Below are 57671 nucleotides of genomic sequence, written 5' to 3' on the forward strand. Positions count from 1 at the left end.
ACTTGCTTAAATGCCTTGCTTAACGTGTATGAATTCATGCCAAGCGCATCGGCACAGCTTTCCAGCGAAAGATCCGCCATATACTGTTCATGAATCATGGCCATCACACGTTCCGCCAGCTGCTTTTCCTGTCTGTTTTTTCTGCCCTCAAGCTTGGAAAGATATGGTGTAACGACAGCATCCATCAGCCAGGCCGCCGCTTCACCGGATTCGCGCAATTCTGAAATCTCCAGAAGCAGATCCCGATGCTGAAACAGTTCGCTCGGATTGAGCCCGGAATGCAGAATATCCTCCTGAATGCGGGAAAACACTTGAATCAGGGCGGAGTGCACATGTCTGTCTATGCCCGCCTTTTCCGCCAGTTCCTCCATGCAGACACGTATCAGGTCCTCGGCTTCCTGTTTTCTTTCCAGACGGATGGCCCGAACAATTTGTTTTTCCAGCTCAAAAGGGTAATAAGGGGCGGACTGCTCATCCTGAGGGAAGCCGGCCTGTAAATCAATCACCTGATGCCGGTTGGCAAACCGCCTGTGGGATTTGCCGCTTTTCACATCCTGATATAAAGAACGGATTTCCGCGACGAGCTCCGTCTTCCTGCTCATCGTCCCGGTCAGGTGTAATCCGGTGAGATCGTCAAATTGGTGTGCAAGCTCCGTTACGTACGCCCTCAGATCAGCTCTGTTTGTTTTCATCACAAGCACGGTGACGGAAAGCCGGCCGACATCAAGAATGGAGGGCTGAAAACAGCGTTTTGCCGCAAGCTCCTCGGCCAGATTGGTCAGGGTAAATACAGCGAGCTGTTCATCACCGGCGCGGAAGATGCTTGTTTCGCAGCGGAGCCCTGTCACCTGAAGATCAAGCACCTGAAACACGTTTTCTCCGATGTTCCATCCAGCCTCCTCCATCCGTGATCTGAGACTTGCCTCGTTGTCATAGTAAAAATCGCCCTGCAAGAGGTGCTGCAAAAAACTCTTTTTCATATGGGGCGTCTGCCGCAGGAGCTGCTCCTGAAGCTTCCGGCTTTCAAGGGATAGGTCATACCATCGCTTTTCAATCCACTTGAATTCATCCTGCCCGGACACCTGCCATGTTTTCTTCTCTCCCCCGGTGAACAAGCCAAGCAAATGCTGAATGGGGCGATAGATTTTTTTTGATGCATACCACGTCATGCACACCGCTAAGCCGATGCAAATGCCAAGCATGACGATGATCACTTTTGATAAAAACACCATCGGCGCTGTAATGGCTGAAAGAGGCGCCGCTGACACAAAGGTCCACTGCTCATGCATGCGGTTCATTTCTCCAAAGGAGACGGAATACAACGTGCCGCCCCATTCCATCTGAAAATGCCCTTTCTCGTCCGGCTGTTTTTTTATCTCTTCAATTAAAGTCTTTTCTAAATCCTTTTTTCCTTCCTGAAAAAGCACTTCCCGATTTTGGTCCAGAAGCAGCGCACTGCCCTCAGGATAAGGGGACAAGCTTTGCAGGATCGACTCCATTTCTAACGGATCAACCGCCAGCATGATCGCACCGAACGGTTTCTCCGCCGAACCCGGAATGAGCTGGATCAGCATCGCTTGATTTCCGGATCGGTTCCAATAAATACTGTTGCCCGAGGCAAGCAGCGAGCGATACTTGCGAAGCGTCTCCTGTTCTGTCAAAGCGCTGTATTCAGGGCTCAGCACCAGAGGCCGGGGGCTGTTCAGAAAGATGGAAGCCTGCTCGATCAGCGGCTGCTGGTCCCGTAAAAGAAACAGCTTTTTCGTTAATTGATAGGAGAACGTATAATCTTTCTCCAAATCCTTCTCTTCCAATCCATTCATCAGCGAAGAATCGTACGCCATCTGGGTGAGAGTCAGCTCCAGCACTCCCAGCTTTTCATCCATCCGGCTGACTTCACGCGCCACCTGTGTTTCATGCGACCTCTGCAGTTCCTTCTCCACCTTGTCGATCGAAAGAAAATAGATAGCGCCGCCAGTCAGCAATCCGGGAATACAGGCAATCAGCAAAATGAAGACAAAGTTTCTTTTGAAATACGTTCCCTTCCAGCGTGAAACCCGTTCCTTCTGTTGAGGCTGTTTTTTCATCCCTTTCCCCCCGCCGCCGCTTTACTGATACACGCGTTTTTTCGTTCTTAGCACATCAGCAAGAAAAGTCAGCGCAAGTCCCTGTCCCCATCCTTGTATTCGTTTGTAAGGCACCTGTTTGTATCCTTCGGCATTTTTCATGACGGCTGTTCCGGCCGATACCTTGCTGACCCGTCCGTCCTCTTCCACCGCATCCAAAATGGCGGCAAGCGATTTCTGCGCGTATTTTGTATACAGCTTTCCGTTCGGCAAAAGAGCAGATGCAATACCCGCCGAAGCCGAAACCTCGAGATACGAATCCGGATCATCCAAAATGGTGTGCCAGAGCCCTGATTCATCCTGCAGCCGGACGAGCGCGCTCAGCTGGTCTCTGAGCGAGCCGTCAATGATCATAAAAGAAGGGTGCGTCACCTCAATGAGCGGAAGCGCCTTCGCCATCGTGAGTGCCGCCCAGCCGTTCGCCCTGCCCCAATAAATCCCCGACAGATGATTTTGCGCTTTGTTGTCCCAGGCGTGATAGTACAAATTTGTGACAGGATCTTGAAGCACATCTTCATGTCCGTGGAACTGGCGCAGACCGTCTTCAAAATAATCCTCACGCTCCATCACCCGCCCGATTCTCAGCATAAACAGCCCTGCCATCATCAGCGTGTCCGCCCATGCCTGCTCAGGAAACACGTATTCCGTCGAATTAACCGTATGCTGAAGGATCCCCTCGCCAAAGCGCGGCGCCTTATGCTGCACATATTCCGCCATCTCACCCGCCGTTTCCAGATACACGTGATCACCCGTCACCTTGTGGAGAAACAAAAGCGTATGGCCGATGGAAACTCCGTTGATCGAAAGCGGCGGCAGCCCATCCTCAAGCTGTTCATCAACCCACGTTTTTAACAGATTGATATACTCCTCGTTTTCCGTCGCTTCATATGCCTCCGCCACGCCGTAAAACGCCACGCCGCCCGGCCAATCCCATGCAAAATCCATTTGGAATGTCCTTTTTACAATCCGGTCAATGACGGATGTGACCTTTTCTTCATCAAAGATAAGCTGTGCCATCTGCAACACTCCTTTTTATTTTAATCCGGTCGTACTAATGCCCTGAACGATATACTTCTGAAACAAAAAGAATACAAGAATCACAGGCAATAACGAGACAGCCGACATGGCAAACATCGCACCCCAGTTCGAAGCTGATTCCGTATCGAGGAAAAGCTTCAACGCAAGTGAAACAGGGTAAAGCTCAGGTTTATTCAAGTACAAAAGCGGCTGAATCAGCTCCTCCCACTTCCAATAGAAGGAGAAAATCGCAGACGTCGCAAGCGCTGGGGCAATCAGCGGCAGAATAATCCGCCAAAAGCAGGCAAAGCGCCCGCATCCGTCGATTCTCGCCGCTTCATCCAACTCCTCGGGAATCGTCCGGATAAACTGGATCATCAGAAAAATAAAAAACGCATGCCCGAAAAATGGCGGAACGACAATCGGTTTAAAAGAATTCAGCCAGCCTAATTTCGCAAACAAAATATACTGCGGAATCATCAGCACTTCATGCGGCAGCATTAACGTCCCCATCATGCAGACGAACCAAAACGCTTTTCCCTTAAACGGGATGCGCGCAAATCCGTATGCAATGACAGCCGATGACAGGACGGCGCCGATTGTGGACAGCCCGACAATGATCGCCGAGTTTTTAATAAAGGTCAGAAACGGCTGCCCCGCAATGCCCTTCCATCCTTCCGCATAGTTGCTGAGAATAAAAGGGTCGGGAATGAGAGAATGAGAGGTTGTAAAAATACTGGAGCTTTCCTTAAACGAGCTGACAAACAGCCAAATGACCGGGTACAGCAATAACACCGCCAGCGATGCCGTAAAAACATGGAACATTATGCGCTTGAGCCTGACGCGTCCGGCTTTTTTTCTCTCAAAAACCGGGGCTTCTCTGACAGGCTCGTTGACCGGCTCCATCCGTCATTCCTCCTTTGACTCGTAATGAACCCAATAGGCCGATGTCTTAAACAAAATCAGCGTAATCAGCCCGACAATGATCAGCATGACCCACGCCATCGCCGATGCGTAGCCCATTTGAAAATAGTTAAACGCCCGCTGGAACAAATAAAGCGAATATAAAAGCGTCCCGTCAAGCGGCCCGCCCTCTCCCTTTGAAATGATATAGGCAGGTGTAAACGTCATAAAAGCAGAAATCGTCTGCATCACTAGATTAAAGAAGATAATCGGCGTGAGAATCGGAAGCGTAATTTGAAAGAAACGCTGCACCCGATTTGCCCCGTCCACACTGGCCGCTTCCAAATACGAAGACGGAATGTTTTTCAGGCCGGCCAGAAAAATCAGCATCGATGACCCGAACTGCCAGATGGACAGCAAAATCAATGTCCACAGCGCACTTGTCGGGTCCTGATACCAAAGAATTTTTTGATCAATCCCCACAAAAAACAGCAGCGCATTGATGACCCCGTCATTGCCAAAAATATTGCGCCACATAATCGCCACGGCCACGCTCCCGCCGATGATCGAAGGCAGATAAAAGAGCGTTCTGTAAATGGCCGTTCCTTTTGATGCATTGTTTAAAATGACAGCGATAAAAAGCGCGAAGCCGAGGCGGAGCGGAACCCCGGCAAGCACATACGTAAACGTCACCTTCAGCGACTGCCAATACTTTTCGTCACCCGTAAACATTTCCTTGTAGTTATCGAGCCCGATCCATTTCGGCGCCGTAAACAAGTCATAGCTTGTGAAGGACAGAAACAGGGACGCTCCCATCGGAATCACCGTAAAACAAAGGAACCCGATAATAAACGGAGAAATAAAAGCGTATCCCGCCAGATTGTCTTTTCTCATACTCCGGCTTTTTTTCATTGCGTCAGCCCCATTTCCCGTCAATTATTCCTCTCTAAAATGTCATTGGCCTGCTTCCGGAACGTTTTGGCGGCTTTTTCCGGCGATACCTTCTGAAACAGAATTTGATCAGACGTATCCTTCAGCAGCTTGATGACCTCCGCGCTTCCCACGGGCTCCGGCGGATCGGCTTTGCTGATGTGTTTTGAAGCGGTTTCTACATATTCAACGATATTGGCTTCTTCCTCATTCAGCTTTGGTTTAATCGCATCCGCCACTTTGTCGGATACCGGCACACCCCGCTCGCCTTTAATCAGCTGATTCGCTTCATCATTATTCACGAAGAAATCAATAAACTTCGCGGCCTCTTTTTTATGCTCAGAGCTTTTCGGAATCGAAAACAGCATACTCGGCTTCAGCGTCAGCGCCTTTTCCTTCATTTGCTCCGGCGGCAAATAAAGAGACAGCGGCGAGTCTGTCAGCTGGGCAAAACCCAAATATTGATTGGAGTAGTTCCACGTAATCGCCGACTTGCCTTTGACGATAAAGTCGTCCTCCATCCCTTTAATCTGTGCGCTTTCATCGGGCGTTGGAGATGTTTTCGCTTTCACCAGCCTCAGCTGCCGTTCAAAATAATCGACAAACAGCTGATCATCCTGATACGCGAGGCCTGTGCCGTCTTCTTTATAAAAACGCTCACCCTTCGTGCGCAAATAATAAGGGAAGAAAATATCAGGCGGATGCATGCCGTTGGAGCCGTAGACGCCGGCTTGTTCTTGAAGATCATACGCCAGCTTCTCGTAATCCTCCCACGTCCAGTTTTCCTGATTGACGGACGCACCGGCTTTCTTCAGCAAATCATCATTGGCAATCACAGACAGCACGTTGACGCCCAGCGTAAACCCATAGAGCTTATTGTCAATTTTTCCGCCCGACAGCATATTCTCGTCGATTGAACTGACATCAATCGTTCCATCCTTTGTATACGGCGTTAAATCTTCCAGCTGGTTCTTCTTGCCGTATTGTGCCAAATAAGCGGTATCCATTTGAATGACATCGGGAAGCTGGCCGGCGGCAGACATCGGCGCAAGCTTTTTCCAGTAGTCATCCCAGTTCGCAAATTCTGCGTCAATATGGACGTGCGGATTCTTTTTTTCGTAAAGTTCAATTACCTTCGTTGTATAATCATGCCTTGGCTGCCCGCCCCACCATGCGATTCTGAGCGTAATGTCTTCTTTTTTCCCCGATGCCTCTTCACCCGCGGAACATCCGCTGAAAAAAAAGACGCAGACAAGCGACAGCAGCACGTAGCAAATCTTCTTCAAACCAATCCCCCCTTTAATGTAAGTGCTTACATTTTATTTTAAAGCGTTCAGATAGGGCGAAACACTCAAAAAACAGTGGGGAAAGTAAAAAAAACAGAGATGGCTATCCTGCGGAAGCGCCTCCCTGTTTTTTTCTGAATTCTGACGGTGTCAGACCGGTATATTTTTTAAAGACGAGACTGAAATACTTCGGATTATCGCCAAACCCGATTTCTTCCGCGATTTCTGAGACACTCGCGTCCCGCCTGATTTTCATCTGCTTCATCGCATGTTCAAGACGCACTCGCGTCACGTATTGGGAAAATTTCTCGCCTGTTTCCTGTTTAAATAATTTTCCCAGATAATCAGGATTCATAAACAGCATATCCTTCGCCGCCCATTTTAAGGACAGATTCGGATTTCCGAGCTCATCGGCAACAAGCCTGATCATTTTTGAAATCACTGCGCTCCCGTGCAGGTCACCAGACGTTTCGATGGTGTCCCGAAACAGCTGCCCCGCGTGCCGGAGTTCTCCCGCCTGGCTGATTGCCATCCGATCGTCCCCGAAAACGTCCGCCGCCTTTTCAGCGGCGTTTTCCTCCACGGCGAGCACCGTCCATTCTCCGCTGCTGCAAACCGCTGTCAGCGCCGAACCGAATGTCTCTCTGGCCCCGACATCAACAGGTTGTTCCCCTTTTAAAATCAGGAGGCGGACCTTTTTTCCGGCAAGTGAAGGCAGCGGTGACAGCTGGGCTACACCGGCGATCAAGCCCTCCAAGTATTGATCGGCGGCAAAGGAACGGATATGATCGAGCTCATGCTTCAGATGAGCGGTTCTCTTTTTCCGCACATCGAACTGCTTCAGCTCGGCCATGATCTCCTCCAGCGAGCTGATAATCTGCTGTTCATTGCAGGGCTTCAGCAAATAATGCTTTACCCCGTATTTCATGGCTTCCTTCGCGTACTCAAACTCTCCAAACCCGGATAAGACGATAAATTGAACCGACGGACTGGCGGCTGACACCTTCTTAATCAGCTCAAGCCCGTCCATACCGGGCATTTTCACGTCTGTAATGACAATATCCGGCTGCTTGCTTAAGATCTTGTCATACGCTTCATTCCCGTTCTGCGCTTTGCCGATCAATGAAGCGCCAAGCGCCTCCCACTCAATGATTCCCGCCATTCCGTCAAGAATAATCCTCTCATCATCAGCCAGCAGTATCTTATACATCACGCCACCTCATTTCGGCACGGTATTGTGATCACAATCCTCGTTCCCTTGTCTTGCTCACTATGAATGCGCAAGCCGTACGGCTCTCCGAATGTCAGCTTGATGCGTTCACGAATATTCCAAAGCCCGATTCCTCTTCCGCCCGATGTTTCGAGCATCTGTTCATCCATGCCGGGACCGTTATCTTCGACCGTAATACAGGCACAGTTCTTCATTTTTTTCGCCTGAAGGCGGATGGCGCACGGCCTGGTGAAGGGCTCAAGCGCGTATTGAATCGCATTTTCGACCAACGGCTGAAGCGTCAGTTTCGGAATAAGGCAATGCTTTACTTCTTCGTCGATATCCAAAGTAAAATTCAGGCGCTCTTCAAATCGAAACCGCTGAATGGTCATATAGTGAAGAACGATGTCCGCCTCCTCCTGAATGGTCACTGTATCTTTTTTCATATGAATGCTGTTTCGCAGCAGAAAGCCGAGCGATTCCACCATTTTTGAAATTTGCTTTTGCTGATTCGCCTTTGCCAGCCAATTGATGGACTCGAGCGTATTATATAAAAAGTGCGGGTTGATCTGGGCTTGCAGTGCCTTCAATTCGGTTTCTTTAATGATGAGCTGCTTTTCCACATTTTCTTCCATAAGCTCGTTAATCCGTTTCATCATGACAGTAAAATGGCGGTTCAGCATGCCGGCCTCATCCTGTGTATGTTCCGGCAGAGAAAGCGATACCCCAGCCTCAATGCCGCCGTCCTGCACCGATTTCATCGCGGACACAAGCTGCTCAATCGGCTCCGTGATGCTGTTGGCGATTTTTCTTCCGAAAAGCAAAACCGCACAGAAAAACAGGAGAAAACACGTGCCGATCACCGTTTTCATAAAGGAAATTTTTTCGAACATCTGATCAAAGGGGATGACGTTATAGTAGCTCCAATTTTGATAGGATGATTGAAGGAAAGAAATAAAGTAACGTTTGCCATTCTTTTTTATCAGGTCATAACCAGGGTGCTTCAGCGTCTCCTTTGCCGCCTCGGACGCCAACACCGAAGCATGTGCCGAGTACACCAAATTCCCGCCTTGGTCGGCGATCATGATGTCTCCGACCGCATCGCCCCAATCCTTTGGCAAATCACGAATCATCTGTTTCACCTTGACTTGAATCAGCACCATGCCCAAACCGTTCAAACTCAGCTGATGATAGGATCTGATCTGCCGCGCTGAAATGAGGACAGGATCTGAACCGCCGAGCGTCATCCAAAGATTTCTTCCATTTTTCGCTTTGGCTCGTGTAAACACCTCTTTCTGCTGCTGCTTCAAAAGATCTGAGGAACTGCTTCCGGCTGAATACTCTGAGCCGCGGGCGTCAATCAAATGAATGGAATCGATGTACTTTTCATCGCCGGCATATTCCGCCAGCTGATCCCACAGCTCCTGCTTCATTTGATACTGATCGTACGTATCATCACGATTTTGCATGCTCAGGATGCGCTGAATCTGTTCGTTCGTAATGATTTCATATGACACATCCTCTATCTTTTTCAGCTCGTCTTCGATCCTTTCAGAAGACATCCGCAGCACCTCCGACGACTTGCGGTAAATCTGCTCATCATACACATGAAAGGCGTACTGCACCCCGCTGTATACAAACAGAAAGGACACGGCCATAATCAAAGATAGAAACACAAACAGCTTATCCTTAATCTTCATCCGTCTGTACCAGCCCGCGACTCTTTTTTTCATGCCGCCTTTTCTTTTTCCTGACGCTGATCCATTGACCGAAACGCTTTAAAGGATAGCTTCGTTAAGATCAGGCTAAGTAAACTCCCGCTGAAAAACAGCAGAAACACAACATGAAAAAGCACGAGAAACAACACACCGACAGCGCCCGCCGCCATCATGAGCGTCACCGCCGGACGGCTGAAGGCAATCAAAAAACTGATGCTCAGCACTTCCCTGATTTTCACATCAAAATGAGAAAACACCGGAAACACGTACAGCACAACAAACGCGAAAATCAAGCTGATGCTCAGGAACACATTGACGAGCACAGGCTGATTCATCTGAGCCGCAATCCGCATATCCGCAAACAGAAACAGGCCGGCCGTCACAAGCATGAGCCCGAGAAGCTGCGATGCCCTCCACTCCTTTTGAAACGCCCGAAAAAAGACAGAAAACACCGGTGCATCCGTGTTCCCCTTCGCCCATTCTCTCGCCACTGAAAACATCGCGGCGGTAGCGGGCAACAGCCCAAACACAACCAGACCCGCAAGAGAAAACAAGAGCCAAAGCACATTCAAATAAGCTAGTCTCATCACCCACGTACAAAAACGATTCAGCCCATTCGTCACACTGTGTATCATTAACATCACCTTCCCGATTCAGAAAACGCTTTCATTTTAAAGTAATATGTATTTCTCTTTTCGAAAGAAAATTCCTGCCGCCCCGTGAAAAATTCGACATCTTTTGAGACAGCAGACGCCCTTATCTTTTCCTGTATCGCTGAATGGCCTTTTCGATCAAATATCCAGCAATAGCTCCGCAAATGACCTGAAATCCAAGCATGCCGAGCGCAGCCCCCTCCCAGCCGCGTACATACACGAGGCTGTACCAGATGGCAAGCACACCAAGGACAATCAGCCCGGCCAATATCCATTCCGGCCACCTTTTGTCAGGAAGCTTCCCCCGTACAAAAACGGATACGCTAGCGAACAGACAAGCCGTTACGATCCCTATCACAAAAACAAGTGACCCCATCCCATGTCCCCCCTTTTTAGAAAAAGACAAAAAAGCCTCCTATAAAGGACGCTTATTCTGCCGCAAGCTCTTTCTCAAATAAATGATAACCGGATGCATCAGCACCCATGAACTCATATCCCATACGCCGATAAAACGAGTGTAAGGCGTCATTATCAGCGACACAGTCAAGCCGAATCCGTGTTTTCCCCGGATAGTCAATAGCCGTCTCCGCCCAATGAAGAACGCGCGCCCCAAGTCCTTGTCCCGCAAACCGGCGGCTGACCGCCAGACGATGCAAATAAATGGACGCCCCATGCCCATCGTCTCCCCAAAGCGTCTGATCCCACTCGCTCGGTTCCGGCAGCAGCATCACGACAGCCGCAAGCTCTTCACCTTTTTTAAACACAAACACATGTCCATTTTCAATTGAACCCATGATATCGTGTGTATCTTGCCCTTCCAGCAGTCCGCTCCATTGGTTAGAGCCCCGATCCCGGAGCCATTCAGCTGTTCGGACGAGCAGCCCGGTAATCGATTCTGCATCCTCATACACGGCCGGACACGCGCAAATTCCATCAGCTAGTGTTTCATTCGTAATCTTAAAAGATGACATAAAGGCCTCCCAATCCAAAAGTAAGCTTGCACACACCTTGATTATAATGCAGACCTTCCAGCAAAAACAGACATTTTCTCTGTATGTAAAAGGGGTGCATGAAAGAGAGGCCCGGCTGCCCGTTAGAAAAACTTCTTTTTATCCCGCTCTTCTTTTAAAATTTCAACCGCTTCTCTGAAGCGCATGGAATGCACAATTTCACGCTCACGCAAAAAACGCAGGGAATCATTCAAATCAGGATCATCGGAGATATCTATCAGCCATTGATACGTCGCCCGCGCTTTTTCTTCTGCCGCAATGTCTTCATATAAATCGGCAATCGGATCGCCCTTCGCCTGAATATAAGTCGCTGTAAACGGCACACCCGCCGCATTATGATAAAACAGCGCGCTGTCATGATTCACGTAATGTTCGCCAAGCCCCGCTTCACGCAGCTGCTCCGGCGTGGCGTCTTTAGTTAACTTATACACCATGGTCGCGATCATTTCCAAATGGGCAAACTCCTCCGTGCCGATATCCGTTAAAAGGCCGATGACTTTATCAGGAATCGTATACCGCTGGTTCAAATAACGGAGAGCCGCGGCCAGCTCGCCGTCCGCTCCGCCATACTGTTCAATCAAATATTTCGCCAGCGTCGGATTGCACGTACTGACCTTAACAGGGTATTGCAGCTTCTTTTCATACACCCACATTCAGGCATTCCTCCTTATACTTGCCACGGCCAAGGCCCTTGATTCCAATCCCAATCCTCGCCCGCGGGGCTGTTGCCGTACTGCAAAAGCGGTCCGTAAGAGGATTCGAACTTTCTTTTTAAGTGCCTTGAATAGCCGGAATATTGATTGAATTGCTTCAGCGCGTCTTCATCGTGAGGATGTGTATCTAAATAAAGGCTCAGCTCAACAAGCACAAAATCCGCGGCTTGAATTTGCTCAAGCTGACGGTAATACTCGGCATCAACCTTTTTTGCCATGTGCGTCTCCCCCTCGATAAGGGTTTTCATAAAAATCATAGAGATCCTTCCAAAGGGTGCCTTTCCTTAAAGCCTCCATCGGCGAAAACTGCTCCATATGCTCAGGCTGAAAGGTCATATAGAGATTAGGCGGCGTTCTGTAATATTTCTTCCCTATGGGCGGACAGGGATCAAAACGGCTGTGAAAGGGCGTGTATGATTTAACAGGCGTAAACGGCTGCATATCCTTCATTCCCGCTCCTCCTTTCTTAAATACAATGACCTTAATAGGTATGAGGCAGGAGGTATGATTATGACCGAAAACGCAACTGAGCTTTTTCATTTCAATTAAAAGATAAAAAACACCCTTGGTCTGCAAGAGTGTCCCTTTTTACATCATCTTTATTTATAGCAGTCTTTTCCCCAGTGGCCCATATGGTGGTGATTATCTTTTCCTTCATGATGATGGGGATTATCCTCTTGATGATGTGGATTCCCATCATTCTCATGGTACATGCCGTAGCTCGGAGAACTTACAGATCCCGGATAGCCTCCGTCTTGCATGCCGTAGCCCGGGTAGCCTCCGCTTTGCATGCCGTAGCCCGGGTAGCCTCCACTTTGCATGCCGTAGCCCGGGTAGCCTCCACTTTGCATACCGTAGCCCGGGTAGCCTCCACTTTGCATGCCGTAGCCGGGGTAGCCTCCGCTTTGCATGCCGTAGCCCGGGTAGCCTCCGTCTTGCATGCCGTAGCCCGGGTAGCCTCCACTTTGCATGCCGTAGCCCGGGTAGCCTCCGTCTTGCATGCCGTAGCCGGGGTAGCCTCCGTCTTGCATGCCGTAGCCGGGGTAGCCTCCGTCTTGCATGCCGTAGCCGGGGTAGCCTCCGTCTTGCATGCCGTAGCCGGGGTAGCCTCCGTCTTGCATGCCGTAGCCTGGAGAAACGCCAAAACCAGGTCCGCCATAGATATGTCTTGTATCCATATCAGTCATATTCACTCTCTCCTTCACATAGGTTACAGTCCAGAGTATGAGAATATCTTACAGATCGTATAGGCGGCCGCCCATTACAGCTCATACAAATTCAGGGGACAAGAAAAAAGCAGGCCACCACAGCCTGCTCATTTCTCATTCACCTAAATCAACGTTGTGGTACACCTGCTGAACATCTTCCAAATCCTCTAATACATCAATCAATTTTTCAAATTGTTCCTTCGCATCATCCGGAAGCGTCACTTCACTTTGCGCAAGCATCGTCAGCTCGGCAACAGTAAATTCCTCAACGCCCGCGTTTTTAAACGCCTCCTGCACCGCATGGAATTGATCCGGCTCTGCATATACGATGACGCTCTCATCTTCTTCTAAAATGTCACGGACATCGACATCGGCTTCCATCAGAATTTCAAGCGCTTCGTCAGCTGTTTTGCCATCCACACCGATAACTGCTGTCGCGTCAAACATGTAAGCGACAGATCCGCTTACACCCATATTTCCGCCGTTTTTCCCGAACGCCGCACGCACTTCCGGCGCCGTACGGTTTACATTATTCGTCAGTGCATCAACGATGATCATTGATCCGTTCGGTCCGAAGCCCTCATAACGAAGCTCATCGAAATTCTCTTCCGCTCCGCCCTTCGCTTTCTCAATCGCACGCTCAATGATATTTTTCGGCACGCTGTACGTCTTCGCGCGCTCAAGCACAACCTTCAGCGCCTGATTGGATTCCGGATCAGGCTCGCCCTGCTTGGCCGCCACATAAATCTCACGGCCAAACTTGGCATAAATCCGGCTCGTATTCGCGTCTTTAGACGCCTTCTTCTCTTTAATATTGTTCCACTTACGGCCCATGATGCTCCACTCTCTTTCATATATATCTATCTACATATTGTTATTCACTTTATCCATTATACCTCAAATGGTTTGTTTGTTTCGAGTGTCTTGCGTTAGAAATAGAAGGAATGCAGCGGTGTAAAAGGATGAACTTCTTCCGTAAAGCAAGAAAAAAGCCCTAGCTAAGGGCTTTCTTCTCCTGATCAGCAATACTATTGTGAGGGGAATGATCGATATACGTCGTGTTTCGATCCGTTGATTCCTTAAAATCGCCGGACTTTGTCAGGAAAGGAACCGAAATGCTTCCGCAAATCAGGGTAACAGCAAGGCACATCATCACTTTTTTCTTAATAAGCATATAAACACTCTCCTTTTTGAATATCTTCTTGGGCTTTCAGCACTTTTCGATAAAACGCGGCAGCGTGTTCAAAATGACAGCGGCTCTCAAAAACAGCGGCAGCACTTCGGGCACATGCTTCAATGTAAGCGTGCAGGTTCTTTTTTTCAAAAAAGTTTAAAAGATCATAAATTTTGCTTTCGTCAACAGCCTCTTTGTACACGGCCTGCAAGAACGTATATAATTCTTTATAGAATTTATAAGACGTCCGTTGCGGATATGTTGTAATATGTGCTAATCCTTCTTCTATTGACTGAAACGCCTCTTGTTTCCGGCCAGCTTTACATCGTGTCCAGCTTAAACCTAACAAGACTTTCGGAAGCAGATCAGGTACCGTTTTCCTGCTTACTTTCGCCGCTTTTTGATAGTGTTCTACCGCCATATGATAGTCTCCTGATCTGTCATAGCTGTTCGCGATGTTCAACAAAGAAATGGCGATAAACCGGTCGTTTTGGATGTCCATTGCTAATCCCAACGCCGCTTCTAAATGCGGGAGCGCTCTGTCATAATGCTTGAAGTCATCATAGTTTCCGGCGATCACAAACAAGCTTTGTATGGTTCTAACACTGTATAGAGGATGTTTTTGATAAATGTCTAAAGCTTGAAGGATATGATGCATCGACACATGCGTTTGCTTCATATGGTAATACGCTTCCGCCACTTTAAAATGGAATTCCGCTTTCTCGATTTCATCTGACACAAACGGCAGCTCGTTCTCCGCCTCGCGATAAAACCCGATCGCTTCCACATATTCTTTCTGATCAAATTCATACATGCCGCGGAAAAACAAAGAGTAGTATTTCAAAAGGCCTGTGAGTTTTTTCTGAGGAGTTTCAATCGTTTTCCGAAGCTCTGTCACTGTAGGGCGATTCCCGTATGTTTGTCCCGGCTCTAAATAATCCAGCATCAGCTGGTGCCGAAAACACATGAGAGAATAATAGATCAGCAAATCCTGATCCTCTTCCATCTGCTGAATGTCCTGCTCCACCTCCGCTTTGAGAATCTCAGCATCCGGAACACTAAATTGACGAATCATCTTGTACCATTCATTAATCTTAACACCAACACGCGAAGACGGTATGGCTTGACTCAACGGCTTCCCTCCCTCTATGTAAGATATGTCATATTTTATCAACCCAAAAATTTGAAAACAAGATAAAAGGAAGAAATTGTTTTTTCATCCTGTCAATTCGTTTTTCCGTAAACAACAAATGCCTGACAGAGAAATCATATCGGAAACTGTCAGGCATTACGTGTTATCCATTCATTTGATTCATATGGGCCGCAATCTCTTGAGACACCAATAAAGGATTGTCCAGCATGGAATAATGGCTGCATTCCGGAAGCACTTTAAACGTGGAATTCAGGACCGTTTCCTGCAGCTTGAATCCCCAGTATGGAGGAAGGTACCGATCATATTGTCCATATAAAAACGTGGCCGGTACGCGCACTCCCTGAAGCCCGGGAACCACATCTTCTGTTTGATGATGTTCAAGCGCGAGGGAAGCTTCCTGTAACTCCCTTGGTCCGTTTTCATGGTCAAACGGCGCGATAAATGCTTGAAGAATCTCAGGGGTAACCATCTGCTGATGAAAGACCCCTTCCCTGATCATCCGCTCAATGAAATATGGAGACGGCTCAAACTCAGGCGCTGTCGGATACCGCAGCGATACAACTTTAGGCAGCGGCCAGTTGCTGAAGGTCACGTCATCAATGACAACAAAACTCTCTACCCGATCCGGATACTGGACAGCTAATATTTGAGCGACTCCTCCGCCCAGATCATGCCCGACAACGTTTACTTTCTGAATGCCAAGCATATCAGGAGCAATAACAATGTACTCCTTTGCCAGCTGCGGAATCACATTCATCCACAAAAAAGAGTTTGTCGGAATTCCATGTAACAGAAAATCGTTTTGCTGCCGACACCTGCAGTCCGGTAAAATAATCTGTGCTCCCCAACCTGAATTTCTTTCTGAAGCATGTCCAAGCAAAAGCACCTCCTCAAATAAAATTCATTATTTGGGGTTCCCTTTTTATGTATCTTTCACTCAAAAAAGCCTTTCCATTTGATCATTGGAAAAGCTTTCACCTATGGTTCACTCATTCCCGACATGCTGATAGTGCTGCAGCGTCAGCCGCTGCATTTGTTCACTGGCCATCGGAACAAATTCACCATTTCCTCTTCTGATCAGACGGGTATACAGCATTTGCAGCGCGGCATTTTGGAAAGACATTTGAAGATGAATATTCCTCACGTTAGGATGTTTCATCATTAATGCCGAATTAAAATTATCGCTTCCCATGAGTTTTGCGGTCGACCTAGCCTCCAGAGCGATATCTTTTTCAGCAGCCGAAAGAGCTCCTGAATGCTGGTGAAAATGAACGTGCGGCATTTCAGGCAAATACACCTCACTCGTTTGATCCGGATTGATCAGTGCCAGCATCGCCGTGACATGAGTTCTTAAAAGATTCGCATGCAGGTGGAGCAAATCCCTCAAATCGCGATGCCGAACAGTAGATCCGTATGCTTTCAGCTTAGAAATCACACCTTCATGGGTGCTCAAATGCTCTGCCATTATCCCCAGATCCGCGGCAGGAAGTTTCATATGAACATCCCTCCTTTATTGTCTATATAGGCTATGAACGATTGAAAAAATGGTGCATTGTTTTCCCAAAGAATGATGAAAATAAAAAACATATGAATCGAATCTATATAGAAGGAGCTTTCGCCAATGCCTATTCCTCAACTGATCATTAGACTGATCATCGCCTTTATCACCTTGTTGGTGTTAACGAGACTGATGGGCAGAAAAGAAATCGCCCAGCTGACCTTTTTTAACTTTGTTTCAGCCATTTCCATTGGAACCATCGGAGCCTCGCTTGCCATTGACTCCACCCTCAACATCAGAAATGGATTCATCGCCCTGTTTGTCTGGAGTGCTTTTACAATCATCGTCGGATTTCTGGATATTAAGTTCCCCGCTTTTCGGTTTGCTGTTGAAGGGCAGCCGGTCATCTTAATAAGAAAAGGTAAAATAATGGATAAGCAGTTAAGAAGCGTCCGTCTTGATCTCGATGCTTTACAAACCTTACTGCGCAAAAAAAATATATTTTCCTTAGCCGATGTCGATTATGCCATTTTTGAAACGGACGGCAGTTTATCCGTCCTGAAAAAGCAAGCAAAACAAAACGTGACGAAAAAGGATATGAACGTTCAAGGAGAAAATGCGAAGGTTTCCCATCCCGCTTCAGTCATAGCCGATGGGAAAGTGAGAGAAGACAACTTGAAAAAATTGAATCTGAACAAACAATGGCTGATGGACCAGCTAAAAGAATCTGGCATCCAACATCCTAAAGAAGTATTTTACGCAGAAGTTCAAACAGACGGCACTCTGTATATTGATAAAAAAGAAAATTCTCCATCTGAATAAAAAAGGGCTTGAAACAGTCTCATCTCCACTATTTCAAGCCCTTGTTTGTCTCAATGTTTAAACCGCCTGTTTACAAGCCTCGGCACAGGAAAAACAAGCCTCGGCGCAATCCTGGCAATGCTCTTTGTCATGCTTTTTGCATTCATTTCCGCAAGCCTCACAAATCGCCGCACAAGCCTGTGTCAGCTCAGAAACAAACGGCGTGCCTCTTACAATCGCTTGCGCAACATACGCACAAATATCAGCACATTCCCGGTCCAGCCGAATGCAATCCGCCATCATATTTTCATTTTCTTCTTTTAAACAGGCATCATAGCAATGGTTGCATGCCACCATGCAGTCGTGCAGCGTCTCAACTAATGATTGATATTGTTCATATGCCATTCGTAAACCTCCTCAAGAATGATTTCATTTATACCATATCCACTTCCCCCGTTTGTAAAACATGACTCCCTTATCAACAAAAAAGGCCTATAGATACGTTGCGGCATAGGCCCCCTTGTTGATCCGTTCTCAAACTGGAAGGCGTGTTTTTATTTGTCTTATTCTAAGGAGTCAGACCTGTTTTAACAACAGGGGTACTGGGTATCGTCGGAATATACATCAAAACGGAGGTTGGTTATGAGTACACTCGATGTGATAGCTTATACCGCGATACTTTTAGGAGTTTTATCTTTTTTCACTATACTCGCAGATGTGGTTAGATACCCGCAAAAGATGAAAATTATGAGTGTGGTTTGGCCAATACAAGGACTCTATTTAGGGCCATTTGCGATTTGGTTTTATTGGACGATGGGACGTCAAACGAAAAACCAAAAACATTCACAAATGAATACGAATCACGGGGAACATTTTCATCATAGCACTCATAAGGAAATGAATCATCAAAGTCACGGGCACGGTAATAAGCCCTTCTATCAAAGCGTTTTTGTTTCTACAAGCCATTGTTCCAGCGGATGTGCTATCGGGGATCTTATTGGCGCACCTTTGGTTTTTCTAACAGGTCTTGCGATTGCGGGATCAACTTTATTTGCGGATTATGTCGTTGAATTCATTCTCGCATACCTATTCGGGATATTTTTCCAAGTCTTTTCTATTGTTCCAATGAATAAAGGAATGGGCTGGGGAAAAGGTTTTGTGGCTGCCATTAAAGCAGACACGTTATCCTTAATAGCCTTTGAAATCGGCATGTTCGGTTGGATGGCAATTGTTCATTACGGAATTTTTGCCTCTAATGCGCCTGAACCTAACGATCCCGTATTTTGGTTCATGATGCAAATCGCCATGATCTTAGGAACAGCAACAAGCTATCCCGCAAACTGGTTCCTTGTTAAAAAAGGCGTTAAACATGCAATGTAGCACTTAATATATGAATCATAAAACTAAATTTATAGATCAAAAAAAGAGTAATCAACGATTGTTGTGAAAACCATGCTTTTCTGGGATAAAAGAGAAGTCTATGTATTGATACATGTTGTCGGAACAAGGATTTTCTTCGTACCTCATTCGCCCGCTTTTTGAGAAGATTTCTTGTGCGGAACATCGACGATATGTTAAGAAAAAAATTACGGCTGTCGACATTTTCTCGGCAGCCGTTACTTTCAGAAAAGGAGAGATTGGAATATACTGTTTGCCATATAGTCTGAATGATCCCAGTTATTAATTTTTTGCCTTAGCTGATGGACCTGCCCCTGAAATGTCATTACATCCGCAGAAACTAGTGTCATCAAATGTTACTCTTTTCATTATCAATAACCGCTATCAAGCTGAAGTTAACAAATTCTATTATTCAGCCGAAGGAGATTTTCAAGACTATAGCTTTGGACTCTAATCAACCACAACAAAATCCTGAACCTTCACCTGTTCCTCAGGCAAATCAAACTGATAAAGCTTCTTCTTAGATTTAATATCAAACACACCCACGTACCCGCCAATGCCCTTCTTATGCTCTTCCTGAGCAACAATATACAGTTGATTCCCCTTAAACTTCGCCTCCATATAAGGGAATTTCAAATCGTATGCGTGAAAAGAAAAATCCTTCCCATATTCCAGCAAGTTAGCCTCACCCTCTTTGTCTTCATACGTCACGTGAAAATGGCCGCTTTCTTTGTCATAGTACACGATATCAGCGTATTCAAGATCTTCGGGATATGGAATATATGTCGTCTTCCATGTCCCTTTTTCAATAACACTCAGTTTGTGCTCCGAGCTCGCGACAATAAAATTCTCGGAGTCTGCGAATGTATCTGCGTATGAGGCTAAACCCAGAGTCTTAACAATTTCCTCTGTTTTTCTATCGATCACATAAAGAGACATGCTTTGGATGATATAAATATAGTTCTCATCATTAGACCCCATCGTGACAAGCGAAGGAAAAGTAAGACTATATTCCTTTTCCGTTTTTCTATCGTTTATATGGATCTCATTCCCCGTCGTATCAACGTTATAAGCCTTTACAGAAACATCCTTCCCCTCATACCAAAACGCAAATGGATCTGATAACGGATGCTCTTTGATCACATCCTTCTCCAGCGTGTAATAAAAAGACTCGTGCTCCGCTAATAACACAAGGTCTGTTGATGCGTCAGATTTCGTTTGAATATAAGGCACATCCGCCACCTTGAACGTGCGCCTATTAAACCTGTCGCCTGTTGAAGTCGAAAGCAGCGTGCTTTCTTTGATGAAAGGATTGGAGTAAATAAAAAAGATGCGGTCTTCTTCGGGGTGTATGGCGGAAGACTGGACAGGATGCGTATTCTTATTTTGAAAATAAATATATACAGCCAATATAAAAACACTTGCGCACAAGCCCAATAGTATAAAACGCTTTTTCATATAAACAACTCCCAGTATATGGTTCAAAACTCTATATCGTTTTCAACATACTCTGTACATTTCCCTTGTAACCCCATAAAAAAAGAACTCCTCAATGGAAGCCCTCACTTATTTTTCTCATAGGATTGCTTGATCAATCCCATGATATATTCAATGTTTTCGTCGTCTTTTATAAAAATTTCATAGTCGCCATTTCCCCAGTGGCCGGTCTCAGAAACATCGCGCATTCTCTTTTCCGGATCGTGCAATTCTCCCTTTTTCATATTCACCCACACCTTAAGCCCGCTTTTTAAAAGAGAAATATCCACGAAGTTCCGCTTATTTGACGTAAACGCGATATAAATCTTCGTCGATTTGATTGAAATATGATCATCCAAATTTAAAATGAACTCCTTTAGCTGCTGATAAAGCTCTGTGGTGTCAAACGGCTTATCTGCAAGGTGATCCTCTTCAGAAAACACTTTAATTTCTTTACTGACCTCTTGAATGGTCTCACTTTGCCGCGAAATGGTCTTAATCGACTCGGATACGCCATCCGCTTTCATTTGGTTCATATGAATCAGATCATTTTCGTATCTTTTCATCTCCCACAATTCAATTGGCAGATCTTTAAAATGGATGGATTGCTTTTGATACACCGTAAAAACAGGGGAAATAAAAATGACCTTCGACTGCGACCAGTCCACATCATCCCGCTTTAACGGACGATCATGATTCTCATTGTATTCAAGAATAAAATCAGCTTTATGATTAAGCATCGCCGCTAAATAAGCATACCCTTGGTCGACAACACTAAAGTTCTTCGTATTTTTATACTCGATAATCACAAAAGCGTTCGTCTCATCATCAAACGCCAACGTATCAATGCGGAAATGGCTGATCCTGAATTCCGATTTCACAAACCTAAGACCCAACATCTGCTGAAGATTGGCTTCACATAAATCCTGAATCTCTTTTTCTTTTTTAAACGGTTTCTCACGAATATCTTCGATTTGGTTTTGATTGTTTACTTTATAGAGATACATGCTGGGCTCCTTTTAATTTACTAGTTCCATTAGGGTTTCTAAGGATAGACTCGAAACTGGATTTTGCGTTTTCGTTTTCAGCATATTGCCAATCAAATAAGAATAATCACGGCACTCTGCCAATTGAAACCGAACTCTATTATTCGTTTTAGTGATCTTGGCGGGTTCATCAGATTCCCAAGCGTCTACGATCTTGTAAACATTTAAAATCACACCGCTCCGAACAACAATTGCCCGTTTACATTCCTTTGCTCTGGACAATTTCATATCCCAGTTCCCGCAGGCGCGGTTCGTTAGCGTGTCGTCTTTTTGAATATCCTTTATCTTTATGATTAAGAATTCTTTATCCAAATGAGCTCTTCCCCTTTTTATTGATCTATCATCATCATATCAAACCTATGTATATAGACACACGCCTAATGACTCATTTTTCCACCAAAACATGTTCTCACAGCCTCTCTCATCCCGCTTCGTGGTAAAATTTTGATATCGAGCGAACAAAAGAAGGGAAATGGTCATGAAAGTATTTGAAGCGAAAACACTGCTTTCGGAAGCGACAGATCGTGCAAAAGAGTACAAAGAACTAAGAACGCAAATGGTTAACTTGAGAAAAGCGTTAAAAAGCGTTGCCGATCTAAGTGACAGCGAATTCTCAGGAAAAGGCGCCAGCAACATCAAAGCCTTCTACCACGACCACGTCGGCGCCACCGACCAATGGATCGACTATATCGACATGAAAATCGCATTTTTCAACAGCATCGCCGGAGCCGCGGAGGACAAAGGCATCTCTGATGCATACATCGAAGAATCCTTCCTTGAACATGAACTGGCAAACGCCCACAAAAAATCGAAATCCATCATGTCCGAACAGAAAAAAGCAATGAAAGACATCTTAAACGATATCGACGACATCATCCCGCTCGACCTGTTTTCAACAGAAACCTTCAAAGACGAGCTGGCCGATGCCAACGACAAACGCAAAAAAACACTGGAAAAATTGGACGCCTTGGACGAAGACCTGAAGACAGAATACGCCCTGTCAGAACCAAACGAACAATTTATCAAGTCCGACTTCCAAAAGCTCCAAGAGGCAACGGGCAAAGGCAAAAACGCCACACCTATCCACTACAACGCCAAGGCATATCGTGAGAGTGACATACATAAGAAAAAAGGCGACATTGAAAAGCTGACGGATGCTTACTTGAAGGTTAAGAAAGAGGAAGCGAAGGAACGCGAGATTGAAAAACTGAAAGAAAGACTGAAAAACTACGATTATGCGGATGCTGATGAATTCTACTCAATGGCAAAAACGATCGGCTATGAAAATCTGACAGCAGAACAGCAAAGATACTTCACCCAAATTGAAAACACGCGTGAACTTGAAGCAGGCTTCAAAGGGGTTGCCGTCGGCCTGTATGATTCTGGAAAGGATGCGGTCGTAGGCCTGTGGGATATGGTCACAGATCCTGGCGGAACCGTTGAAGCGATTACTGGAGCGGTGGCTCACCCGATTAAAACGTATGAAGCCATTTCAGCAGCAATCGAAGAATCGTACCAAAAAGACATGGTGAATGGCGACACCTACTCAAGAGCAAGATGGGTGTCATATGCGGTTGGCACTGTTGTCACATCAGTTGTCGGCACAAAAGGCGTTGGCGCCGTCTCTAAAACAGGCACAGCTGCCAAAGTGACGACCAAAGTCAAAACAGCAGCAAGCAAATCAGCAAAAGCTCAAAAAGCCATAACAGTCTCAAAACAAACCATTGATCACATCAAACAAAAAGTAAACACAGGCATTGAAATATCAAAAAAACACGTCAAAACCAAATTAAATCAAATCGGAGATCTCAAACTTGCGGATATTCTCCCCTATCATCCCCGTCACGATTTAGTGCCGGCAGGCGTACCTTACAACGCAGTCAACGGGGTCACACTTAAAGAGGGACTGCAGAAATTCGCCAAAGTCATCCTGCCGAAACCGTACGGAATCTCAGCAAGCGGAAGACGAACACCAGCGCCACATGTACCGCCGGTAACCGTCAAATACGGCGAGCATTACGCAAAATGGAGCAGAAAGAAAGTGCTGAAGCCGAATGTCGTTTATAAAACAAAAGAAGGCTACACGTACACCACAGACAACTATGGTAGAATTACAAGTGTCAAAGCAGACCTGCAGCTGGGAGAAGCAAAACGAAATCAATATGCACAATCAAACGCTGGAAAGCCCCAAGACCGAAAGCCCGACGATGACGGAGGCCATTTAATCGCCACCCAATTCAAAGGTTCAGGCCAGTTCGACAATATCGTGCCGATGAATTCTCAGATTAATAGGAGCGGCGGGAAATGGTATGAGATGGAGCAGGAGTGGGCAAAGGCTCTTAAAGAAGAACCTCCCAAATTAGTAACAATTGAAATTAAGCCTATTTATAATGGAGACTCTTTAAGACCTAATTTATTTAAGGTCAAATATAAGATCGGGAATAAAAGATTTAAAAATGTTAGAATAAAAAATCAAGCAGGAGGCTGATATTGTGGAAACTGAAAAGATGGGAGTACTATATCAAAAAATCGCTGAGCAAATAAATGAAATTATCCCCACTGAGTGGGAGAAGGTTGCTCTTTATGCCGAAATTTTAGATGATTCTTCAGAAGTTTACTTTTTCTTTACTATTCCACAAAATCAGGAATATATATATTCACACGATATTCCTGAACACTTTAATGTTAATGAAGATATATATGACGAACTTCTATATGAATTGCATGATTATTTCGAAGAGTTACGAAATGAATTTAAAACAAACAATGAGGACTTATGGACAAACCTCACTTTACATTTAGAAAGAAGCGGGAAATTTTCAATAGAATATGATTACACCGATGTCATTGCCTCAGACTTAAACGGTACTCAACGACAAGTGGTATGGGAATATAAAAATTTAGGAATATTGCCTGAAGATGAGGATGATAAACAGTTTGTAATAAACTACTTCGGTCTATAATTCAAAAATTGCTCAGCTTTTTACTGCTGGGCTATTTTATATTCTCAGGTTGGCTTTTATGGAAACCGAAAAAACAAACCTATTATAAAATTTGTTAACCGATCAACTAATAATTTGATTGCTTCTGAATGGGTTAAAGTTTTCTATACGACGAGATTTTAGATGATTCTAGACTTTTCTTTAATACAGAGGATATTAAGGTTTTATATTTATCTCATATCTCTTTATAAAAGGAGCAACATTTTGACAGTAAGAAAAGAATTAATAAAACAAATCAATTTAACAATCACAGCAATAAAAACAAACAATCAAAAGAATCCAACTCCAATGGTGAAAAACATATTAAAAAGGTACGAAGAGGCAAAAGACTTTATCCAACATTCAACAGAGGAACAATTCGAAGAAGACCTCTCTAAAGTTAAAAATAAACTAGACACTCTGACAAGAGCATATCTTGAATCAGCTAACGACTACATGAATCCTATGCTCAGAGAAATGCATAAGACAGAAAAACTGCTAAAAGAGTATGACGAAACTCCTCAGTCGTAATAACCGCAATCCAAAATTCAAAATTGAGATCGCACTAAGCTCCCAAAACCAAATATAACGTGAAACACCCAAACTCCCTTTTGCGGATCACACCGAAAATTTTTTTTGCGGTCTCTCAACCCCTTCCTATTAAATTTCAGTATTGATAAAATTTACATAATTAGTGAGAAGAGGAAGGGTGAGAAGTTTGGGCATGATTTCGTCTCCGCACGTTGGGATGAAAATTAATGAGTGGAACCGGCATATTCAAAAGTTTAATGTGACAGATGCTGAAATGCTTAAAGCTGAGATCGAACGGGACATTGACATCATGGAAGAAGACCAAGACCTCTTGATTTACTATCAGCTCATTGCATTTCGTCATCAGCTTATGATCGACTATGTGATTCCATCTGAAGGAAACCAAATGGAGTTATCAGAATATTTAAAGAGAATTGAAGGCAGCAACAGGAAGATGGAGAAACTCGTTGAACACTACTATTACTTTTTTCAAGGAATGTATGAATTCAAACAGGGCAATTTCTTAAGTGCCATTACATTCTATCAAAAAGCGGAAAACACAATTCCCTATATTTCAGATGAAATTGAGCGGGCGGAATTTTATTTTAAAATGGCTGAAGTGTTTTACCATATGAAACAAACCCACGTATCCATGCACTATTCTTCTCAGGCATATAACATCTATAAAACGCACGACCTTTACTCAGTCCGCCGCATACAATGCCATTTTGTAATCGCAGGAAACTACGATGATCTAGAAAGTCATGAAAAGGCGCTCCCTCACCTTGAACAGGCACTAAAAGGCGCACGGCTGCTTGAAAGCAAAAACAAGCGGATTTACGGTCAAGCTTTATTCAATATCGGTAATTGTTATCTTAAAATAGGTGAATTGACGAAAGCAGCAAAATACATGGAGAAATCGATACTCCAATTTAGAAAATCAAATTTCAACAACTTGACACAAGCTTACCACGATTTAGCCTTAATTTATTTTCTTCAACATAAACAATACCAAGCAATGGATTGTTTCAGAAAAGGCGTACGCTTCGCATGTAAATTCGACGATGACCTATTTAAAATCATGTTTGAAGGATTACAGGCGCTGTTTATCAAAAAAGGAGAAGCATCCATTTTATTAAATGTTTTCAACAAATTAGAGACATCCCAAGGATATCCTTATATGGAAGAGTTGGCATTATTAGCCGCAAAGTTTTATACTGAAATTGGGCAGATGGATGATTCTGTTATCTGTTTCAAAAAGATGGTTCATGCCCGCAAACAAATTCAGAGAGGGGATTGTTTGTATGAAATTTAAACTGACTTTGTGCGCTGTAATTGCTTTGATCGGTGTAAGCTTTATCAGTTTTTCCTTGGGTAATGAAGTAAACGTAGCATCCAGAAACATGACAAGCAAAGCTGCAAACGATTCAACGAACTCCCTAGCAGACAAAGCCATCTTTGACAAGGAAATGACGATTGCAGAAAACGGAACGCTTGGGTAAGGACAAGACGCAGCTTAGGCTGTGTCTCTTTTTCTGAAGAAAATACGATGACAAAGAATAGAATGTTTTATGTTCAAACTCTCATATGCAGACCAAAAAACTCATAACCGATTTATCTGATTTGCCTAACAAGACCGATACTTATTTTTCCATGAACTAAGAGAAATAAAACACGATCTGGATTATAAGTTGAGCCATTTAATTCAAATATGGAGATCAGTATTTGCTGGATGTTATACATTGGGACCTAGTCGATCAGTTATGGACTTACTTACTGAATGTAATGGAAGAAGTTTTAAATATCGAAAAAATGTTGACCTCACTTGAGTCGCATATTCCAAAATTAGTGATTAAATATAAGAAGATCACTAAAAGATGCAACTCCCTCCATAGGGGCAAAGTAGGAGTGGCATTAATTCCTTTTAGTAATTTTTCATTTTTCAATGCTCTTACTCATAGAAATTTCCAACCGTTGATTTAATCTTTTTTTAGAAGGATAGTCACCCTTAAGTTTTGGGAAACGAATTTTCTGATAGTCTACTTTACTATTTGGATCTCGAACAATGATATCTCCTTCAGCGGTTATACATATATTCCCTCTTTCATATGCCTTGTCATGATTAGAGCATAAACATATCCCATTATTTACACTATCATCACTACATAAATGTGCAGGATAAATATGAGCCGCCACGAGGGAAGAACGCTCATTTACTTCACACATAGCACACTCATTACTGTACGCAGAGAGTATTTTCTCTCTAAAACCTTTATCCCGTACTACCGTTCTAACTACTTTTTCTACGTATTCTCTGCCAGGCGGGTAAGGTCTTCTGGCATTCAGTGCTTCTTCTGACTCTAATTCGATTGTTCCGTCTTCATTAAAAGTTGCTTGTGGTAAATAGTTATATCTTTTTTTGGTCATGTCTAAGAAACCACGTGCCCCTTTATCATCAAACAGAATTTGTACCCTAATCTCTCCTCTATTATGTTCATCCATAGCTAGTATAATCGGGAAAACTTTATCTTCTGGCAAATTCTCTAAGTAGTGTTCGTTAAGTTGGCGATTTCTATCTTCTCTAATTGCTGCATTATTTGCTTCTATTAGAATCGCTTTGGTAAAGTATTTACCTTGACTATTGATGAAATGCATATAATTCCCCCTTAGTTCATATGTTTTCTCTATAATATTACAGAAATGAAATCTTACGAACAATATTTAGCAGAGATATTGAAGATGAGCACGTATTAAAGCAAGTTCTACAAAGGCTTATTGATAAAATTGAAGTAGTCGGGGGAGAAAAAGATAAAAATACATTATTATTTTCCCCCTACTCTTTCATGTTAATTAGATACAGTTTAGCTAACTGTATCCCTTAAAACAAGTTTTACTGTAACCTCCACATGATTCGTATGCGGAAACATATCCACAGGCTGCACTTCGCGCGTCACGTACCCGCCATCCTCAAGCACCCGCAGGTCTCTTGCAAGCGTGCCCGGATTACAGGACACATACACCACCCGCTTCGGTTTCATCTCCACAATCGTCCGCAGGAGGGCTTCGTCACAACCTTTTCTTGGCGGGTCGACGACTAGCGTATCGGCCGTGATGCCTTCTTCATACCACTTTGGAATCACGGTTTCCGCTTCTCCAACCGCGAATTCTGCGTTTGTGATGCCGTTGAGCTCAGCGTTTCGTTTCGCATCTTCAATTGCTTCTGGCACAATCTCTACGCCGTACACTTTTTTCGCCTGCTTCGCCAAGAATAGAGAAATCGTTCCGATGCCGCAGTAGGCGTCGATGACGGTTTCCTCGCCTTTCAACTCCGCGTACTCAAGCGCTTTGTCGTAGAGCACTTTTGTCTGCTCCGGGTTGACCTGGTAGAATGATCTGGCGGAGATGGCGAATTTGACGTCTCCGATGAGATCGTAGATGTATTCTTCGCCCCAGATAACGTTTGTTTCGTTGCCGAAGATGACGTTTGTCTTATTTGGGTTGATGTTTTGCACGATGGATTTAACGTGCGGGAATTGCGCTGTGATGTCTTCGATAATCTTCGCTTTGTGCGGGAAGTCGTTTGTTTTTGTGATGAAGACGATCATCATTTCACCCGTAACGACGCCGTATCTGACCATGATGTGGCGAAGCCAGCCTTTGTGGCGTTCTTCGTTGTAAGCTTTGACACCGTATGTGGCGCAAATGTCTTTGACGGCTTGGACGGCTTCGTCGTTTTTAGATTGCTGGATCAGGCAGGCGCTCATGTCGATGATGTCATGGCTTCTTTGCTGATAAAATCCGGCGACGAGTCCGCCTTCCCGTTCTCCTACCGGCACCTGTGCTTTGTTTCTGTAGTTCCAAGGGTCTTCCATGCCGAGGGTCGGGTGCACGGTGACGTTTGACAGGTCCAGCTTGCCGATCCGTTCTAAGACGTCTTTGACTTGTTTCTGTTTAAACAAGAGCTGGCCTTCGTAGGTCATGTGCTGAAGCTGGCAGCCGCCGCATTGCTTGTAGATCGGGCAAGGAGCATCCGTTCTATGCGGGCTTTCTTCCTTCATCTCGATCAGGCGGCCGAAAGCGAAGCCTTTTTTGACGCGTGTCACTTTGATTTGAGCTTTCTCTTCCGGCAGGGCGTTTGGGACAAAGATTGGGAAACCTTCAACCTTGGCAACACCCGCTCCTTCGTGGGTCAAATCCTCAAATGTCACGTCGTAGTATTCGTTTTTTTCTACTGGGGGTTTCATTTTCATCTATAATCACCTCTAGTTTTAAGCGAAAGAAAAACTTGGCCTATTTAAGCCAAGTTTTTAGTCATCCAGCTGTTCCGCTTTCTCTTCCGGCATGATGACGTGAATGTGCCGGTACAGATTCACGAATTCGCCCGGCAGCATGCCGCCGTATTCGCCGTCCAGATTCAGCTGCATCTTTTCTGATACATTGACTTTCACGCGGTTCGCTTTTGTATAAATAATGTGCTGGTCGTTGATGTGTTCGCCGCGGAGCGCCATCGTTGCGACCCTGATAAATTCAGCAAGGTTTGCTTTCTTTAGTATCATCAAATCAAACATGCCGTCATTCAGGCTGGAATCCGGTGCGAGCTTTTCGAACCCGCCGACGGAATTTGTCAGCGTGACCAAAAACAGCATGATTTCACCTTGAAACAGCTTGCCGTCATATTCAATCTCGACTTCTGTCGGTCGAAGTGAAGGCAGCATTTCCATTCCCTTTAAATAATAAGCAAGCTGGCCGAGCATCGTTTTCAGTTTGCTTGGCACGTCGTACGTCAGCTCCGTCAGGCGGCCTCCTCCGGCGATATTGATAAAATACTGGCCGTTGACCTGTCCGATATCAATCGGGCGGGCAGCGCCGTTAATGACCGTATCAGCCGCTTTTAAAATATCCTCGCGCGGAATATTGAGCGCTCTGGCAAAGTCGTTCGTTGTGCCGACAGGAATCACACCGAGTGTCGGACGGTTGTCTAAAGGCGCAAGCCCGTTGACGACCTCGTTGATCGTTCCGTCTCCGCCCGCTGCAACAATTAAGTCAAACTCACGCAATGCCGCTTCCTTGGCGGCGTGCGTTGCATCTCCTGCGCATGTTGTGGCATGGGTAGAGGTTTCATAGCCGGCTTGTTCAAATTTTTGCAGGACCTGGGCAAGATGCTTTTTAAAGATCTCCCGTCCTGAAGTCGGATTGTATATTATGCGTGCACGTTTCATTATCTCATCATCCTACTTAAGAGTATCCGATCCATTTTTACACTAACAACCTTTAATTATACTATGAGTTAAAAAAATCGCAACAAAATGTACATAATCTTACAGGTGAAAACGCACAAAAGCCTCAGCAGAGCTGAGGCTTTTTGTTTTTTACTCTTCTTCCGTTCCCGGTTTTTTCTTGCGGAACTTCGCCAATACTTCATATACGATTGGCACGATCAGGAGCGTCAGAAGCGTTGAACTGATTAAACCGCCGATAACCGTTACGCCGAGTCCTTTTGAAATGACCTGGCTTCCGCCTTCAAAGCCGAGCGCTAATGGAATCAAGGCGCCGATTGTCGCAATGGCTGTCATCAGGATCGGACGGAGTCGTGTAGAGCCGGCTTCTAGAAGCGCTTCTCTCGTAGACAGTCCTTCCGCTTCCTTATGAATGACGCGGTCAATTAAGACAATGGCATTCGTGACAACGATACCGATCAGCATGAGCATACCGATCATCGCGTTCAGACTGATCGTTTCACCTGATACATAAAGTCCGACCAGGGCACCGATGACTGTGAACGGCAATGAGAACAGAATCGCAAATGGCGCTAGGGCTCCGCCGAATGTAATCACAAGCACGAGGTAGACGATCGCTATTGCGGCCAGCATCGCTAAACCGAGCTTCGTGAAGGAATCAGCGATATCTGCGGATACGCCGCCTGTATCAATTGATACGTTATCAGGAAGGTCAAGCTTATCAATTTTCTTCTGGACATCAGCTGATACAGCTGTGACGTTGTCTGTTGTCACTTCACCTGTGACATCCGCATAGACTTTTCCATCACGTTTTGACACGGTATCAGAGGTTGATCCTTCTTTCACTTTGGCGACATCGCCGATTTTGACTTCCTGGCCAGTCGGAGAAGTGATCTTTTTGTTCTCTAAATCTTTCACACTCTTATACTCGTCTTTTTCCGTCTTAATGTTCACATCAAGCTCTTTGCCGTCTTTTTTCACGGTTGTGAGCGGTTCTTGTGCTGTTTGTGTCATTAAGGCCTGAGAAATGTGAGACGCGGTTAAACCGAGTTTGCTTAATTTTTCTTGGTCAGCGACAAATGTGTACTCATCATATGTGCTGGAAAGGCCTGAGCTTACGTTTTTCAGATCCTTTTCATCTTTCATGATTTTTTCAATGTCTTTGACCGTGTCTTTAATATCGTTTTCTGAATCGCCATACACATAATATGTTAATTCATTGTTATTGCCTGAAGAGCTGAAGTCCTGTGACTTCCATTCTCCGCGATCTGACTGATCTTGGATTTTCTTTAGCACGTTGTCTTTTTCTTTATCAAAATCAGGCGTGTCGCTTTCATATTTGATATAGAACAACGCACCGTTTGAATCTCCCCCGGCAAGCGGGCTGCCAGAGCCTAATGAGTACTGGACCGTATCGACATGCTTGCGGTCAAGCAGAATTTTTTCCGCTTTTTCAGCTTCAGCTTCGGCTTCTTTTTTCGTTTCCCCCGGCTCAGGGCTGTATGTGAGCTGCATCGTTTTTTCTTCTTGGGACGGCAGGTAGCTGGCACCGATTAACGGTACGAGGAACAAGCTTCCCAGCAGCATTAGAACAGCGATGATAGACGTGATCCATTTGTGGCTCAGCGCCCAGTTCAGAACTTTTTTATAGAAGCCTGCCAGTCTGCTAGGTTTATGTTCTTTCGCTTTGACCGGCGCGCCCGATAATGATTTTTTGAACAGGCTGTGCGCGAGCATCGGCACAAGCGTGATCGAAATCAACAGGGATGCGGCAAGCGCAAATACGATTGTTAAAGCGAATGGAAGAAACAATTCACCGATTTGTCCGCCTACAAGCGCGAGCGGCAGGAACACCGCGATTGTCACGATCGTCGATGACATGATCGGTTTAAACATTTCCTTCGTCGCTTCACGGACCAAGGCTTTTCCGCGGAGCGGTTCATCTTTGAGCCTCATGCGGCGGTAAATATTTTCGATAACAACGATCGAGTCATCGACTACACGTCCGATGGCCACGGTCATTGCGCCTAGCGTCATGATATTCAGTGTGATATCCAGCTGGTTCAGCACAAGAAGCGCGATCAGCAGTGATAATGGAATAGAAATTATTGAAATTAATGTTGATTTGATATCTCTTAAGAATAAGAGAATAATCACAATCGCGAAAATAGCACCGAAAACGGCTTTGCTTAACATCGTTTCAACTGACTGTGTGATTGGCTCTGCCATGTCAAGTGTTGCGCTGTAATCGAAGCCTTTATGGTCTTCTTTGAACTGCTTCAACTCATCTTTGACATTGTCTGCAACCTCTACTGTATTCGCATCGTTTGCTTTAACGACGTTGATGCCGATGCTGTTTTTGCCATTTGTGCGTGAAACAGATTCAGCTTTTTTCACATCTTTCATTGTGGCAATGTCAGAAAGCTTGACCGTCGGCACATCTGTGCTCGCGCTTTGTTGCGCCTGCGCTGCCGCTTGTGCATTTTGGGCCGCCGCTTGAGACGCCGCGCTGCTGCCTGCACTTGAAGCAGATGCCGTCGGGATTCTCATATTCTTCAAATCTTTAATGGTTTCAATATCGCCGCTGACGACGACAGATTTCTCTTGATTTCCGAATGTGTACAATCCAAGCGGAGTTGTCACATCAGAACCTTGAATCACTTGTTTGACTGTATCTTCATCAAGGCCGTAATCTTTCAGTTTGTCTTCTTTGAAAGAAAATTCAACTTCTTCAACCTGCTGCCCTGATACTTGGACTGAAGCAACGCCTTCTATACCTTCAAGCTTCGTAACGAGGCTGTCCTCCACTTTTTTCGTCAGCTCTTGCAGATTGTCTTTATCGCTGGACACGCTCAGCGTCAGAATCGGGAAGGAGTTCAAGCTGTAGCGTGAAATTTCCGGATCCTTCGCGTCATCAGGCAGGCTGGCGTTTTCTAATGCCTCAGCCGCTTCTGTTTTGGCTTTGTCCATATCTTTCTCATAGTCATATTCAATCATGACCGACGATGCGTTTTCATAGGAGGTCGAAGTCACAACACTGACCCCATCCAGATTCTGCACCGCTTGTTCAACCGGTTTGGTCACCTCATCAGCCACTTGGCTTGGCGTCGCGCCCGGATATGTGGTGCTGATCGTCAAGTAAGGCATGTTCACGTCAGGAATGGATTCTTGCTTCATATTCATACCCGCATACAATCCGGCTGCCGTTACAATAATCGTCATCAGCCATACGGCGAATTTGTTTTTCAGAACAAAATTAATAACGTGATTCATCATATCCTCCATTACATTTTTTATTGACTGACTGGTCATTCTATATAATACTAAACGTTATATTGCAACAACGTCAACTCATATACGAGAAAATTTTACTAAATTTTTCAAGGATTAAGGGGAAGCACGTCATGAATGAAAAAAAAGAAAGAATCATAAAAACCAGCATTCATTTATTTGCGACAAAAGGATTCACAGCTACGACAATCCAGGAAATCGCCAATGAATGCGGCATCTCGAAGGGCGCTTTTTATTTGCATTTCAAATCGAAAGAAGCGCTGCTGTTATCAGCCTGCGAATATTACATCGGCATGTCTATGAAAAAAATGAAACATATAGAAGAGGATCTCGCCGAAAAATCGCCTAAGGAAGTGCTGAAAAAGCAAATCGGCGCTCAATTTGAAGATTTCCGGGATCATAGAGATTTTATTGTTCTTTTGCTTACCGAAAATATCATTCCGGAGAATCAAGAGATCAAGCAATACTTTTACAAAATAACCGCGGAGACGGATAAACTGTACCGGAACGCCTTGCTGGCGTCTTATGGCGAGGGAATCGAACGGTACGTCGCAGACCTTTCCATCATGGCAAGAGGCATTGTGCATTCCTATATGAATGTCATGATATTTAACGGTGAGCTCAGCATCGATGCAGAAGAAATCTCAGCCTTTATCATCGAAAGACTGGATGACCTTGTACAGGGACTGAGTCGTTCAACTCTCAATCCGATTGTGCCAAAAGACATTTTCAGACTAATGCCCGCGGACAAAGAACAGCTGCTTGAGGACATTCAGAAAGTGAAAGAAAACAGCACGCTGTCCGAGGATATCACCGTGTCGCTTGATGTCATCGCGGAAGAACTGTCTCAGGATAAACCGCGCAAGCCGATTATGAAAGGCATGCTGTCCAATTTAACCGGGACCACCGACAAAGAAGTTGAAAAGCTTCGGACTCTGATCTCTGTCTTCATCTCCATTTGACCATAAAAAAGCAGCCCCCTCTCTCAAGAGGCAGGCTGCTTTTTTTATATTAGCGTTTTTTAATTTCTTCAAGCAGGATTTTGTTGACCATCGGCGGGTTGGCTTGTCCTTTGGACGCTTTCATAATCTGTCCGACAAGGAAGCCGATCGCACGGTCTTTCCCGTTTTTAAAGTCTTCGATTGATTGAGGATTGTTGTCAAGCGCCTCTGTGACAAGCTTCAGAAGCACGCCTTCGTCAGAAATCTGAACGAGGCCTTTCTCTTTGACAATCTTCTCAGCGTCGCCGCCTTTTTCAATCAATTCCTTAAACACTTTCTTCGCGATCTTAGAAGAAATGGTTCCTTTTTCAATCAATTTGATCATGCCGGCAAGGCCTTCAGGTGTCAGCGCAACGTCGGCAAGCTCTTTTTGCTCAGCGTTCAGATAAGCTGATACTTCACCCATCAGCCAGTTAGACGCTTGTTTAACTTCAGCGCCGTTTTGAACGGTTTCTTCAAAGAAATCAGCCATTTCTTTTGTCAGCGTCAGAACCATCGCGTCATATGCAGGCAAGCCAAGCTCTTCAATGTAACGCTTGCGGCGCTCATCCGGAAGCTCAGGAATGCTTGCTTTTACGCGCTCCTTCCACTCATCGTCAATGTAGAGCTCGACAAGGTCTGGCTCCGGGAAGTAACGGTAATCGTCAGATCCCTCTTTGACACGCATAAGAATGGTTTTCTTCGTTGCTTCGTCGTAACGGCGTGTTTCCTGCTGGATGACGCCGCCGGAGAGAAGAACCTGCTCCTGGCGTTTTTCTTCATGCTCAAGGCCTTTTTGAACAAACGCGAAGGAGTTCAAGTTTTTCAATTCTGTTTTTGTGCCGAATTCCTCTTGGCCGATCGGACGAAGGGAGATATTGGCATCACAGCGAAGCGAGCCTTCTTCCATTTTACAGTCAGAAACGCCTGTGTATTGGATGATGGACTTCAGCTTTTCCAGGTACGCGTACGCTTCTTCCGGCGTGCGGATATCCGGCTCTGATACGATCTCAACTAGCGGCGTCCCCTGGCGGTTGTAGTCAACAAGAGAATAGCCGTCTCCTGTATGCGTCAGTTTTCCGGCATCTTCTTCAAGGTGAAGACGTGTGATGCCGATGCGTTTTGTTTTTCCGTCGACTTCAATTTCGATCCAGCCGTTTTCGCCGATTGGCTTATCAAATTGAGAAATTTGGTACGCTTTCGGGTTGTCCGGATAGAAATAGTTTTTGCGGTCAAACTTCGTATCCGTTGCGACCTCACAGTTGAGCGCCATAGCGGCTTTCATTGCGAATTCAACGGCTTCTTTGTTCAGAACAGGCAGGACGCCCGGGTATCCGAGGTCAATGACGCTTGTCTGTGTATTCGCCTCCGCGCCGAATGGCGTTGGAGAGCTTGAGAAAATTTTTGATTTTGTTTTTAACTCGACGTGGACTTCAAGTCCGATTACCGTTTCAAAGTTCAATTCTTTTCACCCCTTACAGTTCAGGTTTTGCTTTATGATGGTCTGTCGCTTGTTCAAAAGCATGAGCAACGCGGTATACAGTGCTTTCATCAAAGTGTTTTCCGATGATTTGCAGGCCGAGCGGAAGTCCGTCTGCTAAACCGCATGGCACGCTGATTCCCGGTACGCCGGCAAGGTTGACCGGAATCGTTAAGATATCGTTTGCGTACATTGTGAGCGGATCTTTTGTGTTTTCACCGATTTTAAACGCAGGTGTCGGTGTCGTCGGTCCGACAATCACATCATATTTCTCAAATACGTCTTCGAAGTCTTTCTTAATCAACGTACGCACTTTTTGCGCCTTTTTGTAGTACGCATCGTAGTAGCCTGAGCTTAAAGCGAACGTTCCAAGCATGATGCGGCGTTTGACTTCATTTCCGAAACCTTCAGCGCGCGTTTGCTTGTAAAGGTCGATCAGGTTGTCCGCGTTGTCTGTGCGGTAGCCGTAGCGGATGCCGTCAAAGCGTGCAAGGTTGGCTGACGCTTCAGATGATGACAGCAGGTAATATGTCGCAAGCGCATATTTGCTGTGCGGAAGAGACACTTCTTCCCATGTAGCGCCGAGGCCTTCAAGAACTTTCAGCGCGGCAAGAACAGATTCTCTCGCTTCTTTGCCGACACCTTCACCTAGATATTCTTTCGGAACCGCGATTTTCAGTCCTTTAATATCGCCAGTTAATGAAGAAAGAAAATCAGGAACATCCACATTTGCGCTTGTAGCGTCCATTTTGTCTGCGCCGGAAATCGCTTGAAGCAAAAATGCGTTGTCCTCAACCGTGCGAGTAATCGGCCCGATTTGGTCTAATGAAGACGCAAATGCGACCAATCCGTAACGGGGTACACGTCCGTATGTTGGCTTTAATCCGACAACGCCGCAGAAGGATGCCGGCTGGCGGATGGAGCCGCCTGTGTCAGATCCAAGAGAAAACGGAACTTCTCCCGCAGCAACCGCAGCCGCTGAACCTCCGCTTGAACCGCCGGGAACTGTATCCAAGTTCCAAGGGTTTTTCGTCAGCTTGTAAGCTGAGTTTTCGGTAGATGAGCCCATGGCGAATTCGTCCATGTTCAATTTTCCGATTGTGACTGCTTCAGCATCTTGAAGGCGCTGAACAACAGTAGCATCGTAAATCGGATCAAAGTTTTCGAGAATTTTGCTCGAGCATGTTGTGCGCAGCCCTTTTGTTACGATATTATCTTTTACGCCGATCGGCATACCAAAAAGAAGACCGTGCTCAGAACGGCCGTCAACCGCTTCATCAAGCTCCTTGGCGTACGCTCGCGCTTTTTCTTCATCTAATGCCAAAAAGGCTTGTACCTTATCATCAACCGCTTGGATGCGTTTATAAGATTCGTCAACCAGATCAGAAATCTTAATCTCATTTTTATGTATGAGCTGTTTTAATTCTGTGATTTTATGGTCAAATAATGACATTCTTGTGTCCCTCCTTTAGTCCAGAATTGATGGCACACGAATATAGCCGTCTTTATGGTCAGGCGCATTTTTCATAACGTCCTCAACCGGAAGGCCTTTACCCGCTTCATCTTCTCTCATGACATTTTTCATTTGCAGCACGTGAGTTGTAGGCTCTACATTGTCTGTGTTAACCTCATTAAGCTCCTCGGCAAATGAAATGATGCTGTCAAGCTGTTCAGTGAACATTTTTGCTTCTTCTTCTGTAATCGCAAGTCTCGCAAGGTGCGCAACGTGCTTTACTTCTTCTATTGAAATTCGTGACATCTGGTCCACCTCCACATATTTCTCCGTTAAGTCATATAATACTGATCATATCAAAAACAAGCCCTTTAAAGCAACAAAACGCCTTGGAACAGGCCTGTGTTTTCGAGACAATACCTCATATATTTTATACTAAAAAGAGACGAAGGAGAAACAAAATATTTTTCTGAATATTTTTAATTTTATTCATTTATGAAAGCGCTTTATCTCTTTGTCCCTTCTAGGTTTTCAGCGGTATTTCTTACTGCTGCTGAAAGTTTCATCGCTTGAATGGCCGGGAATACTTTGTTAGGTTAAGTTAACAAGTGCACCAAAATAGGTCACACTTGCGCCAGACTTAACTGGCACCATCAATTGGAGAGGTGATGTCACATTTATAGGATTGAAGAGAGGGTAAAACGTGAGTATTGAAATTATTATATCGTTAGGAATTTACTTTACTGCCATGCTGTTAATCGGCTGGTATTCATTTAGGAAAACAACTGATATCAACGATTACATGCTTGGGGGAAGAGGACTCGGCCCGTTTGTCACTGCTTTGTCTGCCGGTGCGGCGGATATGAGCGGATGGATGCTGATGGGAATTCCGGGGGCCATGTTCGCCACAGGTTTGTCGACATTATGGCTTGCACTCGGCTTGACAATCGGCGCGTATTCGAATTATCTTCTTTTGGCTCCGCGTCTTAGAGCGTATACGGAAGCGGCGGATGACGCGATTACAATTCCCGATTTCTTTGATAAAAGATTCCAGCATTCTTCATCAGTGCTTAAAATTGTATCAGCTTTGATCATTATGATCTTTTTCACATTGTATACGTCTTCTGGTATGGTATCAGGCGGAAGATTATTTGAATCTGCTTTTGGAGCCGATTATACACTTGGACTCCTGCTGACTGCGGGCGTTGTCGTGTTATACACACTGTTTGGCGGTTTCCTTGCTGTCAGTCTGACTGACTTTGTACAGGGTGCGATCATGTTTGCAGCACTAGTGCTTGTGCCGATCGTTGCTTTTACCCAGCTGGGCGGCGTCTCTCCTGCTTTACATGAGATTTCAGCCGTGGACCCGAAGCTATTGGATATTTTTAAAGGCGCGAGCGTCATTAGCATTATTTCTTATTTGGCCTGGGGTTTAGGCTACTATGGTCAGCCTCATATCATCATCCGTTTTATGGCGATTAAGCATATCAAAGATTTAAAACCCGCGCGCAGAATCGGGATGAGCTGGATGGTGATCTCCATTCTCGGTTCAACTTTAACGGGTTTGGTCGGTGTGGCTTACGCACATAAATTCGGAGTAGTTGTAAGTGATCCTGAAACGATTTTCATTATTTTTTCTAAAATATTGTTCCATCCATTGATTACGGGATTTTTGCTGTCTGCTATTTTAGCAGCGATTATGAGTTCGATCTCTTCTCAGCTTCTGGTCACAGCGAGCGCCATGACAGAGGATTTATACCGGACATTTTTCAGACGTGAAGCATCAGATAAAGAATTGGTCATGACCGGCCGTCTGTCAGTGCTCATTATCGCGGTCATTGCGATTCTGATGTCCTTGAATCCGAGCAGTACGATTCTTGATTTAGTTGGGTATGCGTGGGCCGGATTCGGTTCTGCTTTCGGGCCTGCCATTCTTCTGAGTCTGTATTGGAAACGGATGACTGAATGGGGCGCTCTTTCAGCCATGGTTGTCGGAGCTGCGACAGTATTAATTTGGATTACAACTGGTTTAGCTGACTCTACAGGCCTCTATGAAATGATACCTGGATTTTTCCTGAGTATGATCGCGGGTATTATCGGCAGCTTGATCACGAAACGTCCTGCAAAAGCCTCGTATCGATTATTCGGTGTCATGGAAAAGCTGTTAAAACGCAAAAAGTAAGCAATAAGCCATCAAGCACCGCTTGGTGGCTTTTGTGCTCTTGTTTTGCTATAAATACTGTGAGAAAATCATATTTATTTAAAAACACCTTAGAGAAGGGGGAAGTTGCTGTTGAGCTGGTATATTGATCCTGATATTTTATTAAAATTGGGCATTGCCACATTGATTGGCATGGTCATCGGGCTTGAGCGCGAATTAAAAAATAAGCCGCTCGGATTAAAAACCTGTATCGTTATCGCCGTCAGCTCATGCATGCTCACGATCGTCAGTATTAATGCGGCATATCATTTCCCTAAATACTATCGCATTATGATGGACCCGCTGCGTCTCCCGGCCCAAATTATCTCCGGCGTCGGATTTATCGGTGCCGGTGTCATCTTGCGGAAAAGCAACGACGTCATTTCCGGCCTGACAACATCAGCTATGATCTGGGGTGCAGCGGGGCTTGGGCTGGCAACCGGAGCCGGGTTTTATAAAGAAGCCTTTGCCAGTCTTCTGTTCATCCTGATCAGCGTGGAATTTTTACCATGGGCGATCAGAAAAATCGGTCCCGACCGCCTGCAGGAAAAAGACATCCGCATCAGAATGTCGCTTTCGGATAAAGACAAAATGACAGATATTTTAAAAGAAATGAAAAGAAAAGATATTAAAACGCACTCCGTCCGGATCGACGACCTGGGTGAAAAGGAATTTCCAATCATGGAAGTCAAGGTCCGCGTTCATAAAAACAGGTACACGACCGATGTCTACTATGACATTAAAGACATTGAAGGCGTAGTCGGCGTAAAATGTGATACATTGTAAAAGCCAATGGGGTTAGATTCCCTATTGGCTTTTCGCTGTTATCGAAAAAAGCATTGAAGTCTCTATTATTTTCAAATAAAATACATATTAGTAAATAAATATAACAAGGGAGATGTTTCTTATTACCAAAGCGCGTTTTACAGTAACTGTCACCCTCATTTTGACTGCTTTCTTAAGTGTTTTCGCCATAACAGAATTCATATCCTCTCCTCATTCTCAATCATCTAAGACAAGCAGCAAGAACCCTAAAAATGTGATCTTAATCATCGGAGATGGAATGGGTATGCCGATGATTAACAGCTATAGGACATTAAAAAGCGAAAAGCTGAATACCCCCGTCCAAACAGCATGGGACCCTTATTTAACAGGCATGCAGATGACACATCCTAACGATCCCAGAGACAATATTACTGATTCTTCGGCTGCTGCAACCGCCATGGCAACCGGAACGAAAACATATAATGATGCGATTGCAGTAGACAACAAACATCAGCAGCTCAAAAGCGTAACAGAAGCTGCCAAAGAGAACAAGATGTCCGTCGGCTTCGTCGTGACTTCGGACTTAACCGACGCCACCCCCGCTGCTTTCGGTGTACATAACGTCTCACGGAAAAACTACACTGAAATTGCGGACCAATTCTATGATGAACGTATTAATGGTTCTCATAAGGTTGATGTTTTACTCGGAGGCGGAGCGAAATATTTCATTCGCAAAGACCGAAATCTTGCTGAAGAATTCCAAAAAGACGGCTATCATTATGTGAACACAAAGCAAGACTTGAAAAAAAACCAGCACGATAAGCTGCTCGGACTGTTTGGAGAAGTTGAATTAGATAAAGCGATTGACAGAGAGAACAGCACACCTTCTCTAAAAGACATGACAGAAGCGGCACTCACCCAGTTACAGAAGAACGAAAACGGTTTTTTTATGCTTCTGGAAGGAAGCAATATAGACAATGCAGCCCACGAAAATGACGTGGTGGGCGCTCTGAGCGAAATGGAAGATTTCGAGAAAGCTGTTCAAGCTGCTCTGGATTTTGCGAAAAAAGATAAAGAAACACTGGTTATTATTACAGCTGATCACTCTACAGGCGGTTTCTCTTACGGTGCAGAGGGAATGACGCGCGAGACCGGCTATAAATGGGATCCTTCCCTAATCATCGCCGCTAAAAAAACGCCGGGCTATATGGCAGAGAAGATCGCTGAAGGCCAAGATGCCGAAAAGGTGCTCAGCACTTATATTAATATGAAGCTGACGGAAAATGAGATAAATCAGGTTAAAAACGCAGCCTCACAATCAAATACAGCTGCTGTCCAAAAAAGCATTCAATTGATTTTTGATAAACGGTCTTTTTCAGGCTGGACAACGTTAGCCCACACCGGTGAAGACGTACCGGTTTATGCTTACGGTCCGGGAAAGGGAAAATGGAAGGGGCTCATCGACAATACGCAGCAGGCGAAAAACATTTTTGCTATTTTAGAACAAAAATAAAAAACTCCGGCTCACAGCCGGAGTTTTTTAATAAGGGGATCGGCGCAAATTTCTTACGCTAACTTCGAAAAGTCAAATTCGGTTATCGGCGTTTGATTTTCGATATCGTTTCTGAATCCCTTAAGCATTTCTTTTTCTTCTTCTCCTATTGAATCAAGGTCAAACATTTGATGCAGCAATCCATAAATCAGCATATGGCGCAGACGGAGGAAATCCGGGATTTTCTTGAGCCACTCGGCGGCAATTTCATTTTCCTCCCTGTATCCCTTTATAAAATGCGTCATAAATTCTTCTGTAAAGGCTGCTTTATTTTCATATGGGACGACTGGATACCATAGGACATTGTAAAGGAGAATGCTGATATCATTCACAAACCAGTTGTACCCAATATCATCAAAATCAAATGTAGTGATCTTACCATGATCCCAGTTAAAATTACCATGGTGAAGATCTGCGTGAACAAGGCCGTAGCTGTCACGGTTTTTTTGCAGTTGACGCAACTCATTCATTAAATCGTCCGCCTCTTGAAAAACCTTTGTCTGATCTTCGGGGACATATTTTCTGAGCTTTAATTGCTCTTCTTCATCCCACTCCTGTCTTTTAAATCTAGGATTGCTCAGTTTATAGCTTTTTGTCAGGCTGTGCATCTTCCCTGTATATCTGCCAAGCTCGAAAAATAGGGTTTCGTTCCACTCAGATTCGTCTACTTTATGACCCGGCGCCTTTTCATAGACTCTCAATAAAAATGCTCCGCCGTTTCCGTCCGGCACTTCCTCAACATCTTTACCGGTTAACGACGGAATTGGTTTGGCGACTGAAAGCCCGCCTTCAGCAAGATGGTGGAGCCATTCCATCTCTCCCATTATATAATCCGGCGACCGGCGAATCGTGTGTGTAATCTTTAAAATATAAGATTCATTGTCTTTGGCAAACTCATACACATAGTTTTCCGCATCCGCTAAAAACTGTACTTGATCTCTAGTAAATCCATATATAACGGCAGCTTCTGCCAAAACCTTATCTTCATCAAAAATTGCTTTAATATCTTTATGCATGCTGATTCTCCCTCTTCATATATTTAGATAATTCCCTTATCGTGTGTTTTTTCGCATGATTCAACTCATCAACATACCAGCCTTTCTTTTCCATCTCTACTTCCATTTTGACAGCGAGCAACGAATTTCCTCCCAAATCAAAGAAATCGTTGTCAATTCCTACATAATCCAAGTGGAGGATTTCCTTCCAAATGTCCACAAGTATTTTTTGCTGTTCTGTCTTCGGTCCGCTATCTTCTGCTTCAGCTCCTAATTGTTCCTTTACTAGCAGCGCCCGCAAATGCTTCGGCTGATGAGTATCTAAGGCCAGTAAATATGGAGAATGCAAGGATTTCTCAGCATGCAGCACTTCCCAATGAGCGCTTGTGTTTTCCATTAAAGCGGGTTGCAATCCGTCATCCGCAATCGCTTTCTCCTTTTTGCCAGACGAAGGCTGTAAAGAGGATGCCCATTCAATATGCCTGCTTTGATCCTCAACATCATGCACAGAGATTTGACAAACTGTTTTTAACGGACCCGCTTCTTCCGCAAAACGATGTGCAGCCAAAAATTCAGAAAAGGCGCGGTTTCTGCCTGAATCCTTAAACTCCAAGGACAACGTCGCAAGCTGTTTTTCCCTTGCATATGAAGCAAGACCCGACAGCAATTTATGTTCAATGCCTTTGCCTAGTGCGCGGCAGCTGAGAAGGAAAGTATCTAACTTTAATGAATCTTCTGTTCGAATTCCCATAATTGCACCGACGATGCCTTCATCACTGAATCTGTCCGCTGCTTCAACGATCCAGCCGATATGGCCGTCCGTACTGAGCCGCTGGGCAATCTGCTCCTCACGGTAGACTGACGGATTCATATTGAACTGATTAATTCTCGCGCTCATTTGAGCAACTCGCGGCAAATGCTCTTCTGTCATCTCAGTCAAGGCTATACGCAGATGTAAACCGGAAAGAAATTCTTCAAGCGAACGGGACGTATTCAATTCTATTTTTCTTTCTTGCGCGGCCAAATATCGTTCCGTGCGCTTTTGATCAGCTTCTGTCACTGTGAACCTGTCAAATGCCCAGACATGTTCTAAGAACATCGGAATAGAATCTGTATCAGATGGCAGAAGCAAGGTCAGAACCTCTGGCAGGCGTTCGGTCATTTCCAGGCATTGAGCCGGATCATCATCTAAGAATATGAACCGATCCACTGAAATGTTCAGCTCATCGGCCATTTCTTTCATGTTTCTGGCTTTCTCATCCCAATTAATGCGTGACAGGACAAAGTCCTCTTTCTTCAAAATCATATCTGGATGTCGTTCAAACACATTCCAGACGTCTTCTTCATTATTTCTGCTTGAAAGCACAAGGAGCAAACCTTCTTCTTGTTTTCTCTTTAAAAATTGCTGCAGCGCTCGATGGGCAGGCGTAATCAAGATCCCTTCCGCCCCAGTTTCAGACACGGTTCCGCTCCACAAAGTGCCGTCACAATCGATGGCGGCCGCTTTAAACGGCGGTTTGAGCCATGCCGCAAACTCACGGGCCACCCGTGTTCCCATCGCCGCATAAAATTCTTCAGTAAACGGTATTCTTGCCGCTCTTTCACTTTGCGGGTCAAATATGGCATCAAGCTGGTATGTTTGATGCAGCTGTCGGAGATCAATCAAATGTACATCCGTTTCTCCAGCAAGCCCCGTGATCCAATTCTGCTGGGACTGTACAAGAATATCCCGAAGCTCCTGCTCTTTCACATTTTCCAGCGGCAGCAATCCAATGAAATAAGGCACTTCTTTTTTCTTTTGTTTAATGATGGCGAGCAGTTCATCTGAATTATATTGAACGTGGGCCATTCTTTCTTCCAAAGAAAGGCCTGAATCCCCCGCCAAATCCTCAAGGCGAATCAACAGCAGGCTGGCACCATTTTTTTGCTGTGACAGTAAACTTTCTTCATTAAGCAATTCTTGAAACACCTGTCCGTAAGGAGACAGCTTGATATCAAGCTTGATATCAAACTGTTCGCCCCACCATTTGAGGTAAGGCACAATCGGATCAGCCGTAAAATTGGAACAAATGGTTAATGGGCACGCGATGACTCGATTTGACTCTCTCTCCCTTTTTCGTTCGGCCTCTTCCTGCTCTTTTTGGCTCAGCACCGGAATGTCCTTTATGCGTTTTTCAGGCTCTTCCGCAGCTTTTTCAGCAAGAGAGATAAAATGAGAAACAAATGCCTGCATGAATTCATGAGTGAAAAGAGATCGGTTGTATTGAAGCACACATTTAAGCTCTCCCGTCACTTCCTTGACGACGTCCATTTTCATATCAAGCTTTGAAATGCCTTTTGCGAATTCATATGTTTCAAATGTTAATCCGCCGGCCTCCATTTTTATATTCGGGTCATACTCATTATGATAGATCAGCATGGTGTCAAAGAAAGGGTTGCGGTTCGGCTTGATCACCGGCTTCAGTGTTTCTGCCATTTGATCGTACGGATAATCCTGATGGTCATAAGCTTCAAGCAGAGTTTGTTTAGTGTGTTGAAGGTTGCCGGCAAACGATTCTTCAGGATTTAAATGAATTTTGATCGGCAAAAAGTTTGTAAACATTCCGATCGTATTCTCAATATCCGCATGACGCCGGCCTGCCACCAATGACCCGATCATCAACTCCTGCTGTTTTGTATAGCTGGACAAAAGCATGGCATAGAGCTGAAACAGCATGACATTGTTGGTCAGCTGCTGCGCCTCTCCGATTTTTTCAAGCTTTTCTAAAACGCGCGGCGGGATTGTAAACTTGATTGCCCTGCCTAAAAAGCTTTGTTCTTTGCGTTCATAATCAAGAGGCATATTCAGCACAGGCACTTCACCCTCAAGCTGTTTCAGCCAATACTCTTTTTGGCGTTTAAACATGTCACTATTAAAAAATGTCTGCTGCCACTCCGCATAATCTTTATACTGAATGATTTTTTCTGGGAGCTGTTCCCCTCTATATAATTGAGTAAATTCTTTTATGAAAATATTCATCGAGGCGCCGTCCGCCACAATATTGTGCATATCAACAAGCAACGCATGTTTTTCTTCTTCAATTTTGACGAATTTCACCCGAATTAATGGAGAGACCTTAAGGTCAAACGGCCGTATAAATGAACTGATTTCGTCATCGAGCTCATCCATTCTCGCTTCGGTCTGTTCAATCGAAAAATCAAAGTTATGATGGATTCTCTGAACAGGTTCTCCATCCTTAATTTCAAAGGTTGTACGCAGTGTTTCATGCCTTTCGATCAGCTTTTTGAATGTGTCCTCGAAGCGGGCGGCATCAATTTTCCCGAAGCATAAAAGGGCCATCGGCATGTTATATGTGGTGACTTGCCCGATTCTCTGATGAATCAAATACGTTCTCCGCTGTGCCGCTGAAAGCCTGTACACGTCTTTTATTTCTGAAGGCTGAATGGATGTATATTGATTTCGGTCAGAACGCTCAATAAGTGCGGCAAGCGCACGGATTGTCGGATGCTGAAACACGTCGCTTAATGTAAGCTCCGCTCCAAATTCCTTGTGAATGCGGGAAATCAGACCAGTGGCGTTTAATGAATGCCCTCCTGTTTCAAAGAAATGTGTATCGAATGTGACATGTTTGACTCCGAGAATGTCCTTCCACATGGCCGCCAAAGCCGCTTCTGTCTCATTCAATGGAACATCTGATTCTGTATCCGCTGCCTTCTCGTCATTTACTTGCTCAGGCACCAAAAGCTCGACATTTTCTGCCGCCGGTGTGCCCGGCTGTTCTTTTGTCCGGCCAATCCAGTATCTTTCTCTTTCAAAAGGATATGTCGGAAGCGGAATAAGCTGGCACTGCTCCTTCTCATAAAAAGCTTTCCAGTCGATCGGAACCCCGTGCAGCCACATATCTCCCAGCCTGCTCAGCAAATACCGATAATCGGATGCTGACTCCTTCGGGTGCCTTAACAGCTGGATCGCGATTTGCGGCTGATCCTCCGCCTGATACAGCTTGCTGACAAACGATCGCAAAGCGTTTCCAGGGCCAACCTCTATAAAAATCGGATTTAATTCTTCTTTTAAACGTTTTGCGCAGTCCATAAATCTGACGGTCCCACGTAAATGGTGAGCCCAATATGCCGGATCTCCGGCTTCTTCGTCTGTGATCCAATTCCCTGTTACATTTGAAACAAACGGAATCTTTTGATTTTTAAATTGATAGCCAGAGAGTTTATGTTTCATGCTCTCTAAAACCGGTTCCATCATATGTGAATGGAAGGCATGAGATGTATGGAGTTTTCTGCAGCTATGCCCCTCGGCGCTCAACTTCCTTTCCAATGCCTCAATCTCGTCTAGTTCCCCTGAGACAACACATGAATTTGGCGCATTCACCGCAGCGATTGAAACAGTTTCGTCTGTATACGGTTTGATGTCTGCTTCGCTTAAGGATACGCTAAGCATAGATCCGGACGGAAGATTTTGGAGCGCTGCCCCTCGAAAGCTGACGATGTCAAGCGCATCTTCCAATGAGAGCACACCCGATATGGCTGCAGCCGTATACTCACCGATGCTGTGCCCCGCCATTGCTTTCGGCTTAATTCCCCAATCGATCAGCATTTTTGCAAGTGAATATTCGATACAGAACAGAAGAGGCTGCGTATATTCAGTTTGGTTAATCAGTTTCGCATCATGCTGCTTATTGTCAGAGAAAAGCACCGAGCGCGGATCTGTATCCATATGATTTTTTAATATGTCAAAACAGGCGTCGAGCTCCTCCTTAAAAATCGGTACAGTATTGTAAAGCCCTTTAGCCATATCAACATACTGCGCCCCCTGTCCCGGAAAAAGAAAGACAACGGGCCGGCTTGCTGATTGAGAGCTTCCGGTTTTAACAGACTCATAGTCATTTTCATGAATAGCCTGAATAAGCTCAGACACATCCGCTGCCACAATCGCTTTTTTATAAGGGAACGAATGACGCCCTACTTTAAGGGTATATGCGGCGGCTGCCAAATTGGCTTGCTGATTTTTCATGAAATAGTTTGATAGCCGGTCTGTCATGTTGTTTAAAGCGGCCGGTGTTTTGGCTGACAGCAATAAGAGTTCCGCGTCGTGTCTTTCCGCTTCTTTGTGATGCGCTGGTGCTTCCTCTAATATGACATGGCCATTTGTTCCTCCTATGCCAAATGAACTAACGCCCGCTCTGCGCGGGAATTCGTTTTCTTCCCAAGGGGTGAGTTCCGTGTTGACGACAAATGGTGATTGCTCAAAATCGATTTTGGCGTTTGGCTTTTCGAAACTCAGAGTCGGCGGAATCATTTTATGCTTTAAGCTTAGAACTGCTTTCATAAATCCGGCCACACCTGACGCATCATTTAAATGACCAATGTTGGATTTGACAGAACCAATTCTGCAGTAGCCGCGACGGTCTGTTTGATAAGCTTGTTTTAGCGCTTCTATTTCTATCGGGTCACCGAGTGTCGTCCCTGTGCCGTGAGCCTCGACATACGTAATGGTTTCAGGCTCCACCTCTGCCATGTGCAGGGCTGTTTTGATAGCTGTTACCTGGCCTTTGGTGCTCGGCGCTGTATATCCAACCTTTCTGCTGCCGTCATTATTGATTGCAGTACCTTTTATAACAGCATAAATATGATCTCCGTCTGCTTCGGCATCTTCTAGCGTTTTTAAAATGACCGCTCCTGCCCCGTCTCCAAATACTGTGCCCGCCGCCTCATCATCAAAGACGCGGCAATGCCCGTCTGGAGAATGGATCATACCTTCTTGGTAGAGATACCCGGATTTTTGCGGCAGGCGGATAGAGACTCCGCCTGCAACCGCCATATGGCAGTCTCCATTTAACAAAGCCTGGGCAGCAAGATGAATAGAGACCATCGAGGTTGAGCAAGCAGTCTGCACCATCATGCTCGGCCCTTTCAGGTTAAGCTTATAAGAAATAAGTGTTGCCATATAATCTCTCATATTCAAAACAGCTGTTTCCAGCGTCTTTGAGTCTTCTCCATGCTTTGCCCCCTGAAGAGCCCTCAGCACCCATTCTGCATTGAGGCCGGCTCCTGTATAAAGGCCGATCTGCCCTTTGTAAGTGAAAGGATCGTATCCAGCGTCTTCCAACGCGGTCCACACACATTCATGAAAGATTCGGAACTGCGGATCCATCATAGCAGCTTCCTTTGGCGTATAGTCAAAGAAGCCGGCGTCAAACAGGTCTACGTCCTCCACAATTCCTTTTGCTTTTACAAATCGCGGATTATTCAGCAGCTCTTCATCCACGCCTTCTTCTCTCAGTTCCTCATCAGTGAAAAAAGAAATCGTCTCTTTCGCATTTATCAAATTGCTCCAAAACTCCTGCATGTTTTTCGCACCCGGAAATCGGCCTGCCATTCCGATAACAGCAATTTCAGCTCCGTGATTCGAATTGTTAGAATTACTCATTCTATTCGCCGCCTCTCAATCTTTTATCTCGCTGATTGCGTAACCGCGTTTTTCTCCGTACGCTGGATACAGCCGCCATTTCCTCTGTCTCCTCTTCACTTTCTTCTTGATCAGGACTGATAAATTGCGCTAAAGCAGCCACTGACGGGTATGTGAATAAAGTCACCACTGCCTCATTCGTTCCCAATTCCTTATTTAAGCGGTTTGTCACTTGTACGATATCTAAAGAGCTGGCCCCAAGATCAAAAAAGTTATCATGTATGCCGACTTGCTCCAAACCCATAAAATCCTGCCAGATGCCGCAAATCACTTGTTCTGTTTTACTGCGGGGAGCGACATATGGATTATTCAATTCAGGTCTTGTGTGTACGGCGGCTGCTTTTTTCTTCTCACCCGCTGCGCTTTCTGTATTCATGGATATCCATTGCTTGATTCTATGGCCCAAATCACCTGTTGAAACCAATAGATGGCGATTGTGGATATCAGACAGCACATATTGAAAAAGCTCGGCCCCTTCTTCGGGCAAAATCGCAAGATCAGCAATGGATTCACCAATTGTAGATTCAAGCTGTCCCCAGAAGTTCCAGGCATCCCAATTGACGCATATCCAAGGAATCTCGCTGCGCTGATTCATCCTCGCGGAAAAGGCGTCCATATAAATATTTGCTGCAGAATAAGCGGAAAAGCCGAGACCGCCGAGTAAAGCACTGATCGATGAAAATAAGAAGCAGAAATCTATTTTTTCGTTTTCCAATAACGATTCAAGCACTTCCAGGCCCCTTACTTTAGACTTGAATTGGTCCTCTCCGCCTTCAATTGCCCCGGGTATATCTTTAATAGCCCGGAATGACGAACTACCCGGGAGACCAGCGGCGTGAAAGACGCCGTTCAGCTGTCCGAATTCAGCATGAATCTCTCTCATAACAGATTGCATATCTGATAGGCTTCCTGCATCCGCCTGAAGAGCTGTCACCTTTGCGCCCAGATTCTCCAATTCTTGTATTTTTCGGATTTTCGCAGTCATCGGATCATCTTCCTGATGTTTTTTGCACCAGCTTTCCCACTGGCTTGGCGGCGGAAGTTCACTTCTTCCTGTCAGAATCAGACGGACATTCCCTTCTTGCGCAAGCATCTTAGATAAAATAAAACCGATTCCGCCCAATCCTCCGGTGATAAGATATACGCCATTAGGGCGGATCATCTCCGGTAAGGCGGATGCTTTATTTAACTGTACAGGCTGATACGCCTGCACCCATCTGCGGCGGCTTCGGTATGCGATAATCTGATCTGGGTCTGGGTCTTCGGCTTCCTCAAGGATTTGGTCGATCAGCTCCTCTTCTTTCCATGTCAAATTGTCCGGCAAAGGAGGGATATCGATGTTCCAGCACTTCATATGGTTGTATTCTTGCGGAATCACTTTCAATGGCCCTAAAACCGGAGACTTTTCTGCATCGATTTGCTCTTCTCCCGTCACCTCATGAATGCCGCTTGTCAGCACAAATATGTCACATTGGTTCATTTGTTTTTGATTGGCTGCTGCCTGTGCAGTAAAAATCAAACTGTAATAGCCGCTTTCACTGTAAGCACTGAAAGATTGCTGAGATTCACTTTGTTCAGAAACGCTCCAGAGATGCATGATGCGGTTTGGAAGAAGTCCGTCTGAAGCAAGTGAAAAAAACAAACGCTCATAATGCGTGCTGTCAGCCGGATTGATGATATACAATCCGCTGCTCACCTTTTCAAATTGCCGGCCCCTCGTGACAACTGCCGCTTCACGTCCATGACGGCGTATCGATTGCACAAGCAGGTCTCCAAAGGCTGTTCCTTCATGAAACACAAGCGTTTTTCCGCTTTCAGCCGGCTGTTCTTGTTTTCGGACATTCGCGGACTTGATCTTTCTTTCCCATGATGGAAGGTAGAACCATTGATCCATCTGCTCCTTTTTATTTGGCTCATCAGCGGAGGCGATAGCAGTAGCCGCATTGTCAGCCGCTTCTATCCAATAGCGTTTTCTCTCAAAAGGATAAGGCGGCAGCGGTACGAGGCGCTTAGGCTTATCACCGCTATACCGATTCCAGTCAATCTCATAACCGCATACCCAAATCTGCCCTAGTTTCTTCAAGAAATAAGCATGGTCATCAGCTGGTTCTTGAGCATGCCGGACTGTATGAACAATGTCATGCCGGTTTGATCGCTTCTTGTGCCTTTTGGCAAATGTACTGAGTGTGCTGCCGGGCCCGACTTCGATCAACAGCACGTTTTCATCATTTAGAATTTGCTCTAATCCTTTATGAAAACGCACTGTGCCTCTTAAGTGCTGAGACCAATAAGCCGGATCTTGTGCTTGTTCCGGCAGTATCCAAGTCCCTGTGACATTAGAGACAAAAGGGATGCGGGGAATATGCATATCCATCTGCTTCACAAGCGCTTCAAATTCCGCAAGAATCGGCTCCATCATATAAGAATGAAAAGCGTGAGAAGTATGCAGCTGCCGTCCGGCAATGCCCTTCTCTTCAAGGAAAATGGCTAACGCCTCAATCTCCTCACTTTTTCCTGAGACTACGCATAAGTCATGAGCATTGACAGCCGCAAGTGACAGACCGTTCGTTAGCAGCGGCTGCAGCTCTTCCTCTGATAGCTGAACACTTATCATTGCTCCAGATTCCAGCTGCTGCATCAATCGTCCCCGCTCCATGACGAGCGTTAAAGCCGTATCTAATGAAAACACGCCTGACAAGCATGCAGCAGTGTATTCACCAATGCTGTGTCCAATCATATAATCCGGCGAGATGCCTGCACTTTGCAGCAGCTTTGCGAGCGCGTATTCAAATATGAACAGCAGCGGCTGCACTACAGCGGTCTCCGTCAGCTTCGCCCCATCAGTTGAATCCGGGAAGACGATTGCCTTCAAATCGACCTGATGTATTTTTTCAGCCAAGGCAAAACAGCGGTCCGCTTCTTTCTGAAATACTGGTTCAGCTTCATATAAATTTTTCATCATATCAATATATTGAGAACCTTGGCCGGAGAACATAAAGGCAGTCGGGCGCCCGCTGTGTCTTTGATAACCGGTGATCTCCGAACCGCTTTCCCATTCCGTTGATTTTGACAGCACGACGGATTTTCGGTATGAAAATTGTTTTCTGCCGACTTGCAAGGTGTATGCCACATCTTCTAATGGAACGTTTGGATGCGTTCGAAGAAATTCCTTTAATCGATTTGTCATCAGCTCTAAGGCTGTGTCTGTTTTTGCGGACAAAACAAGCAAATGCCGCTGGCTTTCGGAAGCTTCTCTGCCAGACTCCGGCTCTTCTTCCAGTACTATATGTGCATTTGTGCCGCCAATTCCGAAGGAGCTGACACCCGCCCGCCTAGGATAATCGGATTCCTTCCAGTAAGTCGCCTCGGTATTGACATAAAAAGGCGTCCGGTCAAAATGAATATGCGGATTAGGTGTTGTGTAGTTCAAGCTTGGCAAAATTGTTTTATGTTTTATCGATAAAACGGCCTTAAAGAGACCGGCAATGCCGGAAGCGCTGTTCAAATGTCCGACATTGCTTTTCACTGACCCGATTGGAATTGACATTGGCTTGTCACTTTTAAAAACCTGGCTCAGCGCTTCTATTTCAATTGGATCACCCATTTTTGTACCGGTTCCGTGAGCTTCGATATACCCTACTGTGTTCGGATCAATACCTGCATTCTCGTATGCATTCTTTAACACTTCGGTCTGGCCTTCTACGCTCGGGGCGGTAAAACCGACTTTTCGGCTTCCGTCATTATTCATTCCGACCCCTTTTATGACTGTATAAATGGTATGCCCTTCTTTAACGGCGTCCTCATATCTTTTTAAAACGACAATTCCCGCGCCATCGCCAAAAACTGTACCGCCCGCTTCCTCATCAAAAGGCCGGCAATGCCCATCCGGTGATTGAATCATGCCATCCTGATAAACATAACCTGACCGCAAAGGCGTGCTGACAGTTACGCCTCCTGCAAGCGCTGCGTCACATGCTCCGTTTTGCAGCGCTTGGCATGCCGCTCCAATATTCACTAGAGAAGTGGAGCAGGCTGTTTGCATTGTGATGCTCGGCCCATGCAGGTTTAATTTATAAGCAAGCTGGGTGCTGAAAAATTCTCTGTCATTTAACAGCATGGAGCTGAACTGTTCAGTCCCATCCAGTTTTCCTGCAAAACGTGTGATCCATTCGAGGTTCGGACTTGTCCCAGTGTAGACGCCAATTTTCCCTGTTGTCCGCTCAGGGTCACAGCCCGCATCTTCTAAAGCCTCCCATGCACATTCATGTAAAAGCCTGAATTGCGGATCCATCAATTCTGCTTCTCTTGAGGAATATTGAAAAAAATCAGCATCAAACCTATCAGGATCTTCGAGGATACCCTTCGCTTTTACATAATTGGGGTGCTTCAAGAGCTGATCATCCATACCTGACGCTTTTAATTCTTCATCCGTAAAGAAGCTGATAGATTCTTTGCCATTTACAAGATTTTTCCAAAACTCATCCAAATTGCCGGCTCCGGGAAAACGCCCTGCCATACCGATAATCGCGATATCCGATCCCCGGCCATTCGAATGGGTTTGAGGCACCTTTTGATGCTGCATCATTTCCGGCTGGCCGGCCACCGTTTGAACCTGTTGATGAAGATGCTTCGCCAGGCTGCGAACTGTGGCAAATTGATAAAGCACAACTGGTTCCACTTTCCATTTCAAATGATCTGTGAATTTTGCCGCTAATTGAGAGATATCAAGCGATGTAGCCCCCAGTTCAAAAAACGGCACCTCATCGTCCAGTTCATGGAATCCAAAATGCTTTAGGACAATTTCTTCGATTGTCTTTTCAACAGCTGATAACGTCAGTGCCGGCAATTCGGGATGTGTATCCGCCAGTTGCCGAGGCGCTTCTTCCTCCCTATCCTGCGCTGAATTGTCAGGCAGCGGGAAATGCTGCTTTGTAAAAGGGTAAGTCGGCAGGGCTAACCTTTTATTATCCTGAGGTTCGTGCAGGACGCTGAAATCAATCTCAGCCCCGAGACTCCACAACGCTCCGTATATATGTAACTTTAAAACGTCTGTGTGTCCTTGTGTGCCGAGTTTATCTGTCACGCCAACTGAACGGCGCTCTGTAAATACTGATGCACCCTGAGTCAAACGCAGATCTATGCAAACAGCAGGTTCCTTCCGCAAACAAGACGAGATATGTTCAAAAAATCGTATCGGCTTGCAGATTTGGCCGGCCCAATAGCTGGGATCCGCTGCTTCTGAATCTGCTATAACTTTTCCAGTAACAGACGAAACGACTGGAATGTCTGGTGATTTCATGTCCAGCGTTCCAAGGAAGTGCATGAATTCTTCGGCCGCGTCAACCAGCAGATCCGATTGATACGCGATCTCCCCATCAAATAATTCAGCAGCTATCCCTTCTTGTTCAAGCCGCTCCTTCAGCTGATACACATCCTCTGGCAAACCGGAGACGGCACAATACCCCTCATCAATCAGCGCCAAGGATAATGATTTTTCTAAGTATTGAACGATATTCGGTTCTGACAGGCTGACACCGAGCATTTTTCCTGCCGGCGACATACTGATGAACTCTCCGCGTTTATATGCAGCAACAGCCCCTTCTTCAAAGGAGAATATTCCTGCCGCACAGGCCGCCGTAAACTCCCCGAATCCCCGCCCGATAAAGCGGCCCGGTGTTATGCCGATGTGTTGTAAATAACGGGCTGCGGCGTATTCCATGATGAACGACAACGTATGGACCAATCCCAGATCTTTCTCTTCCCGGTATGTGTTTGGAGCAGAAATGCACACTTTAAAGAAACCGAGAACATCCTGCTGAAAAGCGTTATGCACCTTTTCAAGGCAAACATCAACTTCTTTTTTGAACAGGTTCTCTGTACGGTATAGTTCCGCATATCGGTCAAAGCCCTCTTGAACGTCTCCCGCAAATACAAACATGGTGCTGCTTGATACAGCCGCCGATTCGCTGATTTGTTTCTCATCCCGATGATCAGAAAGCTGATCAAGCAGATCCTTTTGATCTGAGGCAACAAAAGCGACTCTGTACTGAAATTGCTTTCTGCCAAGCTGTAACGTGCGAGCTATAGCTGGCAGCGGCGATTCCGGGTTCCGGCGAAGAAAATCAGCCATTTGATCCATTGAGCGGGCCAGCTCCTGTCTTGTTCTCGCAGAAAGAACAACTAACTCAGGACCGCCGGCTGGCATTTCATCAGTAAGAGATGGGGGCTCTTCAAGAACAACGTGCGCATTAGCCCCGCCGATTCCAAAGGCGCTCACGCCGGCTCTTCTCGGCTCTTGCAGGGATGCCCACTCAGTCAGCTCTGTATTGACGAAAAACGGCGTGTTCTCAAATTTGATGCGCGGGTTCGAATTTTGATAGTGAAAAGCGGGCGGCAGTTTTTTATGATGGAGCATCATAACGGTTTTGATAAATCCAGCTACCCCAGAGGCGGCGTCCAGATGTCCGATATTGGCTTTGACAGAACCAATTCGGCAGTATGCTTTTTTATCTGTATTGAAAGCGCGGGTCAGCGCCTCAATTTCAATCGGATCTCCGACAGGCGTTCCTGTCCCGTGAGCCTCAACATAACCGATGGTTTCCGGTTCCGTTTCCGCCATCTCCATAGCTGTGGCAATGACATTCGCCTGGCCTTCAGCACTTGGAGCCGTATACCCGGCCTTATTGTTTCCATCATTATTAATGGCAGAGCCTTTGATGACGGCATAAATCGCATCGCCGTCAGCTTGTGCGTCTTTCAATCGCTTTAACGCCACCACTCCGGCTCCTTCACCAAAAATGGTTCCGTTCGCCTGTTCATCAAACGGACGGCAATGACCATCTGAAGAATAGATCATTCCTTCCTGATAAAGGTACCCGGATATATGCGGCAGGCTCAGGGTAACACCTCCGGCTAATGCAAGGTCACATTCTCCCCCAATCAAGCCCTGGCACGCCATATGTATCGCGACAAGAGAAGTCGAGCAAGCGGTTTGAACTGATACACTCGGCCCTTTTAAATTAAGTTTATAAGCGATTCGTGATGCGAACGACGAATCATTTAAATGCATGATTTGAAAAGCGTCTTCATGCTTATGAAGAGAAGACATATGCCGGCCCATCCAGGACAAATTGCTGGAAGCACCAGCATACAGCCCGATCAGCCCGTTAAACCGTTCAGGGTCACAGCCCGCATGCTCCAGCGCTTCCCAGGCACATTCATGCATGAGTCTGATTTGCGGATCCATTAAGGCAGCTTCTCTCGGTGAATAGCCGAAAAACTCCGCATCAAAGTCAGAAACTTCATCAATGATCGGTTTTGCTTTTACATACGCATCTTGGCGAAGCAGCGCCTCATCCACTCCGGCTTTGATTAATTCTTCATCGGTAAATTGAGTGACCGATTCTATTCCTTTTGAAATGTTGCTCCAATACTCATCAATATGTGCCGCGCCTGGAAACTTGCCCGCCATACCGATTACCGCTATTTCCAGTCCTGTTTCTGTCCATTGTTTTTCGTCAGCCATGGAAATCAGCCTCCCATCTATTTTCGTCTCATTCGCTGTTTTCGCCGGTTTTTCCCTTCATTTATGGCTTTTTGGCGATCTGGCTCTACTCCTTTTATGTGTAAGTCATCACCGCTTTGCTGCGCTTTAACAGCTTGGGTTAACGCCGCAACCGTCGGGTGGGCATACATCATCACAACCGGGATATCCACGCCGAGTTCGTTTTTGATTCTCCCGCTCACCTGAAGCAGATCCAGTGAAGAGGCTCCTAATTCAAAGAAATTCATATTTACATCTGTTTCAGAATGAAAATAATCTTTGAAGATATTCATTAACCTATCTTCAAGTGTATCTAACCGGTCTTTTGTCAGCACATGCTCTGCGGTTTGTCTGTCCTTTTTCACATAGCTGTCTTTCATTCGTTTGTTTACGTCCTGCAGTGAAATCAGGACTTGCGGGTAGCTCAGCTGCAAAGCTCTCATAAACGCTTTTGCGCCTTGACTCGGCTGAATTCCTTGGTTTTGCTCTTCTTTGTTCGCTATCTTCGAAAGAATGGTCGCCGTTTCTGATTCATATGCCATCCCTACTTGTTCCCAACGGTCCCAGTTAACCGTCACCATGTTTTCGCCTTCTTTTTGGCATGCGTGAGCATAACTGTCCAAAAATGCGTTTGATGCAGCGTAGCCGACTTGGCCCCCCGCTCCCAAAAATGAAACAAGAGAGGAACAAATGAAGAAGAAGTCCGGCTGTTTGTTTCTAAGCACTTGTCTTAACAGAGCCGTTCCTGTTATTTTGGCTTTCGCCATATGCCTCTCATCGTCTGGCGTCCTTGCGTGAATCACTTTGCCATCAGGAATGCCTGCCGCATGAATAACGCCATGAATAGCTTGTCCGAAGCGAG

General features: G+C 45.4%; 44 protein-coding genes and 1 pseudogene (2 of these 45 cut by a window edge). 11 read left to right on the forward strand and 34 right to left on the reverse strand.

The window, feature by feature from the left end; all coding sequences use genetic code 11:
- The 19 genes from JMN17_RS13400 to JMN17_RS13490 all read right to left on the reverse strand — a co-directional run.
- Positions 1-2087, reverse strand: the 5' portion of a protein-coding gene (locus JMN17_RS13400) for a helix-turn-helix domain-containing protein (RefSeq protein WP_202328317.1). Its footprint begins 199 nt before the window's first position; the window shows 2087 of its 2286 coding nt (coding positions 1-2087); its start codon is at positions 2085-2087; its stop codon lies beyond the left edge, outside the window.
- A gap of 21 nt (positions 2088-2108) precedes the next feature.
- Positions 2109-3143: a rhamnogalacturonyl hydrolase YesR gene (gene yesR / locus JMN17_RS13405; protein WP_202328318.1), complete on the reverse strand. Its 1035-nt coding sequence runs from the start codon at positions 3141-3143 to the stop codon at positions 2109-2111.
- A 15-nt stretch (positions 3144-3158) separates the two neighbouring features.
- Positions 3159-4049: a carbohydrate ABC transporter permease gene (locus tag JMN17_RS13410; protein WP_202328319.1), complete on the reverse strand. Its 891-nt coding sequence runs from the start codon at positions 4047-4049 to the stop codon at positions 3159-3161.
- 3 nt (positions 4050-4052) lie between these two features.
- Positions 4053-4982, reverse strand: a complete 930-nt coding sequence (locus JMN17_RS13415; protein ID WP_087992484.1) for a carbohydrate ABC transporter permease — start codon at positions 4980-4982, stop codon at positions 4053-4055.
- Positions 4979-6262: an ABC transporter substrate-binding protein gene (locus tag JMN17_RS13420; protein ID WP_087992483.1), complete on the reverse strand. Its 1284-nt coding sequence runs from the start codon at positions 6260-6262 to the stop codon at positions 4979-4981. Before JMN17_RS13420 ends, JMN17_RS13415 begins: the two co-directional genes overlap by 4 nt.
- Positions 6263-6365: 103 nt before the next feature.
- Positions 6366-7472 (reverse strand): response regulator transcription factor, encoded by a 1107-nt coding sequence (locus JMN17_RS13425; RefSeq protein WP_087992482.1) that lies wholly within the window; start codon positions 7470-7472, stop codon positions 6366-6368.
- A complete protein-coding gene (locus JMN17_RS13430) occupies positions 7472-9205 on the reverse strand; it encodes a cache domain-containing sensor histidine kinase (protein ID WP_087992481.1) in 1734 nt (577 codons plus the stop codon). The genes JMN17_RS13425 and JMN17_RS13430 overlap by 1 nt, the downstream gene beginning before the upstream one ends.
- Entirely contained in the window at positions 9202-9831 is a 630-nt protein-coding gene (locus JMN17_RS13435) for a YesL family protein (RefSeq protein ID WP_087992480.1), read from the reverse strand. The genes JMN17_RS13430 and JMN17_RS13435 overlap by 4 nt, the downstream gene beginning before the upstream one ends.
- A gap of 115 nt (positions 9832-9946) precedes the next feature.
- Positions 9947-10249, reverse strand: a complete 303-nt coding sequence (locus tag JMN17_RS13440) for a YesK-like family protein (RefSeq protein WP_087992479.1) — start codon at positions 10247-10249, stop codon at positions 9947-9949.
- Between the two features lie 22 nt (positions 10250-10271).
- Entirely contained in the window at positions 10272-10814 is a 543-nt protein-coding gene (locus JMN17_RS13445; RefSeq protein ID WP_202328320.1) for a GNAT family N-acetyltransferase, read from the reverse strand.
- Between the two features lie 122 nt (positions 10815-10936).
- The gene (gene cotJC / locus JMN17_RS13450; protein WP_087992477.1) at positions 10937-11506 is read right to left on the reverse strand and encodes a spore coat protein CotJC; all 570 of its coding nucleotides are present in this window, start codon (positions 11504-11506) and stop codon (positions 10937-10939) included.
- A gap of 14 nt (positions 11507-11520) precedes the next feature.
- Positions 11521-11784, reverse strand: a complete 264-nt coding sequence (gene cotJB / locus JMN17_RS13455) for a spore coat protein CotJB (RefSeq protein ID WP_010329138.1) — start codon at positions 11782-11784, stop codon at positions 11521-11523.
- Complete coding sequence (gene cotJA / locus JMN17_RS13460) at positions 11768-12016, reverse strand: spore coat-associated protein CotJA (protein ID WP_003219489.1); 249 nt, start codon at positions 12014-12016, stop codon at positions 11768-11770. The genes cotJB and cotJA overlap by 17 nt, the downstream gene beginning before the upstream one ends.
- Positions 12017-12165: 149 nt before the next feature.
- On the reverse strand, positions 12166-12567 hold the full coding sequence (locus tag JMN17_RS21935) for a spore coat protein (protein WP_313886382.1): 402 nt from the start codon (positions 12565-12567) through the stop codon (positions 12166-12168).
- A gap of 321 nt (positions 12568-12888) precedes the next feature.
- Complete coding sequence (locus JMN17_RS13470; RefSeq protein ID WP_087992476.1) at positions 12889-13608, reverse strand: YebC/PmpR family DNA-binding transcriptional regulator; 720 nt, start codon at positions 13606-13608, stop codon at positions 12889-12891.
- Positions 13609-13768: 160 nt separating this feature from the next.
- Positions 13769-13948 carry a phosphatase RapH inhibitor gene (locus JMN17_RS13475; RefSeq protein WP_202328321.1) on the reverse strand — a complete coding sequence of 60 codons (180 nt, stop codon included), beginning with the start codon at positions 13946-13948 and terminating at the stop codon, positions 13769-13771.
- The gene (locus JMN17_RS13480) at positions 13938-15080 is read right to left on the reverse strand and encodes a Rap family tetratricopeptide repeat protein (RefSeq protein WP_087992474.1); all 1143 of its coding nucleotides are present in this window, start codon (positions 15078-15080) and stop codon (positions 13938-13940) included. Before JMN17_RS13480 ends, JMN17_RS13475 begins: the two co-directional genes overlap by 11 nt.
- 163 nt (positions 15081-15243) lie before the next feature.
- Positions 15244-15981, reverse strand: a complete 738-nt coding sequence (locus JMN17_RS13485) for an alpha/beta fold hydrolase (RefSeq protein WP_242519903.1) — start codon at positions 15979-15981, stop codon at positions 15244-15246.
- Between the two features lie 105 nt (positions 15982-16086).
- Positions 16087-16596, reverse strand: a complete 510-nt coding sequence (locus JMN17_RS13490; protein ID WP_087992473.1) for a spore coat protein — start codon at positions 16594-16596, stop codon at positions 16087-16089.
- 126 nt (positions 16597-16722) lie between these two features.
- On the opposite strand from JMN17_RS13490, the gene JMN17_RS13495 reads away from it, so the two are divergent.
- Entirely contained in the window at positions 16723-17421 is a 699-nt protein-coding gene (locus JMN17_RS13495) for a YetF domain-containing protein (RefSeq protein ID WP_202328322.1), read from the forward strand.
- A 57-nt stretch (positions 17422-17478) separates the two neighbouring features.
- Here JMN17_RS13495 and JMN17_RS13500 read toward each other — a convergent pair whose 3' ends face one another.
- A complete protein-coding gene (locus JMN17_RS13500; protein WP_087992471.1) occupies positions 17479-17805 on the reverse strand; it encodes a four-helix bundle copper-binding protein in 327 nt (108 codons plus the stop codon).
- A 237-nt stretch (positions 17806-18042) separates the two neighbouring features.
- Here JMN17_RS13500 and JMN17_RS13505 point away from each other — a divergent pair, with 237 nt between their 5' ends.
- Positions 18043-18780, forward strand: coding sequence for a DUF4396 domain-containing protein (locus JMN17_RS13505; protein ID WP_087992470.1), 738 nt, complete (start codon positions 18043-18045; stop codon positions 18778-18780).
- 468 nt (positions 18781-19248) lie between these two features.
- Here the strand turns inward: JMN17_RS13505 and JMN17_RS13510 are convergent, their stop codons facing one another.
- From JMN17_RS13510 to JMN17_RS13520, 3 genes are all read right to left on the reverse strand, one after another.
- Positions 19249-20256, reverse strand: coding sequence for a hypothetical protein (locus JMN17_RS13510; protein WP_202328323.1), 1008 nt, complete (start codon positions 20254-20256; stop codon positions 19249-19251).
- Between the two features lie 104 nt (positions 20257-20360).
- Positions 20361-21281 (reverse strand): DUF5655 domain-containing protein, encoded by a 921-nt coding sequence (locus JMN17_RS13515; protein ID WP_087992468.1) that lies wholly within the window; start codon positions 21279-21281, stop codon positions 20361-20363.
- Positions 21282-21293: 12 nt separating this feature from the next.
- Positions 21294-21632: a hypothetical protein gene (locus tag JMN17_RS13520; protein WP_087992467.1), complete on the reverse strand. Its 339-nt coding sequence runs from the start codon at positions 21630-21632 to the stop codon at positions 21294-21296.
- Between the two features lie 166 nt (positions 21633-21798).
- Between JMN17_RS13520 and JMN17_RS13525 the strand changes: the two genes are divergently transcribed.
- From JMN17_RS13525 to JMN17_RS13545, 5 genes are all read left to right on the forward strand, one after another.
- Positions 21799-23808, forward strand: coding sequence for a T7SS effector LXG polymorphic toxin (locus JMN17_RS13525; RefSeq protein WP_202328324.1), 2010 nt, complete (start codon positions 21799-21801; stop codon positions 23806-23808).
- A gap of 4 nt (positions 23809-23812) precedes the next feature.
- On the forward strand, positions 23813-24283 hold the full coding sequence (locus JMN17_RS13530; RefSeq protein ID WP_202328325.1) for an antitoxin YezG family protein: 471 nt from the start codon (positions 23813-23815) through the stop codon (positions 24281-24283).
- A 243-nt stretch (positions 24284-24526) separates the two neighbouring features.
- The gene (locus tag JMN17_RS13535) at positions 24527-24832 is read left to right on the forward strand and encodes a hypothetical protein (RefSeq protein ID WP_202328326.1); all 306 of its coding nucleotides are present in this window, start codon (positions 24527-24529) and stop codon (positions 24830-24832) included.
- A gap of 193 nt (positions 24833-25025) precedes the next feature.
- Positions 25026-26147, forward strand: coding sequence for a response regulator aspartate phosphatase (locus tag JMN17_RS13540; protein ID WP_445291682.1), 1122 nt, complete (start codon positions 25026-25028; stop codon positions 26145-26147).
- A complete protein-coding gene (locus tag JMN17_RS13545) occupies positions 26137-26334 on the forward strand; it encodes a hypothetical protein (protein ID WP_043857980.1) in 198 nt (65 codons plus the stop codon). The genes JMN17_RS13540 and JMN17_RS13545 overlap by 11 nt, the downstream gene beginning before the upstream one ends.
- A 433-nt stretch (positions 26335-26767) precedes the next feature.
- Here the strand turns inward: JMN17_RS13545 and JMN17_RS13550 are convergent, their stop codons facing one another.
- The 4 genes from JMN17_RS13550 to srfP form a co-directional block, all read right to left on the reverse strand.
- Positions 26768-27487, reverse strand: a complete 720-nt coding sequence (locus JMN17_RS13550) for an HNH endonuclease (protein ID WP_202328328.1) — start codon at positions 27485-27487, stop codon at positions 26768-26770.
- Between the two features lie 206 nt (positions 27488-27693).
- Complete coding sequence (gene rlmD / locus JMN17_RS13555; protein ID WP_202328329.1) at positions 27694-29082, reverse strand: 23S rRNA (uracil(1939)-C(5))-methyltransferase RlmD; 1389 nt, start codon at positions 29080-29082, stop codon at positions 27694-27696.
- A gap of 57 nt (positions 29083-29139) precedes the next feature.
- Positions 29140-30051, reverse strand: coding sequence for a diacylglycerol kinase (locus JMN17_RS13560; protein ID WP_087991382.1), 912 nt, complete (start codon positions 30049-30051; stop codon positions 29140-29142).
- 150 nt (positions 30052-30201) lie between these two features.
- Positions 30202-33342: a surfactin resistance protein SrfP gene (gene srfP / locus JMN17_RS13565; protein ID WP_202328330.1), complete on the reverse strand. Its 3141-nt coding sequence runs from the start codon at positions 33340-33342 to the stop codon at positions 30202-30204.
- 131 nt (positions 33343-33473) lie between these two features.
- Between srfP and JMN17_RS13570 the strand changes: the two are divergent.
- Positions 33474-34338, forward strand: a pseudogene (locus JMN17_RS13570) (TetR/AcrR family transcriptional regulator); the annotation flags it as partial.
- A gap of 33 nt (positions 34339-34371) precedes the next feature.
- Here JMN17_RS13570 and gatB read toward each other — a convergent pair.
- The 3 genes from gatB to gatC are packed head-to-tail and all read right to left on the reverse strand — an operon-like array spanning position 34372 to position 37579.
- Positions 34372-35802, reverse strand: coding sequence for an Asp-tRNA(Asn)/Glu-tRNA(Gln) amidotransferase subunit GatB (gene gatB, locus JMN17_RS13575; protein WP_087991379.1), 1431 nt, complete (start codon positions 35800-35802; stop codon positions 34372-34374).
- A gap of 13 nt (positions 35803-35815) precedes the next feature.
- Positions 35816-37273: an Asp-tRNA(Asn)/Glu-tRNA(Gln) amidotransferase subunit GatA gene (gene gatA, locus JMN17_RS13580; RefSeq protein ID WP_202328332.1), complete on the reverse strand. Its 1458-nt coding sequence runs from the start codon at positions 37271-37273 to the stop codon at positions 35816-35818.
- Positions 37274-37288: 15 nt separating this feature from the next.
- Positions 37289-37579: an Asp-tRNA(Asn)/Glu-tRNA(Gln) amidotransferase subunit GatC gene (gatC, locus tag JMN17_RS13585; protein ID WP_087991377.1), complete on the reverse strand. Its 291-nt coding sequence runs from the start codon at positions 37577-37579 to the stop codon at positions 37289-37291.
- 397 nt (positions 37580-37976) lie between these two features.
- On the opposite strand from gatC, the gene putP reads away from it, so the two are divergent.
- The 3 genes from putP to JMN17_RS13600 all read left to right on the forward strand — a co-directional run bounded on the left by putP (position 37977) and on the right by JMN17_RS13600 (position 41751).
- A complete protein-coding gene (gene putP, locus JMN17_RS13590; RefSeq protein ID WP_148963519.1) occupies positions 37977-39455 on the forward strand; it encodes a sodium/proline symporter PutP in 1479 nt (492 codons plus the stop codon).
- A gap of 105 nt (positions 39456-39560) precedes the next feature.
- The gene (locus tag JMN17_RS13595) at positions 39561-40259 is read left to right on the forward strand and encodes an MgtC/SapB family protein (RefSeq protein ID WP_087991375.1); all 699 of its coding nucleotides are present in this window, start codon (positions 39561-39563) and stop codon (positions 40257-40259) included.
- Positions 40260-40371: 112 nt separating this feature from the next.
- Positions 40372-41751, forward strand: coding sequence for an alkaline phosphatase (locus JMN17_RS13600; RefSeq protein WP_087991374.1), 1380 nt, complete (start codon positions 40372-40374; stop codon positions 41749-41751).
- A gap of 53 nt (positions 41752-41804) precedes the next feature.
- Here the strand turns inward: JMN17_RS13600 and JMN17_RS13605 are convergent, their stop codons facing one another.
- The 4 genes in view from JMN17_RS13605 to JMN17_RS13620 are tightly spaced (at most 17 nt apart) and all read right to left on the reverse strand, a layout consistent with a single transcriptional unit that may run on beyond the window.
- Positions 41805-42806, reverse strand: coding sequence for a phosphotransferase enzyme family protein (locus tag JMN17_RS13605; RefSeq protein WP_202328333.1), 1002 nt, complete (start codon positions 42804-42806; stop codon positions 41805-41807).
- Complete coding sequence (locus JMN17_RS13610; RefSeq protein WP_087991372.1) at positions 42799-49227, reverse strand: type I polyketide synthase; 6429 nt, start codon at positions 49225-49227, stop codon at positions 42799-42801. The genes JMN17_RS13605 and JMN17_RS13610 overlap by 8 nt, the downstream gene beginning before the upstream one ends.
- Before the next feature lies 1 nt (position 49228).
- Entirely contained in the window at positions 49229-56791 is a 7563-nt protein-coding gene (locus tag JMN17_RS13615) for a type I polyketide synthase (RefSeq protein ID WP_202328334.1), read from the reverse strand.
- Positions 56792-56808: 17 nt separating this feature from the next.
- Positions 56809-57671 carry the 3' end of a type I polyketide synthase gene (locus JMN17_RS13620; RefSeq protein ID WP_202328335.1) on the reverse strand. It continues 3661 nt past the right edge of the window, so the window shows 863 of its 4524 coding nt (coding positions 3662-4524); the start codon falls outside the window, past its right edge; the stop codon is at positions 56809-56811.

This window comes from Bacillus sp. RHFS10 (assembly GCF_016757475.1).
GTDB lineage: Bacteria > Bacillota > Bacilli > Bacillales > Bacillaceae > Bacillus > Bacillus subtilis_G.

Excerpts from the sequence above, each read along its gene's own strand:
- yesR (WP_202328318.1), bottom strand. The coding sequence starts at position 3,143 with ATGGCACAGCTTATCTTTGATGAAGAAAAGGTCACATCCGTCATTGAC.
- JMN17_RS13410 (WP_202328319.1), bottom strand. The coding sequence starts at position 4,049 with ATGGAGCCGGTCAACGAGCCTGTCAGAGAAGCCCCGGTTTTTGAGAGA.
- JMN17_RS13425 (WP_087992482.1), bottom strand. The coding sequence starts at position 7,472 with ATGTATAAGATACTGCTGGCTGATGATGAGAGGATTATTCTTGACGGA.
- JMN17_RS13430 (WP_087992481.1), bottom strand. The coding sequence starts at position 9,205 with ATGAAAAAAAGAGTCGCGGGCTGGTACAGACGGATGAAGATTAAGGAT.
- JMN17_RS13435 (WP_087992480.1), bottom strand. The coding sequence starts at position 9,831 with ATGTTAATGATACACAGTGTGACGAATGGGCTGAATCGTTTTTGTACG.
- JMN17_RS13445 (WP_202328320.1), bottom strand. The coding sequence starts at position 10,814 with ATGTCATCTTTTAAGATTACGAATGAAACACTAGCTGATGGAATTTGC.
- cotJC (WP_087992477.1), bottom strand. The coding sequence starts at position 11,506 with ATGTGGGTGTATGAAAAGAAGCTGCAATACCCTGTTAAGGTCAGTACG.
- cotJB (WP_010329138.1), bottom strand. The coding sequence starts at position 11,784 with ATGGCAAAAAAGGTTGATGCCGAGTATTACCGTCAGCTTGAGCAAATT.
- cotJA (WP_003219489.1), bottom strand. The coding sequence starts at position 12,016 with ATGAAGGATATGCAGCCGTTTACGCCTGTTAAATCATACACGCCCTTT.
- JMN17_RS21935 (WP_313886382.1), bottom strand. The coding sequence starts at position 12,567 with ATGCAAGACGGAGGCTACCCGGGCTACGGCATGCAAAGTGGAGGCTAC.
- JMN17_RS13470 (WP_087992476.1), bottom strand. The coding sequence starts at position 13,608 with ATGGGCCGTAAGTGGAACAATATTAAAGAGAAGAAGGCGTCTAAAGAC.
- JMN17_RS13475 (WP_202328321.1), bottom strand. The coding sequence starts at position 13,948 with ATGCTTATTAAGAAAAAAGTGATGATGTGCCTTGCTGTTACCCTGATT.
- JMN17_RS13490 (WP_087992473.1), bottom strand. The coding sequence starts at position 16,596 with ATGAAACTTCCTGCCGCGGATCTGGGGATAATGGCAGAGCATTTGAGC.
- JMN17_RS13495 (WP_202328322.1), top strand. The coding sequence starts at position 16,723 with ATGCCTATTCCTCAACTGATCATTAGACTGATCATCGCCTTTATCACC.
- JMN17_RS13500 (WP_087992471.1), bottom strand. The coding sequence starts at position 17,805 with ATGGCATATGAACAATATCAATCATTAGTTGAGACGCTGCACGACTGC.
- JMN17_RS13505 (WP_087992470.1), top strand. The coding sequence starts at position 18,043 with ATGAGTACACTCGATGTGATAGCTTATACCGCGATACTTTTAGGAGTT.
- JMN17_RS13510 (WP_202328323.1), bottom strand. The coding sequence starts at position 20,256 with ATGAAAAAGCGTTTTATACTATTGGGCTTGTGCGCAAGTGTTTTTATA.
- JMN17_RS13515 (WP_087992468.1), bottom strand. The coding sequence starts at position 21,281 with ATGTATCTCTATAAAGTAAACAATCAAAACCAAATCGAAGATATTCGT.
- JMN17_RS13525 (WP_202328324.1), top strand. The coding sequence starts at position 21,799 with ATGAAAGTATTTGAAGCGAAAACACTGCTTTCGGAAGCGACAGATCGT.
- JMN17_RS13540 (WP_445291682.1), top strand. The coding sequence starts at position 25,026 with ATGATTTCGTCTCCGCACGTTGGGATGAAAATTAATGAGTGGAACCGG.
- JMN17_RS13545 (WP_043857980.1), top strand. The coding sequence starts at position 26,137 with ATGAAATTTAAACTGACTTTGTGCGCTGTAATTGCTTTGATCGGTGTA.
- JMN17_RS13550 (WP_202328328.1), bottom strand. The coding sequence starts at position 27,487 with ATGCATTTCATCAATAGTCAAGGTAAATACTTTACCAAAGCGATTCTA.
- rlmD (WP_202328329.1), bottom strand. The coding sequence starts at position 29,082 with ATGAAAATGAAACCCCCAGTAGAAAAAAACGAATACTACGACGTGACA.
- JMN17_RS13560 (WP_087991382.1), bottom strand. The coding sequence starts at position 30,051 with ATGAAACGTGCACGCATAATATACAATCCGACTTCAGGACGGGAGATC.
- srfP (WP_202328330.1), bottom strand. The coding sequence starts at position 33,342 with ATGAATCACGTTATTAATTTTGTTCTGAAAAACAAATTCGCCGTATGG.
- gatA (WP_202328332.1), bottom strand. The coding sequence starts at position 37,273 with ATGTCATTATTTGACCATAAAATCACAGAATTAAAACAGCTCATACAT.
- gatC (WP_087991377.1), bottom strand. The coding sequence starts at position 37,579 with ATGTCACGAATTTCAATAGAAGAAGTAAAGCACGTTGCGCACCTTGCG.
- JMN17_RS13600 (WP_087991374.1), top strand. The coding sequence starts at position 40,372 with ATGTTTCTTATTACCAAAGCGCGTTTTACAGTAACTGTCACCCTCATT.
- JMN17_RS13605 (WP_202328333.1), bottom strand. The coding sequence starts at position 42,806 with ATGCATAAAGATATTAAAGCAATTTTTGATGAAGATAAGGTTTTGGCA.
- JMN17_RS13610 (WP_087991372.1), bottom strand. The coding sequence starts at position 49,227 with ATGAGTAATTCTAACAATTCGAATCACGGAGCTGAAATTGCTGTTATC.
- JMN17_RS13615 (WP_202328334.1), bottom strand. The coding sequence starts at position 56,791 with ATGGCTGACGAAAAACAATGGACAGAAACAGGACTGGAAATAGCGGTA.